Genomic DNA, 54547 nt, shown 5'->3' with positions numbered 1-54547 from the left:
CGCGACAGAACTCGACATGGTCCGGTTGCCGCGGCACGCGCAGGGGCTCGCAGCGCGGCGCGCGCAACCCCTGGCGCAGGCCCAGCGCCGCCAGCAGCGGCACCGCGCCCGGGTCGCCGCCGCGCGGCGGCGTGCGCAGCACCAGGTGGCCGCCGCGCGACACCCAGGCCAGCAGCTGCCCGGCGGCGGCGGCATCGACCCGCGCCGGGTCGCCGAGCAGCAGCACGGTGTCGCGCGGATTGCCGACCAGCGCGGCCGGCTGCAGGCCGTCGTGCGCCGCCACCGGGCGGCCGTCGGCTTCCAGGGTGCGGCGCAGGGCATACAGCGGGTCGGCCGCGGCCTCGCCTCCCGGCGGCAGCGGGATGCGCCGTTCGACCCGCTCGAAGTTGTGCAGGACCCAGGCGGTGGCCACCGCCAGCACCAGGGGCAGGCCCAGCGCGATGCCGCCGGCGAGGATCCCGCGCTCGCGTGCGTTCATGCGCGCCACCCCCAGCAGCGGCCGGCGTCCTCGACCAGGGCCTCGAACGCGGCCGCATCCGGCAGGCTGCCGGCATAGGCGGCGTACTGCCAGGTGCGCACGGTACGGGCGAACACCGTGCGCCCGGCATCGGGCGCCAGCGCCGCGGCGGCACGCAGGCATTGCGCCTCGGTGGCGCCCGGCGGGAGTTCGACCCGCGTGCGCGCGGCCATCGCCACGACGCTGGCGCGATACAGCAGGGCCAGCGCCGCGCGCGGGCTGCCGCCGCTCCACAACCGGCGGACCGCGGCGGGAATGTCCTCGGGCAGGGCTTCCGGGGGCGCATCCGCATCCACTTCGACCATGGCGGCTGCCGGCAGCCGGCGCAGACGGCCCGCGCCGCCACGCAACCAGGGCAGCCAGCGCCGCGCGGTCAACACCAGCAGCAGGAGCAGCGCGCCCAGCAGCAGCCACAGGCCGGACTCGGCCAGCCAGGCCACCACGCCGGAGAGCTCCCGCAGCCAGGGCGGCAGCGTTGGCAATGGCGCCTGCGCCCGCGGGGCGCGACGCTTCCATTCCATGACCACCCGCTCGCGGCCGAGCTGCGGGTCGCGGTAGGCGCGTGCGGCGGCGCGGCGGAACCCGGCATCGTCCTGCAGCTGCTCGCCGAACACCCGCGGCAGGGTCGGCCCGTCCTCGCCGGCCCGGATGCTGCTGCGCGCAGCGGCGTCCTCCGGCTCCGGCGCGTCGGCGACGCGCGCGGCCAGCGGCAACGCCGCCAGCAGCGCCAGCAGCAGCGGCGCACCCTGTGCCAGCAGGCGCCGGCGCATGCGGCGGAAAGCCAGCTCCAGGTCCCAGGCCTCGCTCTCGCTGCGGCGGTTGAGGTACATGCCGAAGCCGGCGGCGACATGGAACGGCCCGACCACCGCCGCCGCGATCCACAGCAGCGCGGCCGCCACCAGCCACAGCCATTGCGGCGGCGGCCAGCCCAGGGACCGCCACCACGCCTGCAGCAGGTCCTGCGGCACGAACAGCAGCACCAGGCCGATCCCGCCAAGCGCCAGCACCAGCTCGAACGCCAGGCACACCGTGGTCAGCACGCAGGCCTGGGCGTACGCATTCGTGCCCACGGCGTGCCGCCGCGCCGTGCGCAGGTTGCCGCTGTTCCCCTCCAGCAGGTCCACCGGCAGCAGCAGCGATCGCGCCGGCCCGAAACGGCGCCACAGCAGGTGGGCCGGCAACGTCGCCGGGGCGAAGCGCGGTTGCGCGCGCAGCGTGGCCAGTGCCCCCGGCACCTGGCCGAACACCGCGCGCGAGAGCACGTACAGCGGGATCCGCTCCAGCGCCGGCTTCAGCCAGGCGGCCAGGACGATGCCCAGCCATGGCACGCCCAGCCACCAGGCCACGGCGTTGGCCGCCAGCGCCACCGCCAGGGTCGCCAGCAACCACGGCCGCCACACCGCCGCCGCGTGCCGGCGCAACAACGCGCTGCCCAGCTCCATCGCCTCCCAGGGCGAGCGCGGGCGCAGGTTGACCTGCAGGTCCTCAGGCCGCATCGGCATCCTCCGCGCCGCGGCCGCCGCGCCACAGCCAGGCCAGCACCCCGCTCCACAGCAGCGCGGCCACGCCGAAGCGCAGCCAGTCCGGCAGCCAGCGGGTCGAGGACCAGAACGCCTCGACGAAGGCCGCGCCCAGCAGCATCAGGGCCACGCCCAGGCACAGGCGCGCGCCGATGCGCCCGGCATGCACCAGCGCGTCGCGGCGCCTGCGGTTGCCCGGCGCCACCAGGGCCAGGCCCAGGCGCAGGCCGGCGCCGCCGGCAATCACGATCGCGGTCAGCTCCAGTGCGCCATGGGTGCAGACGAAGCGCCAGAACGGCCCGCCGTGGCCTACCGCCTGCAGGTAGCCGGCGGCGGTGCCGATGACCACGCCGTTGAACAGCAGCACCACCACCGTGCCCACCCCGGCCAGCAGGCCGCCGGCGAAGGTGCGCAGTCCGATGCTGATGTTGTTCATCACGTAGTGGCCGAACATGCGCCAGTCGTCGCCGCTTTCGCGGCCCAGCGCGCGCGCCGGGTCGGCGCTGTCGTACATGCGTTCCAGCTGCGCCAGCTGCTCCTGGCCGAGCAGGTGCTGGGCCAGGTCCGGGCGCCACAGCGCCAGCAGGCCGGTGGCCAGCAGCGGCAGCGCGAACAGCGCCAGCGAGGCCCACATCACCGGCGCCTGGGCACGCACCAGGCGCGGGAAGCCGGCGGCGACGAATTCCAGCGCGGTCCGCCAGCGCGGCGGCGGGGCGCGGTACAGCACGGCGTGGCCGTCCTGCATCAGCTGCTGCAGGCGCGCCAGCAGCGGCGCGCTGTAGCCGCGGCTGCGGGCCAGCGCCAGCTGCTGGCACAGGCGCCGGTAGCGCGCCGGGAATTCGGCATCGGGCATGGCCGCCGCGGCGCCGGGGGCGGGCGCGCCACGGGCATTGCCGCGGTGGCGCAGCCAGTACTCCAGCGCCTGCCATTCGGCCTGGTGGCGGGCGACGAACTGCTCCTGCCTCATCGCCGCCCCAGCAATCCGTTGGCGATGCCGTACAGGCGCTCCACGCCCGCGGCGCCGGTGGCGCCGGTCAGCGGCTGCAACAGCCCGGCCAGTTCCGCGCGGCGCGCCGGCGGCAGCTGCGGGGCGCGCTCGCCGAAGGCGACGATCGCCGCCTGTTCGTCCGCGCGCAGCGGCTGCCCGGGCGCGCGCGCCGGCACCGCCGGCACCTGCGGCGCGGCGGCCGGCGGCGGCACGTGCACCACCAGGGTGTCGGCGACCAGGTCGCCGACGCGGCGTCCGTGGCGGCCGCACAGGCTGGCGACCAGGCCGGTGGCGTAGCCGAACGGCAGCGCGTCCACCGTGCGTAGCAGGTTGCGCACGATCGCCTGCAGCCAGCCCACCGGCGCGCCGTCGCCGCCGACCACGCGCAGGCCCATGGCGCGCTTGCCCGGGGTCTGCCCGTCCCAGGCCACCTCGCACACGATCGGGTAGGCCCAGGTCACGGCGAACAGCAGGACCAGGCGCAGGCCCTGGCCGAGCCCGCCCATCAGGGCCAGCACGGTGCCGAGCACGAGCATGATCGCCATCCGCACGCCCAGGTCGATCAGCCAGGCCAGCGCGCGCGGCACCGGGCCGGCGGCCGGCAGGTGCAGCGGCACGCCCTCGGGGGTGACCACCTCGCGGTAGGTGTCGAGCAGGCGCGCGGGTTCGCCGGTCGCGTGCGCGCCGGTCGCGCTGCTGCCTTCGCTGGCCGGCACTCCTGCCGGCTTGCCTGCCCGTGGCGGCATGGGTTCCCCGCTCCTTGCCCGCCGCCGACTTTAACCGGCCGCCGCGCGCCCTGCCCAGCCAGGGCCTACACTGGGCGCATGCATCCGCCGGCAGCCCCCGCCTTCGCGTGCCGCAGCGGTTGCGCCGCCTGCTGCACCGCCCCGTCGATCTCCTCGGCGATCCCCGGCCTGCCGCACGGCAAGCCGGCGGGCATGCCCTGCCCGCAACTGGACGCGGCCCTGCGCTGCCGCCTGTTCGGCCGTCCGGAACGGCCGGCCGTGTGCGCCTCGCTGCGCCCGGGCCCGGAGATGTGCGGCGCCAGCCGCGCCGAGGCGCTGGCGATCCTGGCCGCGCTGGAGGCGGCCACCACGCCGGATCAGCCGGCCGGCGCCATCCCCAGGTAGGCGTCCTTCAGGCGCACGTAGTGCGCGGCCGAGTAGTGCAGGCTCTCGATCTCGCGCTCGCCCAGCTTGCGCACGAAGCGCGCCGGATTGCCCAGCCACAGCTCGGCCTCGCCCACCACCTTGCCCGGACCGACCACCGCGCCCGCGCCGACGAAGCCGTACTTCTCCACCCGGGCACCGTCGAGCACGCGGGCGCCCATGCCGACCAGGCACAGGTCGGCGATGGTGCAGGCGTGCAGGATCGCACCGTGGCCGACGGTCACGTCCTCGCCGACCAGGGTCGGGTAGCCGCCCTTGTTGTACGGGCTGTGGTGGCTGGTGTGGATGATGGTGCCGTCCTGGATGTTGCTGCGCGCGCCGATGCGGATGTGGTTGACGTCGCCGCGCAGCACGCAGCCCGGCCACACCGAGACGTCGTCGCCCAGCTCCACGTCGCCGATCACGACGGCGGCCGGGTCCAGGTACACGCGCTGGCCGAGCACGGGCGAGCGTTCGAGGTAGGGGCGCAGGTTGGGCGTTTGCATGGGCGCATTGTAGGCGCGGCGGCGCGCGGCCCTACACTGCGCGCATGGATGCCCCTGCCGCCCCCGCCAAGTCCCTGCCCGTCGACCCGCCCACCGCGGTGGCCGAACTCGCGCCCACCCTGCAGCGCCTGCGCGCGGCCTGGCAAGGGCAGCGCCCCGGCTATGCGCAGCGGCGCGACGACCTGCGCGCCCTGCGCGCGGCGCTGAAGGCGGGCCTGCCGCGGATGGTGGAAGCGATCGCCGCCGACTTCGGCCACCGCCCGCGCGAGGAAAGCCTGCTGGCCGAGGCCATGCCGGTGCTGTCCACCATCGACCTGCTGCTGCGCAACCTGCGCGGCTGGATGCGGCCGCGCCGGGTTTCGGCCGGCTGGCGGCTGTGGCCGGCGCGCGCGCAGCTGCGCAGCGAGCCGCTGGGCGTGGTCGGGGTGATCTCGCCGTGGAACTACCCGGTGAACCTGGCGCTGGTGCCGCTGGCCACCGCGATCGCCGCCGGCAACCACGTCTACCTCAAGCCCTCCGAGGCCACGCCCGCCACCTCGCGCTTCCTGCGCGAGTTGCTCCAGGAGGTGTTCCCCGCCGACCGCGTGGCCGTGGCCCAGGGCGGCGCCGACGTCGGCGCGGCGTTCGCCGCGCTGCCGCTGGACCACCTGGTGTTCACCGGTTCGACCGCGGTCGGGCGCAAGGTCATGGCCGCCGCGGCGGCCAACCTCACCCCGCTGACCCTGGAGCTGGGAGGCAAGTCGCCGGCCATCGTCTGTCCCTCGTATCCGCTGGAACGGGCCGCCGCGCGCCTGGCCACGGGCAAGTGGTTCAACGGCGGCCAGACCTGCATCGCCCCGGACTACGCGCTGGTGGTCGGCGGCCGCGAACGCCGCGATGCCCTGGTCGCAGCACTGCGCGCCGAAGCCCTGGCCCGCTACGGGGACCTGTCCGGGCAGGCCGGCGACTACACCCGGATCATCGACCAGGCCCAGTTCGCGCGCCTGCAGGCCTGGCTGGACGAGGCCCGCGCGCGCGGTTGCGAGGTGCTGCCGCTGGTGGATGGCCACGACCCGGCGCGGCGCCTGTTCGCGCCGACCCTGGTGCTGGACCCGCCGGAGGACATCGCGCTGATGCGCGAGGAAATCTTCGGCCCGGTCCTGCCGGTGCTGGCGGTGGACTCGCTGGAGGCGGCTATCGGCTTCGTCAACGCGCGCCCGCGGCCGCTGGCGCTGTACCCGTTCTCCGCCGAGCGCGGCGAGATCGAGCGGGTGCTCGGCTCGGTGCTGGCCGGCGGCGTCACCGTCAACGACACCCTGCTGCACTTCGCCGCCGAGCACCTGCCGTTTGGCGGCGTCGGCCCCAGCGGCATGGGCGCCTACCACGGCCGCGCCGGCTTCGATGCCTTCAGCAAGCAGTTGCCGGTGCTGTGGCAACCTCGGCGCAGCGCCAGTGACCTGCTGCGGCCGCCCTACGCAAGGCTGGCGCGCCTCATCGGATTCCTGCTGCGGTAGTCCCGGCACCGGAGGCCTGGGCGCCGTCCGTCGAAAACCCCGCATGCCGCTCGTCGCAGTGGCAGGCCCCCAGCTTTCCCCGAGACAATGCCCCAGCCGCTTTCCGCCCCCAAGGCCACCCGCCGCGAATGGATCGGCCTGGCCATCATCGCCCTTCCCTGCCTGGTCTACGCGATGGACCTGACCGTGCTGAACCTGGCACTGCCGGCGATCAGCGCGCAGCTGGATCCCAGCGCCAGCCAGCTGCTGTGGATCGTGGACATCTACGGCTTCCTGGTGGCCGGTTTCCTGATCACCATGGGCACGCTGGGCGACCGCATCGGCCGGCGCAAGCTGCTGCTGGCCGGCGCGGCCGCGTTCGCCGTGGCCTCGGTCATGGCCGCGTTCTCGCGCAGCGCGGAAACCCTGGTGGCGATGCGCGCCCTGCTGGGCGTGGCCGGCGCGACCCTGGCGCCCTCGACCCTGTCGCTGATCCGCAACATGTTCCATGACGAGCACGAGCGCCAGTTCGCGATCGGCGTGTGGATCGCCGCGTTCTCGGTCGGCGGCGCGATCGGCCCGCTGGTCGGCGGCCTGCTGCTGCAATGGTTCTGGTGGGGCGCGGTGTTCCTGGCCGCGGTGCCGGTGATGGTGCTGCTGCTGGTGCTGGGGCCGAAGCTGCTGCCGGAGTACCGCGACCCCGACGCCGGCAGGCTGGACCTGGCCAGCATGCTGCAGTCGCTGGGCGCGGTGCTGGCCGTGGTCTACGGGCTCAAGCGCATCGCCGAACATGGCGTGGATCCACGCGGCATCGCCGTGCTTCTGGCCGGCATAGCCCTGGGCGCGATGTTCGTGCGCCGGCAGCGGCACCTGCCGTATCCGTTCCTGGACGTGACCCTGTTCCGGCGCCCGGCGTTTTCCGCCGCGATCGTGGCCTACGCCCTCACCGGCCTGGCAATGATGGGCGTCTACATCTTCATGACCCAGTACCTGCAGCTGGTGCTGGGACTGACCCCGCTGCAGGCGGGCCTGGCCACCATCCCGTGGTCGGTGTGCTTCACCGCCGGCTCGCTGCTGGCGCCGCGGCTGGCGCGGCACTGGGGCGCGCGCCGGGTGATGGTGCGCGGGCTGGTGCTGGCCGCCGCCGGGTTCGTCGTCACCGCGCTGGTGACGCCGCCGCACGCGCTGTGGTTCCTGGTCGCCGGGATGATCGCGATGAGCATCGGCCTGGCGCCGGTGATGACGGTGGGCAACGAGCTGATCATCACCACTGCGCCGCCGGAGCGCGCCGGGGCGGCCTCGGCGCTGTCGGAGACCAGCGCCGAACTGAGCGGTGCGCTGGGCATCGCCGTGCTCGGCAGCGCCGGCATGCTGCTGTTCCGGCTGTGGCTGGGCCCGGCGCTGCCGGCGGGCCTGGAACCGGCCGAGGGCGCACGCGCCCTGGCCACCCTGGGCGGGGCGATGTCGGTGGCCGGCGGCCTGGCCGACGGCGGCGCGTTCGCCGAGGCCGCGCGCACCGCGTTCACCGATGCCATGCGCGCGGTGGCCGTGTTCGGCGCGGCGATGATGCTGGCCGCGGCCTGGATGGCCGCGCGCCTGATGCGCGACGGCGAAGGCGAGGGTGCGCCAGTGCCGGCGCTGGACCAGGCCCCCGGCGCCTGAGCCTCAGGCCGGTTCCGGGAACGCGCGCTCCAGCCACTCCGGCACCGGCAGGCCCTTGCCGCGCAGGAAGGCCGGGTTGAACAGCTTGCCCTGGTAGCGGGTGGCGCCGTCGGCCAGCACGGTGACGATCGTGTGCCCGGGGCCCAGTTCCCGCGCCAGGCGCACCGCGCCGGCGATGTTCACCCCGCTGGAGCCGCCCACGCCCAGGCCTTCGTGGGCCATCAGCTCGTGTACCCAGGGCAGCGATTCGCTGTCCGGGATCGACCAGGCGTAATCCACAGGCGCGTCCCGGAAGTTGGCGGTGATCCGGCTGGAGCCGATGCCCTCGGTGATCGAACCACCTTCGGACGTCAGTTCCCCGGTGTTGACGTAGCTGGCCAGCGCCGAGCCGGCCGGATCGGCCAGGGCGATGGCCACCCCGGGCTTGCGCGCCTTCAGCGCGCGGCCCACGCCGGCGAGGGTGCCGCCGGTGCCGGTGGCGCAGACGAAGCCGTCGATGCGGCCGCCGGTCTGCTCCCAGATCTCCACCCCGGTGGTGGCTTGGTGGAAGTCGCGGTTGGCGGTGTTGTCGAACTGGTTGGCGAACCAGGCGCTGCCCGGCGCCCCGGCGTTCATCCGCTCGACCAGGCGCCGCGCCTGGTGCGCGTAGTGCTCCGGGTTGGCGTAGGGCACCGCCGGCACCAGCCGCACCTCGGCCCCGGTCACGCGCAGGGCCTCGATCTTCTCCCGGCTCTGGGTGGCGGGCATGGTGATGATGGTGCGGTAGCCGCGGCTGGCGCCCAGCAGCGCCAGGCCGATGCCGGTATTGCCGGCGGTGCCCTCGACGATGGTCGCGCCCGGGCGCAGCGCACCGCTGCGCTCGGCATCCAGCAGCAGGCCCAGCGCGGTGCGGTCCTTGACCGAGCCGCCAGGGTTGAGGAACTCGGCCTTGCCGAGGATCTCGCAGCCGGTCAGCTCCGAGGCGCGGCGCAGGCGGATCAGCGGGGTGTGGCCGATCGCGGCGGCCAGGTCGGTGCAGGTGCGCATGCTCGGGAGGGGCAAGGTGTCGGGGGCCTGCCGCAGATGGTGCGCGATCGGCGGCGAAGTCCAGCGCCGCGGCGCAAAACCCGGATAATGCGCGCACGCCCCATGCCTGCGTCGCCATGAAGATCGCCTCCTGGAACGTCAACTCGCTCAACGTGCGCATGCCGCACCTGGAACAGTGGCTGCGCGCCTTCGCGCCGGACATCGTCGGGCTGCAGGAAACCAAGCTGGAGGACCACAAGTTCCCGGACGCGACCCTGGCCGCGCTGGGCTACCGCAGCGTGTTCTCCGGGCAGAAGACCTACAACGGCGTGGCCATCCTCTCGCGCGAGGCGCCGCGCGACGTGCTGGTCGGCGTCCCCGGGTTCGAGCACGAGCACAAGCGCGCCATCAGCGCGACCATCGGCGACCTGCGCGTGGTCAACCTGTACGTGGTCAACGGCCAGGACGTGGGTACCGAGAAGTACGAACTGAAGCTGGCGTGGCTGGCCGCGGTGCGGAACTGGCTGGAGCAGGAAGCGCGGCAGCACCCGAAGCTGGTGGTGCTGGGCGACTTCAACATCGCCCCGGACGAGCGCGACGTGCACGATCCGGCGGTGTGGAACGAGAACCACATCCTCACCTCCGCCGCCGAGCGCGCCGCGCTGCGCGGACTGCTGGACGTGGGCCTGCACGACGGCTACCGCCTGCTGCACCAGGAGGGCGGGGTGTTCAGCTGGTGGGACTACCGGATGGCCGCGTTCCGCCGCAACCTCGGCCTGCGCATCGACCTGACCCTGGTGTCCGAAGCGCTGCGGGGACAGGTCGCCGCCGCCGGCATCGACCGCGAGCCGCGCACCTGGGAGCGGCCCAGCGACCACGCCCCGGCATGGATCGAACTGGCCGCCTGAGCGGGGCCCGGGAAGGCGAAGGCCCGGGAAATCCCGGGCCCACGCCTCCTCGTCGTTCCGTTTTGCCGGCTCAGCGCACGCGTCCGCGCGTGAACAGGTTGACGATCGCCAGCAGGATCACCGCGCCGATCAGCGAGAACAGGAAGGTGCGGATGGTGATGGCTTCGTTGATGCCGCCGCCGAAGATCCATCCGGCCAGCACCGCGCCGACGATGCCGACGATGATGTTCAGCAGGATGCCCTGCTGCGCGTCGCGCCGCATGATCAGGCTCGCAAGCCAGCCGACGATACCGCCCACGATCAACCAGATGATGATGCCCATGACGTCCCTCTCCTCGAGTCCGCGTAGGTCACCCCGCGGCTGCGGGGGTGCGGGCCAATCAGACCCCCGCTGCCGTGAAGCGACCGTGCAAGGGATGCATCCGCCGCATGCACGCGCGCATCGCGCGGGATGCCGCCATGGCTGAGGCCTGGCGCTTCGGCCCGGTGCAGGTGCACGCGCTGCCCTACGCACCCGGGCAGCGCGGCGAGCCGCAGGTGCATGCCACCCTGGCGCGCTGGCTGCAGCGCGCGCCGGAGGAGCCGCTGCCGCTGCAACGCGACGCGCATGGGCGGCCGCGCCTGCTCGCGCCGTACGACGACTTCGATGCCGGCTGGAGCCACAGCGGCGAGCGCCTGCTGCTTGCGTTCGGGCGTGAGGTGGTACTGGGCGTGGACCTGGAGCACTTCCGGCCGCGTCCGCGCGCGCTGGAACTGGCGCGGCGCTTCTTCGCCCCTGCCGAGGCGGAGTGGCTGCAGGCGCTGCCGGCGGAACTGCGCGAGCCGGAGTTCGTGCGCCTGTGGTGCGCCAAGGAGGCGGTGCTGAAGGCACACGGCCGCGGCCTGGCCTTCGGCCTGCACCGGCTGGAATTCCGCGCCGGGGACCCCGGCGCGCCGCTGCGCCTGCATGCCTGCGACCCGGGCCTGGGTGCGGCCGGCGACTGGCAGCTGCACGAGTGGATCCCGCAGGACGGCTACCACGCCGCCCTGGCCTGGCGCCCACGGGACTAGCCGCGGCGGGCGATAATCGCGCCCATGGATACCCCTCTCCCCGAACCGCTGCGCCGGCGGCTGGCCGACGGCCTGGCCGCGCTGGGCCTGGACCCGGCCCTGGCCCCCCCGCTGCTGGACTACCTGGCGCTGCTGCTGCGCTGGAACCGCACCTACAACCTGACCGCCATCCGCGACCCGGAGGAGATGGTCACCCGCCACCTGCTCGATTCCCTGGCCATGCACCCCTACGTGCGCCCCGGGGCGCTGGCCGACCTGGGCACCGGCCCCGGGCTGCCCGGCATCCCGCTGGCCATCGCCCGCCCGGACGTGCAGGTGACCCTGGTGGAGAGCAATGGCAAGAAGGCCCGGTTCCTGCGCGAGGCGGTGCGCCAGCTCAAGCTGGGCAACGCCCGGGTGCTGGAATCGCGGGCCGAGGCGGTGGCCGAGCCGGGCGCCTACGCCCAGATCACCGCCCGCGCCCTGGACACCCTGGCCGGGATCCTGGAGGTCGGCGGCCACCTGCTGGCCGCCGACGGCCGCCTGCTGGCGATGAAGGGCGTGGCCCCGGCCGAGGAGATCGCCGCCCTGCCCGCCGGCTGGGCCGCGCTGGCGGTCCATCCGCTGGACGTACCGGGGCTGGGGGCCGAGCGGCACCTGGTGGAGGTGGGCCGGGCGGCGTGAAATCCGCATAATGGCCCGTTCCGGACCACCCGCGTCCCCGTCCCGAGGCAGCCGCCCATGGCCCGCATCATCGCCATCGCCAACCAGAAAGGTGGCGTCGGCAAGACCACGACGGCCGTCAACCTGGCCGCAGCGCTGGCGCGCGCCCCCCGCCGGGTGCTGCTGGTCGACCTGGACGCGCAGGGCAACGCCACCATGGGCAGCGGGGTGGACAAGCGCGAGGTCGAGGCCTCCAGCTGCGACGTCCTGCTGGGCGAGCGCGACGCCCGCTCCACCGTGGTCCGCACCGCCGAGGACTTCGACCTGCTGCCGGGCAACATCGACCTGACCGCGGCCGAGATCCAGCTGATGGAGGTCGAGGGCCGCGAGCAGCGGCTGAAGGCCGCGCTGGAGCCGCTGCGCGGCGACTACGACTTCATCATCATCGACTGCCCGCCGGCGCTGTCCCTGCTCACCCTGAACGCGCTGACCGCGGCCGACTCGGTGATCGTGCCGATGCAGTGCGAGTACTACGCCCTGGAGGGCCTGAGCGCGCTGATGGAGACCATCGAGGCGCTGCGCCAGCGGCTCAACCCGGGGCTGGAGATCGAGGGGGTGCTGCGGACCATGTTCGACGTGCGCAACAACCTGGCCAACGCGGTCTCGGCCGAACTGATCGAACACTTCGGCGACCGCGTGTTCCGCACCATCGTGCCGCGCAACGTGCGCCTGGCCGAGGCGCCCAGCCACGGCCAGAGCATCGTCGGCTACGACAGCGCCTCGCGCGGCGGCGTGGCCTACCTGGGCCTGGCCGGCGAGGTGATCCGCCGCCAGGCGGCGCGGACCCAGGCCGCCCCGCAGAACTACGTGGAGGCAGTCTGATGGCCACCGCCAAGAAACGCGGCCTCGGCCGCGGCCTGGAAGCCCTGCTCGGCCCCAAGGGCGCCGCCGGCGCGGCCGCGCCGGTGGTGCTGGAGCCGGAGGCGCCGCAGCCGGGCGACGTGCTGCGCACCCTGCCGGTGGGCCAGCTGCAGCCGGGCAAGTACCAGCCGCGCCGCGACATGGACCCGGCCAAGCTGGAGGAGCTGTCGGCCTCGATCCAGGCCCAGGGGGTGATCCAGCCGATCGTCGTGCGCGAGATCGCCCCGGACCGCTACGAGATCGTGGCCGGCGAGCGCCGCTGGCGCGCCTCGCAGCTGGCCGGCCTGGCCGAGGTGCCGGTGGTCCTGCGCGAGCTGGACGACCGCACGGTCATCGCCATGGCGCTGATCGAGAACATCCAGCGCGAGGACCTCAACCCGCTGGAAGAGGCCCAGGCCCTGCAGCGGCTGATCGACGAGTTCTCCCTGACCCACGCCGAGGCCGCCGCCGCGGTCGGCCGCTCGCGCGCGGCGGTGTCCAACCTGCTGCGCCTGCTCGACCTGCCGCCGGCGATCCGCGCCCTGGTCGAGGCCCGCCGCCTGGAGATGGGCCATGCCCGCGCCCTGCTGACCCTGTCGCCGGAGCTGGCCAGCAAGCTGGCCCACGAGGCCGCTGAGAACGGCTGGTCGGTGCGCGAGGTCGAGCACCGCGCCCAGCAGTTCGCCGCCGGCAAGGTCCCGGTAACCGGTAGCGCCGCGCGCAAGGCCAAGGCCGCGAAGGTGCAGCAGCCGGACATCGCCTCGCTGGAAACCGAACTGTCGGAGACCCTCGGCGCCAAGGTCGCCATTGCCCACGGCCGCGGCGGCAAGGGCAAGCTGGTGATCCACTACACCGACCTGGACACCCTGGACGGCATCCTCGAACGCCTGCGCGGGCCGCGCGGCTGAGGCGCGCGGCGGAGGTTCCGCCCCGTGGGCGCAAGCGCGACAATGTCGCCAACTGACACGGGCACCCCCACCCCATGACCGTCCTCGTCACGGGCGCCGCCGGCTTCATTGGCGCCTATATCTGCCGGGCCCTCGCCGCACGCGGCGACCAGGTCGTCGGCCTGGACAACTACAACGACTACTACGACCCGGCGCTCAAGCGCGACCGGGTCGCCGCACTGTGTCCGCGGGTGGACATCCGGCGCCTGGACCTGGCCGACCGCCAGGGCCTGGCCACGCTGTTCGCCGAGGTCCGCCCACGCCGGGTCGTGCACCTGGCCGCCCAGGCCGGGGTGCGCTACTCGCTGCAGAACCCGCACGCCTACGTGGCCTCCAACCTGGAAGGCTTCGTCAACGTGCTGGAGCAGTGCCGGCATGGCGATGTCGAACACCTGGTCTACGCCTCCAGCAGCTCGGTCTACGGCGACTCGGCGACCCCGCCGTTCTCCGAGGACCAGCGCGTGGACCGGCCGCGCTCGCTGTACGCGGCGACCAAGGCCGCCAACGAGCTGATGGCCTACACCTACGCCCAGCTGTACGGGCTGCGCGCCACCGGCCTGCGCTTCTTCACCGTGTACGGCCCCTGGGGCCGCCCGGACATGGCGCCGCTGCTGTTCTCGCGCGCGGTCCTGGCCGGGCGCCCGATCGAGGTGTTCAACCACGGCCGCATGCAGCGCGACTTCACCCACGTCGACGACATCGTCGCCGGGGTACTGGGCGCGCTGGACCGCGCCGACGGCGGCGAGCGCCACGAGGTGTTCAACCTGGGCAACCACACCCCGGTGGAGCTGGAGCGCTTCATCGACGTGATCGCCGCGGCTGCCGGCCGCGAGGCCGTGCGCCATTACCGGCCGATGCAGCCGGGCGACATGGTCCGCACCATGGCCGACACCCGCCGCGCGCGCGAGGCGTTCGGCTTCGAGCCGCGCACCCCGATCGAGCAGGGCCTGCCGCCGGTGGTGCAGTGGTGCCGCGACTACTTCGGAAAGGACGCCTGATGACCGCTTCCCAGCCCCAACCCCCGGCACCCGGGCTCTCGGTGGTCGTGCCGGTCCACAACGAGCGCGACAACATCGCCCCGCTGGTGGCCGAGATCGTGGCCGCCCTGCGCGGGCGGCTGGCGTTCGAGATCGTGTACGTGGACGACCACTCGGCCGACGACTCGCTGGCGGTGCTGCGCTCGCTCAAGGCGCAGGTGCCCGAGCTGCGGGTGCTGCACCACGCGGCGCAGAGCGGGCAGAGCGCGGCGGTGCGCAACGGGGTCAAGGCCGCGCGCGGGGCCTGGATCGCCACCCTCGACGGCGACGGCCAGAACGACCCAGCCGACATCCCCAGGCTGCTGGCCGCGCGCGACGCGGCCGCGCCGGAGGTCAAGCTGTTCGCCGGCTGGCGGGTGGACCGCCAGGACTCCGGCTCCAAGCGCTGGGCCAGCCGCTGGGCCAACCGCATCCGCTGCCGCCTGCTGCGCGACGACACCCCGGACACCGGCTGCGGGATCAAGCTGTTCGAGCGCGAGGTGTTCCTCGACCTGCCCTACTTCGACCACATGCACCGCTACCTGCCGGCGCTGGTGCAGCGCGCCGGCTGGAAGACGGTCAGCGTGCCGGTCAGCCACCGCGCGCGCACCGCCGGGGTGTCCAAGTACAACAACCTGGGCCGGGCCCTGGTGGGCATCCGCGACCTGCGCGGGGTGGCCTGGCTGATCGCGCGCAGCCACCGCACCCGGGTGGAGGAACTCTGATGTCGCTGCTGGACCAGCCGCTGGAATGGCTCTACTGGACCGGCCTGCACATCACCGGCTGGAAGCTGATCGGCTACACCGGCGCGCTGATGTTCGGCGGCCGCTGGCTGGTCCAGTTCCTGGCCTCGCGCAAGGCCGGCAAGCCGGTGATCCCGCGCCTGTTCTGGTACATGAGCGTGCTCGGCAGCCTGATGACGCTCAGCTACTTCCTGTTCTCGGCCAAGCAGGACTCGGTGGGGGTGCTGCAGAACCTGTTCCCCGCCTTCACCGCGATCTACAGCCTGTACCTGGACATCCGCCACCGCGGCTGGAAGCGCGACAAGGCCCCGCACTAGGGTCGGCACCGGCCGCCCGGGGGGCCGAACCCGGTTGCAATCAGGCACTTGGCCGCGCATAATGCACGGCTCGCTGCGTCCGGCCGTTGCCGGATCGGCCCGGGAACGCGATCCGGGCCACCCCTGCAGGCGAACCCCTTCCCGCATCGCGTTCGGCCAGGCCCACCGGGGCATGGCCGGCGGGGCCGCCGTCTCCCGGGCTATGGGCGACACCAGACCTTCCGAGGTGCGTATGTCCCGCGTTTGCCAAGTCACCGGCAAGGGCGTGCAGACCGGCAACAACGTCTCGCACGCCAACAACAAGACCCGCCGCCGTTTCCTCCCCAACCTGCACGAGCGCCGCTTCTGGGTGGCTTCGGAGAACCGTTGGGTGAAGCTGCGTGTTTCCACCGCTGCCCTGCGCACCATCGACAAGAACGGCATCGACGCCGTCCTGGCCGAGCTGCGTGCCCGCGGCGAGAAGATCTGAGGAGTAACCGACCATGGCTTCCAAGCGCGACAAGATCCGCCTGATCTCCTCGGCCGGCACCGGCCACTTCTACACCACCGACAAGAACAAGAAGAACACGCCGAACAAGATGGAGATCAAGAAGTACGATCCCGTCGTTCGCAAGCACGTGATCTACAAGGAAGGCAAGATCAAGTAACTGGTCGCCTCCCGTCCCGGAAGAAGCCCGCCGCCCGGCGGGCTTTTTCTTTGCGCCGGCCGCGACGGTTTCAACCGGTACAATCGCCCGATGCATCGCGACCACGACATCGCCATCGTCGGCGGCGGCGCCGCCGGCACCCTGGCCGCCATCCACCTGCTGCGCCAGGCGCGGCCCGGACTGCGGATCGCGATCTACGAACCGGCACCGCGCCCGGGCGAGGGCGTGGCCTACTCCACCCGCCGCCCCGAGCACCTGCTCAACGTCCCCGCCGGGAAGATGAGCGCGCTGCCGGAGGAGCCGGCCGATTTCCTGCACTGGCTGGCCGGGCGCGCGGAATACGCCGGCGCCGGCGACCTGTCCGGACGCTACCTGCCGCGCCGCGACTACGCCGCCTACCTGGGCCAGCGCCTGGAGGAGGCGCGCGCCAGCAGCCCGGCCACGCTGGAGCTGCACCGGCACCGCATCACCGCCCTGCAGCGCCGCGACGGCGGCCTGCGCCTGCAGTGGGACGGCGGCAGCGCCGGCGCGGCGCGGGTGCTGCTGGCCACCGGCAACGCCCTGCGTCCGCTGCCGGCGCGCGGCGCCGGTGCCCTGGCCGCGCCGCAGCTGCTGCAGGCCTGGGACAGCGAGGGACTGGCGGCGATCGCGGCGCAGGCACGGGTCTGCATCGTCGGCACCGGGCTGAGCATGGTCGACGTGGTCCTGACCCTGGAAGCCGGCGGCCATCGCGGCCCGGTGCACCTGCTCTCGCGCCACGGCCTGCTGCCGCTGGCGCACGTGCCGGATTCCCCGGTGGACGCCGGCCTGGACGTGGACGCGCTGCTGGCCCTGGGCCTGCGCGCGCGGCTGCGCGCCCTGCGCCAACGGGTGGCCGCGGCCGCCGCCGCGGGCCTGCCCTGGCAGGCGGTCATGGAGCGCCTGCGCCCGCAGGTACAGGCGCTGTGGCGCTCGCTGGACGCGGCCGACCAGCGCCGCTTCCTGCGCCACGTCGTGCGCTACTGGGACATCCACCGCCACCGCATCGCCCCCGAGGCCGGCGCGGTGCTGCGGCAGCTGGCCGGCAGCGGCCGCCTGCAGCTGCACCGCGCTCGCCTGGACCGGGTCGCCGCCGCGCCGCGCTGCGTGCAGGTGGGCGCGCGCGACCGCCATGGCCGCGAACTGGTGCTGGACGTGGACCACGTGGTCAATGCCACCGGCGTGGAGCTGCGCGTGCAGGCCATGCGCAACCCGCTGCTGGAGCAGCTGCTGGGCGAAGGCCTGGCCATGCCGGGCGCGCACGGGATCGGCCTGGCCACCGACGCCGACGGCCGCCTGCTCGATGCCGCCGGCCAAGCGCGCGGGGAGCTGCGCGTCATCGGCAGCCTGCGCATCGGCGAGGCCTGGGAAAGCCTGGCGGTGCCGGAACTGCGCGTGCAGGCACGGGACGTGGCCCGCGCCTGGGCGGATCTTCCGGCCTAGCCCGCGCCGATCGCGCGCAGCGCCGCGTCCAGTTGCGCCTGCAGCTCCAGCGCCGCGGCGATGGGCGTCACGTCGGACTCGCCGAGCGGCGGCTGCAGGGTGGCGAACTGGCTGTCCAGCAGGGCCACCGGCATGTAGTGCCCGCTACGCTGGCGCATGCGCGCGGCGATCAGGCCAGCGTCGCCATGCAGGAACAGGAAGCGCAGCGGCAGCCCGGTGGCGCGCAGCATGTCGCGGTGGCGCCGGCGCAGGCCCGAGAACGCGAGGGTGACGCGCTCGCCGGCCGCGACCCGGTGCCGCAGTTCGGCGGCGATGCGCTGCACCCACGGCACCCGCATTTCGTCGGTCAGCGGCTGGCCGGAAGCCATGCGCGCCCGCGCCTCCTCGCTGTGGAAGTCGTCGGCATCGAGGAAGGTCGCATCCCAGGCCTGGGCCAGCGCCTGGGCCAGCGTGGTCTTGCCGCTGCCGGACACGCCCATCACCACCGCCACCCGTACCGGCGCGCTCATGCCGTACCACCTCCGGCAAGCGGCAGCTCGACTCGCACGCGGTAGATGCGGCCGGCCTCGACCGGCTGCAGCAGGCCATCGGCCAGCGGCTGGCCATCGAGCTGCACGCGCATCGCCTGCACGCCGGCCGCGCGCTCGACCTCCAGCTCGACCTGCGCGCCGCGGAACCGCCGCGATGCCCTGGCCGAATTCCAGTGCGAGGGCAGCTGCGGGGCGATGCGCAGGGCGTGGCCCTCGCCGCGCAGGCCGAACAGGTCCTCGACCAGGCAGCGGTACAGCCAGGCCGCGGTGCCGGTGTTGAACAGCTGGCTGGAGCGGCCGGCGGTGCGCGGATGCAGGCGCCAGGCGCCGCGGTAGTAGTTGGGCACGAACACCGGCAGCTGGCCGCGCTGCAGCATGTCCTCCGGGTCCGGGCCCGGGAGCATGGCGCGCAGCACCTGCCAGGCGCGGTCGGCCTCGCCGGCGCGGAACAGCGCGTGCAGGTAGAACGCGGCGGCGTGGTTGTAGACCGCGCCGTTCTCGGCCGAGCCGGGGAATTTCTGGGTCAGGCGGCCCACGTCCTCGCGCATGCCGGTGTACGGCGGGTCGAGCATGGCCGCCCCGTACGGCGAGAGCAGGTGCTCGTCCACCGCACGCAGCAGCTTGGCACGCCGCGCCTCGTCGGCCGCGCCGCTGAGCATCGCCCAGCTCTGCGGGTTGAGGTAGATGCGGCCTTCGCTGTCGGCGCGCACGCCGAACACCACGCCGTCGTCGGTGATGCCGCGGCCGTACCAGTCACCATCCCACAGGTGCGCGTTGACCGCAGCGTTGAAGGCATCGGCGCCCTCGCGGAACACGGCATCGGGACGGCCGTGGCGGGCGCTGATGTCGGCCCACAGGCGCAGGGCGTGGGCGCTGGCCAGCGACAGCCAGCCGGACACGCCGCGGCCCTTCCAGCCGACCATGTTCATCGGGTCGCACCAGTCGCCCTGGGCGATGTAGCTGAGGCCGCGTTCGTCGCGCTGGGCCAGGAGCCAGTGCATGGCGCGGTCGATGCGCTCGGCCACGCTGGCGCTGGCGCCGTCGCCGCCGGCGACCACCTCGTCGAGGATCGCGTCGTCGCCGGTCTCGTCCAGGTAGGCCTGCAGGCATACCGGCAGCCACACGCAGTGGTCGGTGTGCGGCACCTGGTTGATGTACTTCAGCTCCGCACCCTCCACCAGCAGGATGCCGTCGGGCATGGAGCCGTCGGCGCGCTGCTGCGACAGCGCGTGCACGAACGCCGCGCGCGCGGTGGCCGGGCGCAGGTAGGCCATGCCCATGTGGTCCTGCAGGAAGTTGCGGGTCTGCGGGTCGGTGGTCAGGCGGTTGGAATCGCCGTGGTAGTAGACCTGGCGGGGCAGCCAGTGGTTGGCGAAGTGGTCCAGCCACGGATCCGGCGAGTCGATGCGCACGCAGCCGGCGCCTTCGGCCAGGTAGCGCTCGGTCGCCGCGGCCGCGGCGGCGAAGCCCTCGGCCGAGAGGTGGCGCCCGCGCAGCGCGCGGATCTCCTCGTCATCGTGCGCGGGGGCGAACAGGAAGCGCAGTTCCTCCTCCTGCTCCGGCTCCAGCACCAGGCGGTACTGCAGCGCCGCGGTCGGGGTCTCGTACAGGGCGTCGCCGCAGGCCAGGGCCTCGTGCCGGGCCACCGCGTCCGGCGCGTGCAGCCCGCCCTCGCCCTCGAACGCGGCCTGGTTGGCCTCCCAGGCGTCCGGCGCGCGCTCGTGCAGCAGCACGGTGAGGTCCTTGAACTCGCGCTGGCGGAACCACTCGGCGACCTTCTGGTACGGGGTGACGCTGCTGCAGACGATGCCGCCCAGGTCCGGCCGGTAGCGCCCGCCCTGGTTCATCCACGACATGTAGCCGACCGGGAAGTACGGGTACAGGCTGATCCGGCGCCGGCGCCCGGACACGTTGCGCACGCGGATGCTCCACAGCTCGGCCACGTCGTCGGCGGCCAGGCGCACCGCCATCGCCACCTCGATGCCGTAGCACAGCACCGTCCAGGCCACGTCGCCGGCGCCCACCGAGAACGCGAACGCGTCCGGATGCCGGTTGACAGGCGCGTGCGGCGCCGAGAACAGGCTGCCGGTGTCCTCGTCGCGGACGTAGCAGAAGCGTCCCGGGTGGTGGGCGTAGTACGGCTGCTCCGGCTGCATGAAGGTTTTCGCCTCCAGCACCGGCGCATGCGCGTACTTGGACGGCTCCGGTTGCATGAACTGCGCGGTGGCATAACCGCGGCAGTTGAGCTGCAGCAGCATGCGCCGGTTCCACAGGAAGGTGGACGCCTGCGGCATCGCCGTGGGGCTCTCCAGCACGAAGCGCCGCCCCTGTTCGCGGAATCCGCCCACGCCGGGCACGCTGTCGATGGTCTGCTTGCCGTTCATGCCTGTGCTTCCCGCCTTGCCTCCAGTTCGCCCCGGATGCGCTCCAGCGCGGCCGCATCCAGCGGATAGAAACGCATCAGCCACGCCGCCAGCAGCGCCACCACGCCGGGGATCACCGTCAGCAGCAGGACGATGCCCAGGCGCGAGGCGTCCGACTGCGCCTCGTTGGCCACGTAGCCCAGCGCCGCCAGGGTCCAGGCGATGCCGGCCGAGGCCATGGCGCCGCCCATCTTCTGCGAGAACGCGGCGGCGGCGAAGGTCATCGCGGTGGCGCGGCGGCCGGTCTTCCATTCGGTGTAGTCGGCGCAGTCGGCGTACATGGAGAACGCCAGCGGCGACTTCGGCCCCAGCATCAGCCCGACCAAGGTGTTGAGGCCCAGCATCACCCACACCTGCTGCGGCGGCACGAAGTACATCGCGCAGCTGAGCACGCCCACGCCGCCCATCAGCAGCATCAGCAGGGTGCGCTTGTCGAGGAAGCGGGTCATCAGCGGCGTGGCCGCCGCGCCCACCGCCAGCGCGATCGAGTAGGCGCCTAGGAACAGCCCGGTCAGCTCCGGCCGCTCGACGTGGTACTTGAGGTAGTACACCAGCGAGCCGGTGCGCATCACGATGGTGATCATGATCACCAGCGCCAGCACGAACAGCACCAGCCACGGGCGGTTGTGCAGCAGGTCCACGACGTCCTGGCGCACCGCGCTGCGCTGCTGCGGCGGCGGCTGGATGCGCTCGCGGGTGCTGGCGAACACCGTGGCGAAGCAGGCCACCGCGACCAGGCCGTACAGCGCCATGGTCAGCTGCCAGCCCAGCTGCTCGTCGCCGCGCCCCAGCCAGCGCACCAGGTCCAGGGTCAGCGCGTTGACCGCGGTGGTGCCGGCGAAGGCGGCGATGAAGCGGAAGCTGATCAGCGTGGTGCGCTGCTGGCTGTCGGAGGTCATCACCCCGGACAGCGCCGAGTACGGCATCGCCATCACGGTGTAGGCCAACATCATCAGGGTGAAGGTCGCGTACGCCCACACCAGGCGCCCGTCCCCGTCCAGGCCGGGCACGCTCCACACCAGCACGCCGCTGGCCGCCAGCGGCAGCGCGCCCCACAGCATGTACGGGCGGAACCGTCCCCAGCGGGTGCGGGTGCGGTCGGCGACGGCGCCCATCAGCGGGTCGGTGACCGCGTCCACCAGGCGGGTGACCAGCATCATGGTGCCGATCGCCGCGGCGCCGAGGCCCATCACGTCGGTGTAGAAGATCAGCAGGAAGGCCGAGACGTTGGCCCAGTACAGGTTGAAGCCGAAGTCGCCGAGGCCGTAGCCGGCCTTCTCGCGGAAGGACAGGCGCGCGGATGGATCCGCCGCGGGCGCGGCCCGGTTCTGGTCGTGCTGCATTCCCTCTCCCTGGTGCAGGGCGCCGGCCGGGCGCCGTGGGCACGTGACAGCGTTGTCAGATTGCGCGCAACCCGGGCCCGAGGCAAGCGCCGCACCATGCGCCGCAGTACACTCGCGGGCCGGGTGAGGGGAGGCGATCGGGTTGGTCTCGAGCTGGATCCTGCTGCTGGTCTCGGTCGGCTACGCCGCGCTGCTGTTCACGGTGGCATGGTGGGGCGACCGCCGGCCGATGTACCCAGACCGCCCGTGGCTGCGTCCGGCGGTGTACAGCCTCGCGCTGGCGGTCTACTGCTCCTCGTGGACCTTCTACGGCGCCGTCGGCAGCGCGGTGCGCAACGGCCTCGGCTACCTGCCGATCTACCTCGGCCCGATCCTGCTGATGCTGTTCGGCTGGCGCATCATCGAGCGCCTGGCGCTGATCGCGCGCAGCCAGAACGTGGTCTCCATCGCCGACTTCATGTCCGCCCGCTACGGCCGCTCGCGGCGGCTGGCGGCGCTGGTGGCGGTGATCGCCCTGGTCGGCATCATTCCCTACGTCGCCCTGCAGTACAAAGCCGTGGCCATGAGCCTGGCGGTGCTGTCGGGCCAGCACGTGGAACAGGCCGCGGTCGCCGCCGACCCGGCGCTGTACGTGGCCCTGCTGATGGCGCTGTTCGCCGCCCTGTTCGGCACCCGCCAGGTCGACGCCACCGAGCACCACCACGGCATGATGCTGGCGATCTCGCTGGAGTCGCTGGTCAAGCTGGTGGCGCTGGTGGCGGTGGGCGTGTTCGCCTGGGCCTGGCTGCGCGGCAACGAGATGCGGGTGACCCAGGCCGCGCGCGACCTGTTCACCCAGGCCCCGCCGATGGGCTTCGTCGCCCAGACCCTGCTGAGCTTCCTTGCCATCGTCTGCCTGCCGCGCCAGTTCCAGGTGGCGGTGGTCGAATGCGGCGACGTGGCCGACATCCGCCGCTCGCGCTGGATGTTCGGCGGCTACCTGCTGGTGGTGACGCTGATGGTGGTGCCGATCGCCACCGCCGGCGTGTCCCTGTTCGGCGGCAACCCGCGGGTGGCCAGCGACACCTTCGTGCTGGCGCTGCCGCTGGCCGAAGGCAGCAGCGCGCTGGCGCTGGCCGCCTACGTCGGCGGATTCTCCGCCGCCACCGGCATGGTGATCGTGGCCAGCATCGCCCTGGCGACGATGGTCTCCAACGACCTGGTGATGCCGGTGCTGCTGCGCCGCGGCTGGGGCGAGCGCCACGCCGCCGCCGACGTCGCCTCGCTGGTGCTGTGGGTGCGCCGCCTTGCGATCCTGCTGCTGTCGCTGTGCGCGTACGCCTACTACCGCTGGATCGGCGGCGACACCGCGCTGGCCGCCTACGGCGTGATGGCGTTCGCGGCGGTGGCGCAGTTCGCCCCGGGCCTGATCGGCGGCCTGTACTGGCGCGGCGCCAGCCGCCGCGGCGTGGAGTTCGGCCTGCTCGCCGGCTTCGCCACCTGGGTGTACACCTTGCTGCTGCCGGCGCTCAGCCGCTCCGGGCTGTTCGACGGGCAGTGGATGGAGACCGGCCCGTTCGGCCTGTACTGGCTGCGCCCGCAGCAGCTGTTCGGGCTCAGTGGCTGGGATCCGCTGACCCACGGCACGTTCTGGTCGCTGCTGCTCAACGCCGGGGTGATGATGGTGGTCTCGGCGCGCTGGCGGCCCAGCGTGGACGAGCGCCTGCGCATCGCCCCGTTCCTGGACCCGTACGCCGAGCGGCAGACGCTGTCGCGCAGCGAGTGGTCGGGCAACGTCAGCGTCGGCGACCTGCTGGCCCTGGCCAAGCGCATCGTCGGCGAGCGCCACGCCCACCGCGCCTTCGTCGAGCAGGCGGCCGAGCTGGGCGGCGAGCTGCAGCCGGCCAGCGCCGCCGACCGCGCCTGGATCCAGTTCACCGAGCGCCTGCTGGCGGCATCGATCGGCGCCGCCTCCGCGCGCCTGGTGCTGACCTCGGTGCTGCGCGGCTCGGGCATGCACCTGGACGAGGTGATGGCGCTGCTGGACGAGGCCGGCCAGGAACTGCGCTTCAACCGCCAGATCCTCTCCACCACCCTGGAGAACATCAGCGCCGGGGTCAGCGTGGTCGACCCGGACATGCGCCTGGTGGCCTGGAACCGCCGCTACCAGCAGATGTTCGGCTACCCGGCCGGCATGCTCTACGTCGGCCGCCCGGTGGCCGACCTGATCCGCTACAACGCCGAGCGCGGCGAGCTGGGCGAGGGGGACATCGAGCAGCACATCCGCAAGCGCATCGAGCACATGCGCGCCGGCACCCCGCACGTGTTCGAGCGCGTGCGCGCCGACGGCACCGTGATCGAAATGCGCGGCCAGGCGCTGCCCGGCGGCGGCTACGTCACCAGCTACAACGACATCACCGCCTACAAGCACGCCGAGCAGGCGCTTCGCGAGGCCAACGAGACCCTCGAGCAGCGCGTGGCCGAGCGCACCCGCGAGGCCGAGGAGGCGCAGCAGTCGCGCACCCGCTTCCTGGCGGCGATCAGCCACGACGTGCTGCAGCCGCTCAACGCCGCGCGCCTGTTCGCCTCGGCGCTGCGCGACAGCGCCCCGGCCGACGTCGAGCAGCGCCACCTGGCCGAGCGCGTGGATGCCTCGCTGCGCGCGGCCGAGGAGCTGCTGGACGGCCTGCTGGACGTCTCGCGCCTGGACACCGGCGCACTGCAGGCGGAGATCTCCACCTTCGACGCCGGCGAGCTGCTGCGCGAGCTGGCGGCGCAGTACGCGCCGATCGCCGCCGGGCGCAGCCTGGACCTGCGCGTGCACGCGCGCGCCTGCGCGGTGCGCAGCGACCGCCGCCTGCTGCGCCGGGTGCTGCAGAACTTCATCGCCAACGCCCTGCGCTACACCCGTCAGGGCCGGATCGTGCTGGGCATGCGCGTGCGCGGCGAGGCCGTGTACCTGCAGGTGTGGGACACCGGCCCGGGCATCCCGCCGCAGCACATGCGCCAGATCTACGAGGAATTCCAGCGTTACCAGCAGCCGTTCGACTGGGGCGAGCGCGGCCTGGGCCTGGGCCTGTCGATCTGCCAGCGCATCTCGCGCCTGCTCGACCACGAACTGGACGCGCGCAGCAAGGTCGGCCGCGGCAGCATGTTCTCCATCGCCGTGCCGCGCAGCGCGCAACCGGCGGCGGCGCCCGCGCCGGCGCCGATGGCGGTATTGCCCGGCGACGGCTCGCTGGCCGGCCTGCGCGTGCTGTGCGTGGACAACGACCGCGAGATCCTCGACGGCATGCGCATCCTGCTGGCGCGCTGGCAGGCCGTCGCCATCCCCGCGGCGACGGTGGACGAGGCGCTGGAGCGGATGGCCGACAGCGCGCCGCAGGCGATGCTGGTGGACTACCACCTGCACGACCGCATGGACGGCCTGGACGCGCTGGACGCACTGCGCGCGGCCGGCGGCGCCATCCCCGGCGCGCTGCTGACCGCCGACGGCCGCGACGAGCTCAAGCGCCAGGCGCGGCTGCGCGGCTACCGGCTGCTGACCAAGCCGGTGAAGCCGGCCTCGCTGCGCGCCTGGCTGGCGGCACAGGTGCCGGCCGCGGCGCGCGCCGGCGCCTGACCGGCGGCGCCGTGGTTGCCGTGGCCCCGGTGCTGGCTTACCGTGGCCGCGTCCGCACCGACCCGACCATGACCGGTTTCCTGCCCCGCCTGTCCGCGCTGCTGCTGCTCCTGTGCCTGGCCCCCGCGCCACCGGCCTGTGCCATCGGCAAATCCACCGCCGCCGCGCCGCCGGCTGCTCCGGAATGCGGCGATCCCGGTCGGGTACCCGTGCCACCGCGACGACCTCCCATCGCCTGAAGCCACGCGCAAGCCACCGGTGCGACGCCCCTGCGTCGCGCTTCCTTCGCGTGCGCCCCACGGCGCCCCCAGCGGATCTTCGCCATGTCCCCGTCCCGGGATGCTTCCTTCCTGCCGGCTTCGCCGGCGCGCCGCCGCTTCGTCCAGGGCCTGGCCCTGGCCGGCGTGGCCGGCAGCGGCCTGCTGCGCGGCAACGCGCTGGCCATGACCCCGGCCGTGCTCAGCGGCCACGACTTCGACCTGGCCATCGGCCAGACCCTGCTCGACATCACCGGCCGCCCGCGCCCGGCGGTGGCGGTCAACGGCCAGGTGCCGGCGCCGCTGCTGCGCTGGCGCGAGGGCGACACGGTCAGCGTGCGCGTGCACAACCGCCTGCCCAACGTCCCCAGCTCGATCCACTGGCACGGCATCCTGCTGCCGGCCAACATGGACGGCGTGCCGGGCATGAGCTTCGACGGCATCGCGCCGGGCGAGACCTGGCTGTACCGCTTCACCCTGAAGCAGTCCGGCACCTACTGGTACCACAGCCATTCGCTGTTCCAGGAGCAGGCCGGGCTGTACGGGCCGATCATCGTCGATCCCCTGCAGCCGCCGCCGTACCGCTACGACCGCGAGCACGTGCTGCTGTTCTCGGACTGGACCGACCTGGCCCCGGACGCGCTGTTCCGCCGGCTGAAGAAGGCGCCCGGGTACGACAACCTCTACCGGCGCACCGCCACCGACTTCCTGCGCGACGTGCGCCGCGACGGCCTGCGCGCCACCCTCGCCGAGCGCGGCATGTGGGGGCGCATGCGGATGACGCCCAGCGACCTGTCCGACGTCAACGGCAACACCTATACCTACCTGCTCAACGGGCAACCGCCGGCGGGCAACTGGACCGGGCTGTTCCGCCCGGGCGAGAGGGTGCTACTGCGCCTGGTCAACGCCGGCGCGATGACCCACTTCGACGTGCGCATCCCGGGCCTGAAGATGACCGTGGTCGCCGCCGACGGCCAGTACGTGCACCCGGTGAGCGTGGACGAACTGCGCATTGCCGCGGCCGAAACCTACGACGTGATCGTCGAGCCCACTGGCCAGGACGCGTACACGATCTTCGCCCAGGACCTGGGCCGCACCGGCTTCGCCCGCGGCACGCTGGCGGTGCGCCACGGCCTGGCGGCGCCGGTGCCGGCGGTGGATCCGCGTCCGCTGCTGGCCATGGGCGACATGGCCCATGGCGGACAGGGCAGGCACCGGACCGGGCACCACGACACCACCGGCCAGGCGCACGCCGGGCACCAAGCGGCGCAGGCGCACGCGGGCCACGACGGGCATGGCGGCCATGCTCCGGCCACGCCACGCGGCGTCGTCCACCCGCCCACTGAAGCCGGCAATCCGCTGGTGGACATGCAGGCCTCGCCCACCGGCCCGCGCCTGGACGATCCGGGCATCGGCCTGCGCGGCAACGGCCGCCGGGTGCTGGCCTATGCCGACCTGCGTAGCCTGTTCGAGGATCCGGATGGACGCGAGCCGGGCCGCGAGGTCGAGCTGCACCTGACCGGGCACATGGAGAAGTTCGCCTGGTCGTTCAACGGCGTGCCCTTCGCCTCGGCCGAACCGCTGCGCCTGAACTACGGCGAGCGCGTGCGCATCGTGCTGGTCAACGACACGATGATGCACCACCCCATCCACCTGCACGGGATGTGGAGCGACCTGGAAGACGCGCAGGGCCGCTTCCAGGTGCGCAAGCACACCGTGGACATGCCGCCCGGCACCCGCCGCAGCTACCGCGTGCGTGCCGACGCGCTGGGCCGCTGGGCCTTCCACTGCCACCTGCTCTACCACATGGAGGCCGGGATGATGCGCGAGGTGCGCGTGGAGGAAGCCGCATGAGCCGCCTGCTCCCGACCCGCCTGCTTCCGGCACTGCTGGCGCTGCTGCCCGGCATGGCGTCCGCGCAGGAACCACCCGGACATGCGGCGCATGCCCGGCACCATCCCTCCACGGAGCCGGAACGCCACGCTGCGCATGCAGGCCATGCCCCGGCGCAGGCGCCCGCCGCTGAAGACCACGCCGGCCACCACCGGCACGCATCCACCGCGCCATCGCCGTCCGCACCGCAGCCTTCCAGCGACGCGCACGGGGAGCATGCCGGCACAGGCCATGCGGAGCACGCTCCGGCACCGGGCCACGACGGACACGCCGGCCACGCGCCGGCCGGCCAGTCCGCGGCGGCGCATGCCATGCACGCGCACACCCATGGACCTGGCATGCCCGCAGCGGACGCCAGCCTCCCGCGCGAGCCGATCCCGGCCGTGACCGATGCCGACCGCGCCGCCGCATTCCCGTCCCTGCGCCATGGCCACGCGCACGACGCAGGCCGCAACGGCCTGCTGCGGATCGACCGGCTGGAAGCCTGGGATGCCAGCGGCGGCAGCGGCCAGGCCTGGGAGGCGCAGGCCTGGATCGGCGGCGACGTGCAGCGCCTGTGGCTGCGCAGCGAGGGCGAGCGCGAACGGTCGCGCACCCGTGCCGCGGAGCTGGAGCTGCTGTACGGGCGCGGCATCGCGCCGTGGTGGGACCTGCTGGCCGGGGTGCGCCGGGACTTCGCGCCGGGCGACGGCCGCACCTGGGCGGCGCTGGGCGTGCAGGGCCTGGTCCCGTACAAGATCGAGGTCGCGGCCACTGCCTATCTGGCCAGCGGCGGCCACACCGCGCTGCGTGCCGAACTCGGTTACGAACTGCCGCTGAGCCGCTACCTGGTCCTGCAGCCGCGGCTGGAGGTGGAACTGCGCGGCCGCGACGATCCGCTCCGCGGCATCGGCTCCGGGCTGTCCAGCGCCGAGGCGGGGTTGCGCCTGCGCTGGAACCTCACCCCGCGCTTGGCGCCCTACCTCGGCCTGGTGCACGAGCGCGCCTTTGGCGACACCGGCCGGTACCAGCGCGCGGAGCATGGCGGCGCCCGCGACACCCGTTGGGTTGCGGGCGTGCGCGCGTGGTTCTGAGCCCCTAGGGACCGGGCAGGGGCGCGGGCCCGCGCTCCTGCCGCCCTTCCCGGCGCTCCGCGTCCAGCCGCTCCACCGCGGCGACCACGGCCTCGTAGGCCGCCTCCAGCGCGTCCAGGTGCTCCGGGTCGCGCTCGCGCCGATATGCGTGCAGCGCGAATCCCAGCAGGTTGAGCCGGTTGCGCAGCTCGTGCAGCAGCAGATCGTCGCCGTCGGGTTGGCTCATGGAGCAGTCGCGCTCGCGTTGGAGGGCAGCCGGGGCGGCCTGCAGGTGCCACGTAACGGCCGCGGCCAGCCCCGGATGATGCGGGCGCCGGCGTGATGGTCCCGGCAAGCACCACGCACCGGAGGATCCGTCACGGCGCGGTGACGCGCCGTCCACGGGCCGCTGCGCACACTCCGCTCCACCGCCGCGCATGCGCCCTCCGGAGCATCGATGAACGCCGCGAGCCGCCATCCCCCCGCCGTGGATGCCCTGCGCCGGGCACCCGCGACCGTGCGCCGCGAGGCCTAGCCATGGACGCCCTGCTGCTGTCGCGCATCCAGTTCGCGTTCGTCATCTCCTTCCACGTGCTGTTCCCGGCCTTCACCATCGGCCTGGCGTGGTGGCTTTCCTTCGTGGAGTGGCGCTGGCTGCGTACCCACGATGCGGCCTGGCGGCGGATCTACTTCTTCTGGATGCGGATCTTCGCCATCTCCTTCGGCATGGGCGTGGTCAGCGGCATCGTCATGACCTTCCAGTTCGGCGCCAACTGGCCGGAGCTGAGCCGGGTCGGCGGCGGCATCCTGGGCCCGCTGCTGAGCTACGAGGTGATGACCGCCTTCTTCCTGGAGGCCAGCTTCCTGGGCGTGATGCTGTTCGGCTGGGGGCGGGTGTCGGAGAAGCTGCACTTCCTGGCCACCTGCATGGTCGCGGTGGGCACGCTGTTCTCGGCGTTCTGGATCCTCAGCGCCAACAGCTGGATGCATACGCCGGCCGGTTACGCGCTGGCCGGTGGCATCGTCGAGCCGGCGGACTGGCTGGCGATCATCTTCAATCCCTCCTTCCCCTACCGCCTGGTGCACATGACCCTCGCGGCGTTCATCACCAGCTGCTTCGTGATCGGCGGCGTGTCGGCCTGGCTCCTGCGCCGCGGCATCCAGGCCGACGAGGCGCGGCGCATGCTGCACGCGGCGGTGGCCTTCGCCGCGATCACCGTGCCGCTGCAGATCCTGGCCGGCGACATGCACGGCCTCAACACCCTGGAGCACCAGCCGATCAAGGTCGCGGCGATGGAGGGCCACTGGCATCCGGCCGAACCCGGCGCCGGGGTACCGCTGACCGTGTTCGCCGTGCCCGACCAGGAGGCGGAGACCAACCGCCACGCCATCGCCATCCCACGCCTGGGCAGCCTGATCCTGACCCATGAATGGGACGGCGACATCCCGCCGCTGACCTCGGTGCCGCCGGAGGAGCGGCCGCCGGTGGCGCCGGTGTTCTATGCCTTCCGGATCATGGTCGGCATCGGCGTACTGATGCTGCTGCTGGCCTGGGCCTCGGCCTTCGCCTGGTGGCGCGGCACGCTGCTGCGCAGCCGGCTGCTGCTGGGCGCCTGGAACCTGATGCTGCCGGCGGGCTTCATCGCCCTGGTCGCCGGCTGGTTCGTCACCGAGATCGGGCGCCAGCCCTGGGTGGTACACGGGCTGATGCGCACCGCCGATGCGGTGGGCGAGCAGAGCGCCGGCATGGTCCTGGCTTCGCTTGCCACCTACGTCGTCGGCTATGCCTTCGTGTTCGGCTTCGGGGTCTGGTACCTCGCCCGGCTGGTGCGCCGCGGCCCGGTGCCCGACCGCGACGGCCCGGACCTGGAAGGCGGCGAGCGCACCCCGGCACGGCCGATCTCCGCGGCCGGCATTCCCGGAGAAGACCAATGAGCATGGAGCAATGGCTGCCGGTCGCCTGGTTCGTGGTGATCTGCTTCGGGATCCTGATGTACGTGGTGCTGGACGGCTTCGTCCTGGGCCTGGGCATCCTCGCCCCGTTCGCGCGCAATCCGCAGGAACTGGACCTGATGATGAACACCGCCGCGCCCATCTGGGACGGCAACGAGACCTGGCTGGTGCTGGGCGGCGTCGGCCTGCTCGCGGCGTTCCCGGCGGTGTACGCGCTGGTGCTGTCCTCGCTGTACCTGCCGGTGCTGGTGATGGTGATGGCGCTGGTGTTCCGCGGCGTGGCCTTCGAGTTCCGCTTCAAGGCGCGGCGCTCGCGCTGGGTCTGGGGCGGTGCGTTCTTCGCCGGATCGCTGCTGGCGGCGGTGGCGCAGGGCGTGATCCTCGGCGCCATCGTCCAGGGCCTGGCGGTGGAGGACGGTCGCTACGTGGGCGGCGCGTTCGGCTGGTTCAGTCCCTTCACCATGCTCACCGGGCTGGCGCTGGCCGCCGGCTATGCACTGCTGGGCGGCAGCTGGCTGATCCTCAAGACCGAAGGCCCGGTGCGCACCCTGGCCTGTGGGCTGACCCGGATGCTGGCCGGCGTGGTGATCGCCGCGCTGGGCCTGGTCAGCACCTGGCTGCCCTTCCTCAGCTCGCGGGTGATGGCGCGCTGGTTCGAGAGCGGCAACTTCTGGTGGCTGTCGCCGGTGCCGCTGTGCGCCCTGGTCGTGTCGGTGCTGCTGTGGCGCACGACCGGACGCGGCGGCCCCGATTCGCGGCCGTTCCTGCTGTCGCTGCTGCTGTTCGCGCTGGCCTTCGTCGGCCTGGTGCTGGGCATGTGGCCGTACCTCGTTCCGCCGACCTACACCCTGTGGCAGGCGGCCGCGCCGCCCTCGTCGCAGGTCTTCGCCCTGGTCGGGCTGGTCGTGTTGCTGCCGCTGGTGCTGGGCTACACCGCCTGGTCCTACCGCGTGTTCCGCGGCAAGGTCGGCGCCGACGCCGGATACCACTGACGCATCACGCCGCGACAACGGCGGGCGCGCACGGCCTTTACCGGCCTGCACACACACTGGCGGTTCCCCCCGACCACGGAGCACCGCCATGGCCCTGCCCGATTACCCGAAGCCGCCGTTCAAGCGCCAGCAGCAGTCCTTCCCCGGCAAGACCTCGCGCATGGAGCCGCGCCCGGACCATGGCGAGGACAGCTACGTCGGCAGCGGCCAGCTGGAAGGCAAGCGCGCCCTGGTCACCGGCGGCGACAGCGGCATCGGCGCCGCGGTGGCGATCGCCTACGCGCGCGAGGGCGCGGACGTGGCCATCGCCTTCCTCCCCGGCGAGCGCGACGATGCGCAGCACGTGCAGGAGCAGATCGTGGCCGCAGGCCGCCGCGCCCTGCTGGTGGAATGCGACATCAGCGACGCGCACCAGGCGGCCGACCTCATCGAACGGGTCCGCAAGGAATTCGGCGGCCTGGACGTACTGGTCAACAACGCCGCCTACCAGCGCTACTTCGAGAGCTTCGACGAGATCACCCTGGACGAGTGGCGCCGCACCTTCGAAACCAACGTGCACGCGGTGTTCAACCTGGTGCGGCTGAGCCTGCCGATGCTGGAGGGCGGCGGCTGCGTGATCAACACCGCCTCGGTCAACTCGAAGAAGCCCAAGCCCAACATCCTGCCCTACGCCGCCACCAAGGGCGCGGTGGCCAACCTCACCGTCGGCCTGGCCGGCCTGCTGGCCGACCGCGGCGTGCGCGTGAATGCGGTGCTGCCTGGCCCGATCTGGACGCCTTTCATCCCCGCCGGCATGTCGGAGGAGGAGGTCGAGACCTTCGGTGACCAGACGCCGTTCGGGCGGCCGGGGCAGCCGGCGGAACTGGCCTCGGCCTACGTGATGCTGGCCAGCGACAAGGCCAGCTACACCTCCGGCGCGTTGCTGACCATCTCCGGCGGCGCGGTGGTGGTGTAGGCGCCCCAGGCCCCCCGCAGCGCGGCAGGCTGCGGGGCGCGGGCGGAAGGTGGTGGTGCGTGCAGCGCGCCGCCGCTGCCGCGGAACAGGCGCGGCCCGTGGCGCGAACTGCGCTGGCACGGTGGCATGCGTTCCGGCGCGTGCCCTTCCAGCGCGCGCCAGCCGACCACCGCCCAGTGGCCTCCGCCGGCCGGCAGTTCCGGTGACCACCAGCAGCGCCCATCGAAGGTGCCGGCAAACCAGCGGGCGTAACCGTCCTCGCCGCGTGCGCGGATCGCCAGCGGCGCGCGCAGCGGCGGGACCACGTCCACGCTGCGGCAGCAAGGGCAGTCGCCGCCGGCGGACGCGGCGAGGCCGGGCGGCATTTGCGCGCTCATGCCGCGCCCCCGTGGATGCGGCCGCCATGGCCGGGGTGGTCCAGGGTACCGCGCGGATCGCGCGGCGGCGCGTCCAGCTGCTGGCGGTCGGCCTGGCGCGCGGCCATGCGGTCGGCCAGCGCCGGTGCCAGGCGGCTGGCCAGCGAGTTGAACTTCGACATCGCGCCGACCTGGGTCGCGCGGCCGCCATGGCTGGCCGCGTGCAGGATGGCCGCGGCCACCCGCGACGGATCGATCAGCGGCGTCGGCAGCTTGGGCTCGCGGTCCATGTAGTTGCGCGCGTGCTGGGGGAACGGGGTATCGGTGGCGGTCGGCTGCACCAGCACGATCGAGACCGGGCTGTCGCCCACGTGCTCCTCCTCCACCCGCAGCGCATCGGTAAAGCCCTTCACCGCGTGCTTGGACGCCGAATACATGCCCTGCAGCGCCACCACCGCGTCCGACACCTCGCTGCCCAGGTTCACCAGCACGCCGCCGCTGGCGCGCAGGAACGGCAGCGCGGCCAGCGAGCCGTTGACCACGCCCCAGAAGTTCACGTCGAACAGGCGGCGGCTGTCGGCCTCGCCGACTTCCTCCAGCCGCCCGTAGATCGAGACCCCGGCATTGTTCACCCAGGTGTCGATGCCGCCGAAGCGCTGGTGCGCCAGCCGCGCCACCGCGTCCACGTCCGCGCGCCTGGACACGTCGCACTGCGCCGCCAGCGCCTGGCCGCCGGCGGCGACGATGGTGGCGACGGCCTCCTCCAGCACGTCCAGGCTGCGCGCCGCCAGGACCACGCGCGCGCCCTGTTCGGCCGCCGCCAGGGCGGTGCAAAGGCCGATGCCGCTGGAGGCACCGGTGACGACGATGACCTGCTGGTCCAGTGGCTTGTGCTGGGCCATGGGAGACTCCCGGTAACGGCGGGGCGGCCATTGGGCCCTGCGCGCCGGCCAGCCGGCGTGAAGCGGGGGCGCCTGAGCGTGCAGACCTTGCACGGCTGCGGTTCAGCCGAATGGCACCCGCCGCGCCACCATCATGTAGAAGATCGCCAGGAACGAGACCAGCGCCGGGAAACCGAGCGCGGTCCAGGCGCCAAGCACGCGGGCGTACTGCAGCGGCAGCTCGCGCCCCTGCGCGGCGGCGGCCACGGCGATGTCGCGCAGGCGCATCTGCAGCCACACCACCGGCAGCCAGCAGGCCGCGGCAACCACGTACAGCACGATCGACCAGTACAGCCACGGCGTGGACAGCGGGATGTGCAGTCCGCGGGCCAGGTACAGCCCGGTGAGCGGCTGCACCACGATGGTGGTGGCGGTGAACAGCCAGTCGGCCACCACCACCAGCCGCGCCACCGGCGCGATCACCGCCGGATCGCGGGTGCGGCTGATGAACAGCAGGTAGAACGCCGTGCCCACGCCCGTGCCGAACAGGAACGTGGAGGAGAGCACGTGCAGGTACTTAACGGTCACCAGGTCCATGCGCTCGGTCCAGCAGGATCAGGGCCAGGATCGCGCCGGCGATCGGGACGTTCTTCAGCAGCGGGCCGAACGGATGCAGCCAGAACTCCGGCAGCCACAGGCTGATCAGCACGGTGTATCCGGCCATCAGCGCCAGCTGGGCGTAGTACACCGGGCGCCGCCGCGGCAGCAGGAGCATGGCGATGCCCAGCAGCGCGTCGAGCAGCGCACCGCTCCACAGGGCCGCTTCGGCCACCCCGCCGTGCAGCCCGACCCGCGCCAGCAGCGCATGGCTGGCCTCGCGCGGGTAGCCCCATAGCGAGACCCAGGCCGTGCCCAGCCACATCGCCGCCAGCGACACGCGCAGGGCAAGCACGGCGCGGCGGAGGCGCAGGCCGGCGCGCAGGCGCGCGGCCTCCGGGGCGGCGATGAAGACCGACGGATCGCGCGGCGGGCGGCCCAGCACGGCGGTGATGCCGTCCGGGTCGCCGGTATTGCCGGCTTCCAGCATGCGCAGCGCATCGGCCCCGACCAGGCCGCCACTCAGGCGCGCAGCCAGCGGCAGCAGCGGCCGCAGCGGCGCCATCGGCAGGCTTGCCACCCGGGGCGCGCGGCCCAGTGCCGCGCCCAGCTCGCGCAGGTAGTCGCGCAGCGGCAGCGGACGCGGGCCGACCGCCTCCAGCGTATCCGGCGGCTCCGCGCAGGTCGCCAGCCGCGCCAGCGCCTCGGCCAGGTCGTCCAGGTGCAGCGGCTGCACCGGCTGGCGTCCGCCGCCCGGCAGCAGCAGCAGCGGCCAGGTCGCCAGCCCCAGGAAGAAGCGGCTGCTGGCGCCCTGCGGCGAGAACACCAGCGAGGGACGCACGATCACCACCGGCGCCGGCAGCTGCCGCAACAGGACCTCGGCGCGCCCCTTGGAGTCGAAGTACGCGGTGCTGCCGCCCAGCTCCGCGCCCAGCGCGGACACATGCAGCAGCCGCCCGATCCCGGCCTGGACCGCGGCGCCGAACAGCGCGGCCACTGCCTTCACGTGCACCGCATCGAAGCTCTGCTGTGCTTGCGCCTGGAAGATGCCCACCGCGTTGACCAGTACGTCGTGGCCGCGCAGGCGCCGCACCAGTTCCCCTTGCGGCGGCAATGCATTGAAGTCCAGCGCCAGGTCCACCCCCTGCCCGCGTCCCGCGAGGACCACCTCATGACCCGCCTGCCGCAACCTGCGCGCGACCGCGCCGCCGATCATCCCGCGCCCCCCGGCCACCACGATCCGCAGGCGCCTGGATGGCGTGCCGTCCTGCTGCGTGCGCTCGGGTCCGGGGCGGTGGCGAGCATCATCTCCACTCTGGTGGTCTCCGCCCACAGCCGGTGGCGCAGCGGATCGGTGCCCGCCGGCACCAATGCCGCCAGCCAGTGGGTCTGGGACTGGCCGGCCCGGCATGCCAGCGGCTGGTCGGCGCGGCATACCCTGCTCGGCTACGCCATCCACCATGCCAGCTCGCTGCTGTGGGCCGGCGGCTACGAGGCCTGGGGCCACAGGCGTCCGGCCGATCCGCCGTTGCTGCGCGCCGCCGGGATCGCCGCCCTCGCCTACGTGGTCGACTACCACGTGGTGCCGCGGCAGCTCAGCCCGGGCTTCGAGAACCGCATCGGCGCGTCCGGCGTGGCGGCCGCGTACGCGGGCTTCGCCCTGGGCCTGGCGCTGTGCGACCTGGTGAAAGCGCGCCGGCACGGCTCAGCCCCCGCGCGCGCGCAGCGCCGCGCGGAACTCGTGCAGCCACGGCAGCACGCACAGCGCCAGCGGCGGCAACAGCAGCGCCAGCCATAGCGGCGCCGGCGCCGGCTCGGGGCGCAAGGCCCAGCCCGCGGCGCGGTCCGCGCCGCCCTGCACCAGCACGATCGCGCCCAGGGCGATCCACGGCGCCATGTCCAGCACGCTGTGCAGGTGCTGCTCCAGTGGTGTGATCGTGCGCCGGCCGAACGCGGTCCGCGTGTCCACGTAACCGGCCACCGCATGCGCCACCACCAGGGCGGCAAGCACGGCGAGCAGGCCCGGGCCGGGCGCGAACGCGAGCCAGGCCAGCACGCCACCACCCAGCAGGCCCAGCTGCAGCGCATGCATGGACGACTCGCGCAGGCCGGAGGTGTGCGGCAGGTCGGTGCGGCGATGCTGGGCGAAGTCGAGGAAGCCGGCGGCCAGCCAGGCCAGGTATCCGGCATAGGCCCAGCCGCCGGCGGACATCAGTCCTCGTCCTCCAGTGCGTACGGTGCCAGCGGCGCGTTGGCCGGGCCGTTGAGCACCACGCCGGTGCGCGCCTCGAAGCGCGAACCGTGGCAGGGGCAGTCCCAGGACTTCTCCTCGCCGCTCCAGCGCACCACGCAGCCCATGTGCGTGCAGCGCGCGCTGTACGCATGCACCGAACCATCGCCGGCGCGGTACACCGCCACCCGGTGCAGGCCGCGGCGCAGCACCGCGCCGGTGCCGGGGGCGATGTCGGCCACCTCCGCCACCTGCGCGGGCCGCACCCAGTCGCGGTACTGCAGCACGGCGTTGGCGTTCTCGCGCAGCCATTCGCCGCCGGCGCGCAGCGGCTGGCGGCCGGGCTCGTAGAGTTCGCGCCAGGGATTGTCGCGGCCCTGCACCAGGTCGGCGACCAGCAGCCCGCCCAGGGTGCCATGCGTCATGCCGTTGCCCGAATCGCCGGTGATCAGCCACACGTTGTCGTGGTGCGGGTCGGCGCCGATGAAGGCCAGGCCGTCGGCCGGCTCCAGCACCTGGCCGGACCAGGCGGCATGGAAGGATTCAACCTGCGGGAAGCGCTCGCGGGTCCATTCCTGCAATCGCGCATAGGCCTGCGGATCGTCGTCCTGGCCGGTCTTGTGGTCCTCGCCGCCGACCAGCAGCTCCATCCATTCCGGATCGGCGGTCTCGCGCAGGCGCACGTAGTGGTAGGGATCGGCATCGTCCCAGATGAGCGCGTCGGGCACCGTGCCGGCGGGCACGCGCCCGGCGACCACGTAGGTGCGGTACGGCGCCTGCTTGGGGAAGGTGGCGGTGGTGCCGTGGAACGGCACGTTGGCGGCGACCACCACGGCGCGTGCGCGCAGCACGCTGTCGTCGTCCAGCTGCAGCACCGACTCGTCGCCGCCGGCCACGCGCTGCACGTGCGCGCGCAGGAAGCGGCCGCCGGCATCGCGTACCTCGCGCGCCAGGGCCAGCAGGTAGCCGCCGGCGTCGATCCGCGCCTGGCCGGCGAAACGGATCGCCGGGCCGAACCGCGCCGGAAGTTCCTCGCCCGCCTCGCACCAGCGCACCTCCAGCCCGGACTCGCGCGCGGCCTGCATCTCCCGGCGCAGGCCCTCCGGCTCGCCCGCGTGCGAATACAGGTAGCCGGGCACGCGATGGAAGCCGCAGTCGGGCGCACCGTTGGCCAGGTCCTCGATCCAGTCGATCGCCGCCGCGTGGCTGGCCGCGGCCAGGCGCGCGCCGTCCTTGCCGTGGTGGCGCTGCAGCAGGGTGAAGCGGTCGTCCAGCGCGGAGGCCAGGTGCGCGGTGGTGCGCAGGGTCTCGCCCGCGCCCACGCCTCCGCGGTCGACCACCAGCACCTGCCTGCCCTCGCGCAGCAGGCAGGCGGCGGTGGTCAACCCTGCGATGCCGGCGCCCACCACCACCACGTCCTGCACGGCGTCCGCTGCCTGCGCCTCGAACCAGGCGGCGGTGGCGTCGCCGATGGGCGCCCAGACCGGGATGGTGCGTGCGGTGGACATGCGGGGCTCCTGTGCGGCGGGGGCCTCCGCACCATCCGGCAGCCGGCGTGAACCCGCCGTCGTGCGCCGTCGGCGGGCAACCGGCCCCTCACTCCACGGGGCGGCCGCGTTCCTCGCCGCGGCGGGCCAGGTAGTTGTAGATCGTGCGCACGCTGATCCCCAGCGCGCGGGCGGCGGCGGCCTTGTCGTTGCCGTAATGGGCCAGGGTTGCGTCCACCGCGCGACGTTCCAGGTCGGCCAGGCTGGTGCCGACGCTGAAGCCGATGCGCGCGCCCTCGCCGTCCGCGGGCGCCGGCACGCTGCCCTGCGGCTCCACGTGCAACAGCGGCGAGCGCTGCAGCAGGTAGGCCGCATGCACGGCGGCGCGCAGTTCGCGCACGTTGCCGGGCCAGGCATGCCGCAGCAGGGCATGGTCGGCACCGGGGGCCAAGCGCTTGTCCTGGCCATGGCCCTCGTTGAGCCGCTGGATGAACAGGTCCGCGAGCACGACCACGTCCTGGCCACGCTCGCGCAGCGGCGGCACCCGCAGCGACAGCGCGCCGATGGCGTGGTACAGGTCCACGCGCAGCAGGCCCTCGGCCACGCTGCGCGCGGGGTCGCCGGTGACGCAGAACAGCAGGCGCGGGGCCGGGGCATCGACGGTGGCCACCTGGCGCCCCTCGACCACCGCAAGCAGGCGTGCCTGCACATGCGGCGGCAGGCGCTCGGCGGCGTTTACCAGCAAGCTGCCACCGGCGGCGCGTGCGAACGCGCAGGCATGGGAGTCGGTGTCCGTTTCGCCAAACAGCGCCGCCTCCATGCGCGCGGCGGGCAAGGCACCGCAGTCCACCGCCACGAAGGCGCCTTCGCGGCCGCTGGCTGCATGGATGGCACGGGCCACGGCCGCACGCCCGCTGCCCGGCTCGCCGCACAGCAACAGCGGCGCGTCGCCCGCCGCAACGCGCAGCACCAGGTCCGCAAGCCGGCGCATGGCGGGCGAGCCGCCGGCCAGCTCGATGGCGTCGGCAGCCCCGCCCAGGCCCGGCCAGCTGCGCCGCGCGATGCGGCGCAGGACCGCCTGCAGCTGTTCCGGGCGGAATGGTTTGACCAGGTACTCCACCACCGGCGAGGCAATCGCGCGCACCGCGGTGTCGACGCTGGGACGGCCGGTGGCGACCACGATCTGGCCATGGCGCGCCAGGTCCAGGCCATCGAGCAGGTCCATGCCGTTGCCATCCGGCAGGGTCAGGTCCAGCAGGATCAGGTCGGTGGCGTGGTCGCGCACGAAGGCACGTGCTTCGGCCAGGGTGCCGGCCAGCTGCACGCCGCAGCCTTCGTCGGCCGCCAGCCTGCCCGCGGCGCGCGCGAAGCCGGCGTCGTCGTCGACGATCAGGACGGTGGGGGTCATGTGCGGCCTCGGGGGAATGAGTGCAGCGCCGACCCCGCCCGGTTAAGCGGGGGTAGGCGCGATCGCACGGCGGCGTCAAAGCGTGACGCGTGCAACCCGCCTGCCTGCCCCGCCGGGCGTGCGCCGGGCGGGGGGCGGGGCCGTCACTCGGTCGGCTGGGTGGGAGGCGGCGGATTGGTCGCCGGGTCGGTCGCCGGATCGGTGGTCGTCGGCACGCAGTTGGGATCGTTCTCCGCGCACGGCGTCGCCGGCGCATTGGGATCGGCGGGCGGCGGCATCGACGGATCGGTCATGGTCGGATCCGGCGTGGTGGTGTCGGCCGGGACGGTGGTGTCGGCGGGCGCCACCGTACCGGTGCTGGCCGGATCCACGGCGGGTTGTTCCTCGCGGCGGTCGCAGGCCGCACAGGCCAGGACCAGTACAGCGCAAAGCAGGGGGATTCGCATGGCAGTCCTCCACGGATGCCGCACGTGCGGCCAGTGCATGAAACCCCGCCCGGGCTTTGGCCGGTGTGAACGCGCCCGCCGCGGTCCTGCAGCGCGTTTAACACAAACCTTAATCCGCTTTACGTGCCATGCACGGCGCGGGTCCGACAGTGCGCGTCCCGGCATCCATTGCCACATCGCGTCCCGACCATGCCCCGACCCCACCCCCCCGCGCGCAGCAGCGCGCTCGACCCGGCGCGGCTGCGCCGCCATCTTCCGGAACTGCTGCAGCAGTTCGTTCCCGACCCTTCGCCGCAACCGGCGCGTCCCGGCGCCCGCATGCCCGCGCCGGCGCGGCCTCCGGAGCGCCGCCGATGAACCGCGACCAGGACCAGCCGTCGCCGTCGCGGCAACCGGCCCGGCGCGGCGAACAGACCGGCAAGCACGACAGCCGCGACCGCAACGATCCGGAGGTGCAACCGGGCGCGCGCAAGGGCCGCGGGGAGCCGCCGCACGTGAACCCGGAGCCGCCGCGTGGACGTGGCCAAGGATAGGCGGCGCAGGACCCCCGCCCTGCTGCTGGTGGACATGATCAACCTGTTCGACTTCCCGGACGGGGCAGCCATGGCCACCGCCGCACGCCGCATCACCCCGGCGCTGGTGCGCCTGCGCGCGCGCTTCGACCGCGCCGGCGCGCCGGTGATCCACGTCAACGACAACTTCGCGCAGTGGCGTGGCGAGTTCCGCGACCTGGTCGCGTCCTGCGTGGAAGCCGGCGGCATCCCCGCGGAGATCGCCACCCGCCTGGCGCCGCAACCGCAGCACTACCACGTGCTCAAGCCCAAGCATTCGGCCTTCGCCAGCAGCGCGCTGCCGGTGCTGCTGGCCAAGCTGGGCGTGCGGCGCCTGGTGATCACCGGCATCGCCGCAGATTCCTGCGTGCTGGCCACCGCGCAGGACGCGAACATGGCCGAATACGGGACCTGGGTGCCCAGCGACTGCGTGGCCTCGCGCCAGCCGCAGCGCAAGCGCGAGGCGCTGTCGCTGCTTTCGCGTTCGCTCAACGCGCGCACCGTGGCCAGCAACCGCGTGCACGGGCTGTTCCCGCGATAGCACCCACCCGCTAAGGAAACGGCCGCGCGCGCGGCCGTTTCCCGTTCCCGGTTACTTCTCCACCGGCGTGGTGGTGCCTGCGCCCGGGCCTGCACCGAGGTCGGCGCCGGTGACCGGATCCACGTCCGGCCGCGACGCGGTGCGCTCCACCAGCGCCTTCATCGCGGCCTTCTGGCTGGCCGACAGCTTGACCGTGGCCTCGCCGTCGCCGCCGTCGACCGCTGCCTGCTGCTCGCGGTCGGAAACCACCTCCCACTGCGGACCGCTGTTCCACGGGCCCTGGGCATCGCCAGGCCCCTGCGACATGTCGAAGTAGGTGTCGGTGAAGCGCGGATCGCCGGGCAGCTTGCCGGCCGGGAAGTTGTCCTGGATCGCGTACAGCGCCTTCTCGAACGACTTCTGGTGGGCGATCTCGCGGGTCATCAGGAAAGTCAGCGCGTCCTTGATCCCGGGGTCGTCGGTGACGTTGATCAGCCGCTCGTACACGATCTTCGCGCGCGTCTCGGCGGCGATGTTCGAGCGCAGGTCGGCCATCGGCTCGCCGATCGTGTCCACGTACGCCGCCGTCCACGGCACGCCGCTGGAGTTCACCAGCGCCGGCCCGCCGCCGTACAGGATCTGCTGGGTATGGCTGGCGCTGTTCTGGGTGAGGCTGCGCATCTCCATCGCCTCCTCCATGCCCTCGGAGAGCACGGCCTTGGGACCGCTGTTGAGCATGGCGACGATCGAGCCGATGATCTCCAGATGGCTCAGCTCCTCGGTGGCGATGTCGTAGAGCATGTCCTTGCGCCCGGGGTCGTTGTCGCCCAGGGCCTGGGTGAAGTAGCGCATGGCCGCGGCCAGCTCGCCCTGCGGGCCGCCGAACTGCTCGAGCATCAGCGTGGCCAGGTCCGGGTCGGGACGGGCGACGCGTACGGTGTACATCAGGCGCTTGTTGTGGATGAACATGGGGGAAACTCTCCGTGGGACCCGGCGGGGGGGGGGGGCTGGGTGGCGGCGTCAGCGCTTGGCGGTGACGCCTTCGGTGGTCTCGCGCGCGAGGAAGGCGAGGATCACCGACTCCTGGTGCTGCAGCAGCCAGTCGGCCATCGCTTCCTCTTCCTGCAGGATCTGCGCGCACACGGCGGCCACGTCCTCGCGGCCGGCCTCGCGCGCGGCGACCACCAGCGCGCGGTAGGACGCAATCTCCATGTGCTCGAACGCGTAGCTGATGCCCAGGCCCTTGGCGACCTCGTCGCTCATCATCGAGTTGCCCGCCGCGTGCATCGCCGCCATGGCGTCGGCGAGCATGCCGCGCGCCACCGGGATGCTGCCGTCCAGGCCACGGATGCAGGTCTCCAGGCGCTCGGACTGCTGCCGGGTCTCGGCGACGTGCGCCTCGATGCGGCCGCGCAGCTCGGGGTAGTGCTCCAGGCGGCCGGCCATGGCCTTGAGCATGGTCTCGGCTTCCTGTTCCATCGTGTAGGCATCCTGCAGCCACTTCAGCAGCCGCTCGGTGGTCGAACGCGTCATGTGTCTTTTCCCGTGATCGTGGCGGCAGGCGTGCCGCGGACGTCCCACCCTGCGCCCGTGCCGGTGCACGCCCCGTGTTACGTCCGTGCAGGGTTTGCACCGCCGGACGCCGGTACCGGCTCGGCGCAGCCTTCACATTCATGACCGCCGGGCCCGTTATCTTGGGCGCGGGACTTCACGCATCGATCACACCGGGGGCCCGCGCACGATGCCGACGGAAAGTTCGATCATGGACACCACGCCCGCGCCGGCCGCCGGATGCGGGCCGGCCGAGGCCCTGCTGGAGTCCACTCCCGACCTGGCCTGCCTGTTCGACCGCCAGCACCGCTGCATCTACGCCAACCGCGCGCTGCTGGAGGCGCTGGGGCACCCGCGCGCCGAAGTGATCGGCCGCTCGCTGCTGGAACTGGGCTACGCGCCCTGGGATGCGGCCATGCACGGTTCGGAGATCGACCAGGTGTTCGCCACCGCGCGCCGCCTGCGCGGCGATGCCCGCTTCCACGGCCCGCGCGGCGAACGCATCCACGACTACATCCTGGCGCCGGTGCTGGCCGCCGACGGCAGCGTCCAGGCAGTGGCGGCCACCATCCGCGACGTCACCGAGCGCACCGCGCACGAAGACGTGGCCCGCCGCAACGAACGGCGCCTGCGCGCGATCGCCAGTGCCAGTTCCAGCGTCATCTACCGCCTGGACCCGGACTGGTCGCGGGTGCAGGTGCTGGTCGGGCCCGGGGTCGAGAACCCGCCGCCGCTGTCGCGGCTGGAACTGCAGGCGGAGCACCTGCATCCGGACGACCACGCCCGGGTGGCGCATGCGGTGGCGCGCGCGCGCGAGGAAACCACGGTATTCGAGGCCGAGTACCGCTGGCTGCGGGGCGACGGCCGTTACCACTGGCTGGCCTCGCGCGTGGTGCCGGTGCGCGGCGACGACGGCAGGGTGCACGAATGGGTGGGTGCGACCACCGACGTGGAGGACCGCCGCCGGCAGGAGACGCACCAGCGCCTGCTGCTGGACGAACTCAACCACCGGGTCAAGAACACCCTGGCGGTGGTGCAGTCGATCGCGGTGCAGACCTTCGCCCGCACCGGCGCCGACCGCCAGGCGGTGGAACGCTTCCACGCCCGCCTGCTGGCGCTGGCCAAGGGCCACGAGCTGCTGACCGCCTCGCGCTGGAACGGCACCTGGCTGCGCGACGTGGTCGAGACCGCGATCGGCCCCGGCATGGGCCACGGCCTGGAGCGCTTCCTGATCGACGGCCCGCGGGTGTGGCTGGCGCCGCGGCCCTCGCTGGCGCTGTCGATGGCGCTGCACGAGCTGTGCACCAACGCGGTCAAGTACGGCGCGCTGTCGGCGCCCGGCGGCACGGTGGCGATCCGCTGGGAGGTGCACGAGGAGGGCGGCCACCCACGCCGGCTGCGGCTGGAGTGGCGCGAGAGCGGCGGCCCGGCGGTCGTCGAGCCGCAGCGGCGCGGCTTCGGCACGCGCCTGGTGGAACAGGGCCTGCGCCACGACCTCGACGGCGAGGTCGTGCTCGCGTTCGAAGCATCTGGCGTAAGCTGCCACATCGACGTGCCGCTGGTGGAGGCAAGCACAGCATGAGCGGGAACCCGCAACCGGTACGCGCGCTGGTGGTCGAGGACGAGTTCCTGTTGCTGGCGCTGCTGGAGGAACTGCTGCCCGACCTCGGCGTGGAGGTAACCGCGCGCGCACGCTCGGCCGAGGGCGCGGTGGCCGCGGCACGCACGCCCGAGCATTTCGACATCGCGCTGGTGGACGTGAACCTCGCCGGCGAGCAGTCCTACGACGCGGTGGACGCCCTGCTGGAGGCGCGCGTGCCGACGCTGTTCATCACCGGCTACGGCAGCGGCAGCCTGCCGCCGCGCTTTGCCACGCTGCCGGTGCTCAGCAAGCCGTTCGGGCGCGACGACCTGGCGCGGGCGCTGGCCGCGCTGTGCGGCGGGAGCCACGGCGCCGCCTGAGGCGCGGGTTCACGCCCCGCGAAGGCGCCGCGGCCGACCATGGCCGTTCCGCCGTACACGGCATGCACATCCGCCGAGGCGTATCCATGGCAGACGAACCCAGCAGCGGCGTCGCCGAGCTGAAGGCCGTGGTCCTGGACCTGCTGCACCCGGGAGCACGTCCGCCCCGCGACGCGCACGCCGCGCCCGAACAAGGACCCAGCCCCATGGCCGAGCACGCCAAGCACGACAGGCCGCAGCCTGCCGACACCGCCACTTCCGGCAAGCCGGCCGCCTCCGGCAAGCCCTCCGGCCTGCCCGTGGCCTCCGACCGTGGCCGCCGGGATGCGGACGCGCCGGCCCGGCGCGAGGGCGGCAACCCCGGCCAGGTCGCCGGCCGTGCCGGTGGCCGCGATGACGCCTCGCTCAACGCCAGCGACGACCGTCCGGAGGAATACGGTACCGGCGCGGATTCCCGCCGTACCGGTCCGGACGCCGACCGCGGCGACTGGCCTCCGCGGGACTGGGACGGGACGGGCGACGGCGGACGCCAGCGCACGGCCGGCAAGGAGCAAGGCCCCGGCGGCTACGAGGACCGCTCGCAGGAACTGCACGACTACGGCCCCGGTCCCAAGGGCTCGACCGGCGAAGCCTGGCGTACCTACGAACACCACCGCGACGGCAACCCCGGCGCGGACGACCAGGGCGCTCCACGCAAGGACAAGCCGCAGGGCGGCGGCGGGAAGAAGTAGGGAAGGTTGCCGGCAGGCGGTGCTGGCGGGAATAAAGCCGGGTCACGACGAGCCTTCCGGGCGTCCATGCCGTCATCGGTGCGCTTGGCACCCGGGTGGCGGCATCCGGCGTGCGCGGCTGGGGAGGCCGCGCGGATCTCCATCCTCGGTCCTTCATGGACCGAGACCAGCTGGCCGCCGAAAGGGGATTTGGGCGGTGTGCAGGGGATTGGCGCCCGGGGGGAATGTCCAGGGCGCCTGCACGCTGGCGCCGGGAATTATGTGAAAGAACGCCGGCGGGCGCTGTCAGGAAACTCCTGAAAATGTCAGGAAAAACCCGACACGCGCCGCGGGATCCAGTGTTCCATGCGGCGTTACGCGGCTCCGGCGGCACGCAGGCGCGCAGGGCGTCGTCGGTCCGATGATGCCAGCGGCGTGGCATTGCGCAATGCACCATGCGCCAAACCGCGACCACGGTGGCGGAATTTGGCCGCCCGGCCGGCGGGCGCGCAGGTGGTGGGCCCACCAGGATTCGAACCAGGGAACAAGGGATTATGAGTCCGTCGCCACCACCTCATATCCAGGAAAATTAATCACTTACAAGCGCATGCGAGCCAACAAAAGCACGCTACGTCAGTAACTTGGCGCTGCAGAGAGGAGCGAGGGCTGGACCGCTTGCGCACCTCATCCCTACCCCTGTCGGCCGTTCAGGCTGTTGCCCCGTGACGCGACAATGACCAGGTCGACGACAATGCCTCGGCCTGCCGCAACACCGTCTGCACGGCAGCATCCTGGAGGTCGGGCGGATAGCCGTACTTGCGCAGGATGCGCTTGACCAGCACCCGCATGCGGGCGCGGGCCGATTCCCGGTGCGCCCAGTCCACCGTCACGTTCTGGCGCAGGCTCACCAGCAGCTCGTGGGCGATCACCATGAGCTGATCATTTCCCATTACTTCAACCGCACTGTTGTTCTCGGCCAACGCCATGTAGAAGGCGTATTCCTCGTCCGACAGGCCGGACTCCTCACCGCGCTGGTGGGCCGCGCGGATGTCCTTGGCCAGCTCGATGAGTTCCTGCAGTACCTCGGCCGTGTTGATGGCGTTGGCGTGGTAGCGGGCCACGGCATCTTCCAGCCGCTCCGAAAACGCCTTCGTCTGCACCACGTTGGCCTTGCTGCGCGAGCGGATGCCGTCGTTGATGAGCTTGCGCAGGGCCTCCAGCGCCAGGTTCTTCTTCTCCATCTGCTGCACCTCGGCCAGGAACTCGTCCGAGAGGATGGAGATGTCCGGGCTCCTGAGCCCGGCGGCCTTCAGGATGTCCACGATCTCGGTCGAGACCACGGCACGGCTGACGATCTGCTGGATCGCCAGCCCGCGTTCCTGCGGGGTCACGCCCGGGCCGGTGCCGCTCTTGACCAGCGTGGCACGGATGGCCTGGAAGAAACCAACCTCCTCGCGGATCGCGCGTGCCTCGTCCGAGGCGGCGGCCAGGGCATAGGCCCTGGACAGGGCCAGCACGGCGTCCTGGTAGCGGCGATGAGCTTTTTTCTTGCCCTCGTCCGTAGTCTCCTGCGCCGCCAGCCGCTGCTGCATGTCCAGCACCCATTCGATGGCCCCCGCCATCACTGCCAGCCGCTCCTGCGGTGTTCCACTCAACGCGGCGTAGTCGAAGCCATGGAACATGCCGCGCACGACCTCGTACTTCTCCAGCATCACCGCGATGGCCTCGGCCTCGTCGATGCCGGTGTTCTCGCGGTCCTTGGGCGAGTACTGCGCCAGCGCCGACTTCAGGTTCTGCGCGATGCCGATGTAGTCCACCACCAGGCCGGCGGGCTTGTCGCGGAACACGCGGTTGACGCGCGCGATGGCCTGCATCAGGCCGTGGCCGCGCATCGGCTTGTCCACGTACATGGTGTGCATGCAGGGCGCGTCGAAGCCGGTCAGCCACATGTCGCGCACGATCACCAGCTTCAGGGGATCGTCCGGATCGCGGGCACGCCTGGCCAGCAGGTCGCGCCGGGCCTTGTTGCCGATGTGCGCCTGCCACTCGGGCGGGTCGCTGGCCGCCCCCGTCATCACGATCTTGACCACCCCGGCGTTGTCGTCCGGGCTGTGCCAGTCCGGGCGCAGTTTGACGATCTCGTCGTAGAGGGCCACGCAGATGCGGCGGCTCATGCACACCACCATGGCCTTGCCGTCCAGCGCGGCCACGCGGCTTTCGAAGTGCTGCACGATGTCGGCGGCCACCTGCCGCAGGCGCTTTTCCGCGCCCACCAGCGCCTCGATGGTGGCCCACTTCTGCTTGGCGCGTTCGCGGGCAGTCTCTTCCTCGTCCTCCAGGATCTCCTCCACCTCGGCGTCGATCTGGGGCTTCTCGTCCTCGTCCAGCTCGATGCGCGCCAGGCGGGACTCGTAATAGATCGGCACCGTGGCGCCGTCCTCCACCGCCCGGCTGATGTCGTAGATGTCGATGTAGTGGCCGAACACCGCCGGAGTGTTGACGTCATCGGCCTCGATGGGCGTGCCGGTGAAGCCGATGAAGGAGGCGTTCGGCAGGGCATCACGCATGTACTTGGCAAAGCCGTAGGAGACTTCGCCGGTCTTCGCATCCACCCTGGCCTTGAAGCCGTACTGGCTGCGGTGTGCCTCATCGGCGATGACCACCACGTTGTGGCGGGTGGTCAACGGCGCCGTGACTACGCCGAACTTCTGCAGGGTCGTGAAGATCACGCCGCCCGACGCGCAGTTCAGCAGCGCCTGCAGGTGCTCGCGGCTCTCGGCCTGCACCGGTGTCTGCCGGATCAGGTCGCGGCACATGGAGAAAGTGGCAAAAAGCTGGTCGTCGAGGTCGTTACGGTCGGTCAATACCACCAGCGTGGGGTTAGCCATGTCCGGGTGCCTGACCAGCTGCCCCGCGTAAAAGGCCATCAGCAGGCTCTTGCCGGAGCCCTGCGTGTGCCAGATCACCCCCGCGCGCCGGTCGCCCGGGCGCTGGGACTTCACGCTGGGCAGACCGTATTCCGCGGGATCTTCGTCCACTTCCTGGACCTGCATGGCCGCGCGCACCGTGGACTCCACGGCCTTCTTCACCGCGTGGAACTGGTGGTAGCCGGCAATGATCTTCACCAGCCCGGAACCCGTCTCGCCAAAGACCGTGAAGTCCCGCACCAGATCGAGCAGCCGGCGATGCTCGAACACGCCCTCGATCAGCGTCGGCAGTTCCGGCGCCCCCTTGGGCGCGACCTCCGTGCCGTCCGTGGTGCGCCACGGCATGAACCGCTCCAGGTCGGCCGACAGCGATCCCACCCGGGCAGAGATGCCATCGGACGTGACCAGCAGCGCGTTGGTATGGAACAGCTGGGGGATCTGCTGCTTGTAGGTCTGCAGCTGGTTGAAGGCACCGGCCAGCGTGGCGTTCCCGCTGCCCGGTGCCTTGAGCTCGATCACCGCCAGCGGCAGGCCGTTGACGAACACCACCACGTCGGGCCGGCGGGTGTTCCGGCCGTTGATCACCGTGAACTGGCGCACCGCCAGCCAGTCGTTGTTCTCCGGGTGTTCGAAGTCGATCAGCACCACCTTGCCGGCGGCCAGCGTGCCGTCGTCGGCGTAGTACTCGACGTCCACGCCCTCCGTCAGCAGCCTGTGGATGCGGCGGTTCTCTTCGAGCAGAGCGGGCAGTTCGGACTGCGTGACCTTGCGGATGGCGTCCTGCCGCGCCTCCGGCGGCACCCCGGGGTTCAGGCGGGCAACGGCATCCTCGAACCGCCTGCGCAGCACCACCTCGTCGTGGCTCTCGCGCTCCGGCCGGTGGCCGTCGGGGCCGATGTCTTCCTCGCGTTCGATGCTGTAACCGAGCGCGCGCAGCTGATCCAGCAACGCGCTCTCGATCTCCGCCTCAGACAGAAATGCCATGCGTCTATCCCTCTTCCCGGCCGCCCGGCAGGGCGAGCATGTTCTCGATCAGGCGGATCATCACGTCCTTGTTCTTGGCGTCGGACTCCGCCACCAGCAGCGCCAGCGCCGCCAGGCCCACGTCGTTGATCACCGGTTCGCCGTTGCGCAGCAGGCGCCCGTTGCGTGCCAGGAAATCCACGAACAGGAAGGCCCCGCTGCGCTTGTTGCCGTCCGCGAACGGATGGTTCTTGATGACGAAATACAGCAGGTGCGCGGCCTTGGTTTCCACCGTGGGATAGGCCGGCTCGCCGAACACGGTCTGGTCGAGATTGCCGAGCAGGGCCGCAAAGTCATCGCCGCGCTCGCGCCCGAAGAGCTCGGAAGCCTCGCCGCGCGCCATCAGATCAGCCTTCAGCCGCGCAATGGCGGCACGGGCCTCGTCCAGTGTCGGCAGCACGCCGCCCGGACTGCCCGCCGGTGCGGTCAGCAGTCCCTCGTCATAGCGTTGCAGCCACAGGAAGGTCTGGGTGTAGTGCGCGATCACGTCCACCAGCCCGCGGCCCTGATCGGCGGTCAGCGCCGCGCCGGCCGCGGCCTTGCGCACCAGCTGCAGCGCGGCTTCCAGCTCGGCGGCATTGCGCTCGAAGCGCTGGCGGTTCAGGGTGAAGCCACGGGTCAGGTGCTCACGCAGTACGGTAGTTGCCCACTGGCGAAAGCGCGTGGCTTTCGCGGAACTGACCCGATACCCCACGGAAATGATGGCGTCGAGGTTGTAGTGCTTGAGCCGGCGTCGTACCTGCCGCGCGCCCTCCTGGCGAACTACCGAGAAATCCTCGGTAGTTGCCGCCTCCTGAAGCTCCCGCTCCTTGTAAATGTTCTTCAGGTGCAGGCTGATGTTGTCGCTGGAAGTGCCGAACAGCTCGGCCATCTGCGCCTGCGTCAGCCACAGGGTCTCACCCTCCAGCCGCACCTGGACCGGACCGTTTTCAGTTTCGAAGATGACGAGTTGCCCAGCTTCGTTCATAAGTCACGTTCCTTGAGGAAGGCTTGGGCATCGGAGATACGCAGCGTGCCGGAAATCAGGCCGTGCGGATCATGCGCATCGAGCCGCGAGGCCCGCACGGCCTGTACGACCCTGCGGATCGCGTCCTGCCGCGCCTCCGGCGGCACCCCGGGGTTCAGGCGGGCAACGGCATCCTCGAACCGCCTGCGCAGCACCACCTCGTCGTGGCTCTCGCGCTCCGGCCGGTGGCCGTCGGGGCCGATGTCTTCCTCGCGTTCGATGCTGTAACCGAGCGCGCGCAGCTGATCCAGCATTGCGCTCTCGATCTCGGCTTCCGATAAAAAAGCCATTTTAATATTTCATCCTTTTCGCCTGGCATGGCAAGCAGATTCTCGTTCAGACCTGCAAACCCTACTTGGCGGCGTCGTAGGCATGTACTCAATAAGGCAAGTTCTCACGAAGATTACTTTCTCCTTTTCCGAATTTCATCGACCCAGTTTTCCAAATCCCTAATATCCGCTTCGAGTTCTTTCGGCCCAGGCACCGGCGCACGCGCCGCCGCCGCTTCATCATGACCGGGAAGCCATGTAGAGCACTTTGTCATTGCAATTTCAACGGACTTGCAGTCATCTGGGGAGATGTCCGCGATCTGGGCAATGTGCTGGGTTTGGACTCCCGGCCTGTAGCGAACGACTATACCGCCCAGAAGCACCTCTTCAATCGCACGTTCCCACGCTTCTCGGAGCAACCCATAGAGAAACTTGGCTTCCTTCTCGTAGCCGTCCTGATCCCCGTCGCGTGAACGCCTGGCAGCCTCCTGCCAACACTTCTTGAGATATCCGATCTTCTTTTTCACAGGAAGCGCAACCCATGGAAGCTCTTCCGTGCATACGCCAGAACCTATGCCTGAGTGGCGAACATGCTGATCTAGCAGCTCTACACCCAACTCATCAGCGTATTGTCTGAGCGAAAGCAGAAAAACGACATCGTGCGTAAAGACGATGACTTGTCGCTTCCTTGACTCTTCTACTAAACGCCGGGCGACGGCGTTACGCCACCGGAAGTCCAGAGAAGACATGGGATCATCGAACACGATGCCCGATAGATCGTCAGCAGTACTGAGTTCAGCGAAGAAGGCAGCAATGGAAAGACACCGCTGCTCACCCTCGCTGACTACTCTTGTCAGCTCGACGCTCGGCGCCCGCGTTAGAACGAGTTTGTGATAAAAGACACCATCAGCACCGCCGATCTCTTTCAGTTCAACCTCGGCATGTTGAAAAGAAAGATTGGCCAGTTCTTCCTGAAAAGTCTGCTTGAGCTTCTGAGAAACAACCGCCTTGGTGACACTCGTGCTCTTGGCCGTGATCGCCTGTGTCTTCGTGTCGTCTATGCACAAGCTGTAGGCAGCGCATTTCTTCTGGCGCTCAATGTCATTGAGTACCGTCTGGAGATTTTCGGTCAGGATGTTCCGGGCGCGCAGCTCTTGGGCCTCTGCTGTCATGCTCCTGCGTATCTGGTCATTCGCGCCGGTACGAAGCGTCTTGATGCGTTCCTCGATCTGAACCAACAGACTTTCGGCTTCGGCAACAACGGACACAAGCGCAGGACAGTCGGCGGCTAGATCTTTGTTTCCCATGAGAGCCGACAATACAGCGATTCGGCGTCTCTCATTGGATGCAAGCGCTGCGCTAATGGAGTCAGCCAAGGCCTCGTGATCGATGCGAATTTCCTTGAGCGTTTCCTCGACCGCTTCTGTCGTCGTCTTGAGATCGGCGAAAACCCTTCTCTGCCGACTGAAGGTATCTCTGATCTGGCGAAGTTCTTGTTCGAGCGTGGATGCCACAAATTCCTCGAACTGCTTGAGCCTATGGGCGGCGGCGTGATCGAGATCCTGCTGACAGAGAGAGCACTTCGCTCCTTCCTCCACAAAGGGAAAAGGTTTGCCTGGATATGTGTGTTCCTTTGAGAAGCGCCGCGCCGATTCCCAGAGGGCTTTCCATGTATCGCCACCCGTTCCCGGTAATAAACCTTGCGGGAACGTGGCCTCGCGCAATCGCTTGGATTCCTCGCTCTTACGGTTACCTTCGGTCCGTGTTTCAAAAACAGCTTTCACCGGGTCATCGGACAGGGCTGCCTCAACATCCTTCAAATGACGAACTAGCGCCTTAACCCGATTGGCGCGCACGGCGAGTTGCTGGATAAGTTTCTGAGGATCGTTAGCTTGCAAGTCCAGCAGGGATTTTTCGAGGAGTTCAAGGCGATCTTCATCTTCTTTTGATAGCTGCGCGAGCGCCTGGGCATCCTCCAGTTTTGTTAGCGAATTAACATTAGCAAGAAACTTGGCCACGGTGGTGCCGGCCGGAATCGTTGACTGCAAAGCAGGCAATGCACTCGTTCCAAGTGCGCGCTGTTCGGACTCTAGCTTCGCGCGAATGGCCTTACACGCCTTGACGAGCTTGTCGAACAGGTCCAATCCGAATGGTCGGAATAAAACGTCTGTCTTCTCGGTGAGATAGAAGGCAGCGCATTGTGTATCGAAGACGCTCACGCGCGAAAGGAATGGATCTTCACTTCTGAATGTCCATTCACGTAAATCGGACCCCTCGCCAACCTTGTACTTTATGGAGACAACGGGAGCGTTCGTTTTATTACCGAAAACAATGTTTCCCAAGATCGGCTCTTGGGCGCGCGTCCGGCAAGCATTTTTCAGAATGCGGATGTAGCCTGTCTTGCCTGCGCCGTTGTCGCCGTAGACGACGGTGAGGCCGGGGCCGAATTTGAGAGTCTGATTATCTGCCAACGCATTCACGCCGCGCTGATGGAAAATCGAAACCAGTGAGACGGGAGCACCCGCTGTACGATCTGGCACGTGTTCCCTCCCAAGCGGCACGACGTCGCGTTGCTCGGCAAGGCCACGGCTGCTCTTGCATATCTCAGTCAGATCATCGATGTCTTCTTCGGAAAGCTCGCCGTTAAGCACGAGGCGGCGTAGCGCATCGCGCTGCCATGCGGGGCGATCTTGTGACCATTCAAGAATCTCTTGCAGCACCGTCATGTTTTCACCCCTCAAGGTAGTTTCGGTGTATTGCGCCTACTCGCACGTCACCGGAAATCAGCTTGTGCAACAGCGTGTTGCGCTTTGTGGCAAGGGAGCGGGACTCGAAAAGTGCTTCACGGATACGGTCCAGCGCCGGCGCAACAAGCCTTTCGAATGTTTCAACTACAGCTAAAGGAGGCGCCACGACCTGGACCCCCGCGAGGGTGTCACGGGTGATCGTGTCGAATACGGAGCCATGTGTCCGATGTTGGAGAGTCGAGACCAGTTGACGAGTTGTGAAGTAGTTGAAGAAGCCGCGATGGCCCAGCTTCCCTCGCAAGCCGTAGCAGGATTGGTTCATCGCCATCGGAACACCTACAAGAGCAAGTCTGCCCACCGTTCCGCGCGCGGAGATGATTGCTGTGCCGGCCGGAAGAATCCGCGTCGATGAGTTCTCGACACCGGCATGGGTGATCTTCTTCTCCGTGTCCAACACCCAGACATCTGGCGCCGGCGGGGCATCGACAACCGAGAACCATGGGATGTCGCCGCCCCAATACTCAGCTACGGATGTCTTTGGTGTCCCGCCCCCAATTATCTCAACCGTGTCCGCAAACGACTTCACTTCCCACCCCTCCGGAATCTCCCCCAGCTCCGATTCGACGAGGCGGTCGGGGAAGAGGTCGTAGAGGTGGGCGGGGAGGCCGGGGAGGAGGGATTGGCCGCGCTGCCAGCGGCCTTCCATCTTGGCGCGCACGGGCTCGAAGTCCACGAACCACGCCTTGAACAGGGCGCGGGCCATGGCTTCCAGCGTTTCGTTCTGCTTGCGGTTGAGTTCGATCTTGTCGTCCAGCGTGCCGAGGATATGGGCGATGGCGCGTTGTTCGGTTAGTGGTGGAAGTAGTAGCTCTATGGTCTTCAGGTAGGAAGATGGTCGTGCAATTGAAGGAACACCAGTTTGAGATGCATTGGCGAGCAACTTGTGCTGCCCTTCATCGCTATGAAAGAAGTATGTGATAAAGGCTGGATCAGCAATATCCGTCTTGCAGCGTAAATAGAACTGGCGTTGCGAAATTACGTAACGCTCATACTGAGAATTATGCGGAATATAAGCAACCTGCCCAATGTTGCCCGCATGGGTAAAGATGATGTCGCCACGGAACACGTTCGAATTTTTCAATCTTTCGGCATGATCCTCGGTAATAAAGTTGAAGTTACCATCCTCCACTCGAGCGCCATGCAAATGTGCGCCACTGATGACGGGTATACCGTCGTCCACAAAGGTTTCAACCTTAATGTTCGAACCGAATGGTCCCATCGCAATTTTTTCTGCGATATCTTCGATTCGAACTTTGGACCACTCACTCGCCATACCCAAGCTCCCTCAGGTTGGTCTCGATCACCGCATCCCGCCGCCCCGCTTCCGCCCGCTGCACGCGCCACTTATCTGCCATACCCGTCTTCTTT

The 54547-nt window shown here is 71.1% G+C and carries 53 protein-coding genes (2 of these 53 only partly in view); 26 read left to right on the top strand and 27 right to left on the bottom strand.

What is annotated here, in order from left to right; translation table 11 throughout:
* The 4 genes in view from EIM48_RS10535 to EIM48_RS10520 are tightly spaced (each overlapping or abutting the next) and all read right to left on the bottom strand, a layout consistent with a single transcriptional unit that may run on beyond the window.
* Positions 1 to 478, bottom strand: the 5' end (the start) of a protein-coding gene (locus EIM48_RS10535; RefSeq protein WP_125111619.1) for a DUF4350 domain-containing protein. 647 nt of this gene lie to the left of the window's left edge; the window shows 478 of its 1125 coding nt (coding positions 1-478); it begins with the start codon at positions 476 to 478; the stop codon falls past the left edge of the window.
* Positions 475 to 2013, bottom strand: coding sequence for a DUF4129 domain-containing protein (locus EIM48_RS10530; protein ID WP_125111618.1), 1539 nt, complete (start codon positions 2011 to 2013; stop codon positions 475 to 477). Before EIM48_RS10530 ends, EIM48_RS10535 begins: the two co-directional genes overlap by 4 nt.
* Positions 2003 to 3004, bottom strand: a complete 1002-nt coding sequence (locus tag EIM48_RS10525; protein WP_125111617.1) for a stage II sporulation protein M — start codon at positions 3002 to 3004, stop codon at positions 2003 to 2005. The genes EIM48_RS10530 and EIM48_RS10525 overlap by 11 nt, the downstream gene beginning before the upstream one ends.
* Positions 3001 to 3771: an RDD family protein gene (locus EIM48_RS10520; RefSeq protein ID WP_125111616.1), complete on the bottom strand. Its 771-nt coding sequence runs from the start codon at positions 3769 to 3771 to the stop codon at positions 3001 to 3003. The genes EIM48_RS10525 and EIM48_RS10520 overlap by 4 nt, the downstream gene beginning before the upstream one ends.
* A 78-nt stretch (positions 3772 to 3849) precedes the next feature.
* Here EIM48_RS10520 and EIM48_RS10515 point away from each other — a divergent pair, with 78 nt between their 5' ends.
* The gene (locus EIM48_RS10515) at positions 3850 to 4155 is read left to right on the top strand and encodes a hypothetical protein (protein ID WP_019398334.1); all 306 of its coding nucleotides are present in this window, start codon (positions 3850 to 3852) and stop codon (positions 4153 to 4155) included.
* Here the strand turns inward: EIM48_RS10515 and EIM48_RS10510 are convergent.
* Positions 4128 to 4679, bottom strand: a complete 552-nt coding sequence (locus tag EIM48_RS10510; protein WP_028915208.1) for a gamma carbonic anhydrase family protein — start codon at positions 4677 to 4679, stop codon at positions 4128 to 4130. The genes EIM48_RS10515 and EIM48_RS10510 overlap by 28 nt on opposite strands.
* A gap of 44 nt (positions 4680 to 4723) precedes the next feature.
* Here EIM48_RS10510 and EIM48_RS10505 point away from each other — a divergent pair, with 44 nt between their 5' ends.
* Positions 4724 to 6172, top strand: a complete 1449-nt coding sequence (locus EIM48_RS10505) for a coniferyl aldehyde dehydrogenase (RefSeq protein WP_125111615.1) — start codon at positions 4724 to 4726, stop codon at positions 6170 to 6172.
* Positions 6173 to 6259: 87 nt separating this feature from the next.
* Entirely contained in the window at positions 6260 to 7813 is a 1554-nt protein-coding gene (locus tag EIM48_RS10500) for an MFS transporter (RefSeq protein ID WP_125111614.1), read from the top strand.
* Between the two features lie 3 nt (positions 7814 to 7816).
* On the opposite strand, the gene EIM48_RS10495 is transcribed toward EIM48_RS10500, so the two are convergent.
* Entirely contained in the window at positions 7817 to 8839 is a 1023-nt protein-coding gene (locus EIM48_RS10495; RefSeq protein WP_019398338.1) for a cysteine synthase A, read from the bottom strand.
* Positions 8840 to 8955: 116 nt separating this feature from the next.
* Here EIM48_RS10495 and xth point away from each other — a divergent pair, with 116 nt between their 5' ends.
* Positions 8956 to 9726: an exodeoxyribonuclease III gene (xth, locus tag EIM48_RS10490; RefSeq protein ID WP_019398339.1), complete on the top strand. Its 771-nt coding sequence runs from the start codon at positions 8956 to 8958 to the stop codon at positions 9724 to 9726.
* 70 nt (positions 9727 to 9796) lie between these two features.
* On the opposite strand, the gene EIM48_RS10485 is transcribed toward xth, so the two are convergent.
* A complete protein-coding gene (locus EIM48_RS10485) occupies positions 9797 to 10048 on the bottom strand; it encodes a GlsB/YeaQ/YmgE family stress response membrane protein (protein ID WP_019398340.1) in 252 nt (83 codons plus the stop codon).
* Positions 10049 to 10185: 137 nt separating this feature from the next.
* On the opposite strand from EIM48_RS10485, the gene EIM48_RS10480 reads away from it, so the two are divergent.
* The 10 genes from EIM48_RS10480 to EIM48_RS10435 all read left to right on the top strand — a co-directional run bounded on the left by EIM48_RS10480 (position 10186) and on the right by EIM48_RS10435 (position 17449).
* Positions 10186 to 10776 carry a 4'-phosphopantetheinyl transferase superfamily protein gene (locus EIM48_RS10480; RefSeq protein WP_233581677.1) on the top strand — a complete coding sequence of 197 codons (591 nt, stop codon included), beginning with the start codon at positions 10186 to 10188 and terminating at the stop codon, positions 10774 to 10776.
* A gap of 24 nt (positions 10777 to 10800) precedes the next feature.
* Positions 10801 to 11439 carry a 16S rRNA (guanine(527)-N(7))-methyltransferase RsmG gene (gene rsmG, locus EIM48_RS10475; RefSeq protein WP_019398342.1) on the top strand — a complete coding sequence of 213 codons (639 nt, stop codon included), beginning with the start codon at positions 10801 to 10803 and terminating at the stop codon, positions 11437 to 11439.
* A 57-nt stretch (positions 11440 to 11496) separates the two neighbouring features.
* Positions 11497 to 12300, top strand: coding sequence for an AAA family ATPase (locus EIM48_RS10470; RefSeq protein WP_019398343.1), 804 nt, complete (start codon positions 11497 to 11499; stop codon positions 12298 to 12300).
* Positions 12300 to 13226: a ParB/RepB/Spo0J family partition protein gene (locus EIM48_RS10465; RefSeq protein WP_125108938.1), complete on the top strand. Its 927-nt coding sequence runs from the start codon at positions 12300 to 12302 to the stop codon at positions 13224 to 13226. The genes EIM48_RS10470 and EIM48_RS10465 overlap by 1 nt, the downstream gene beginning before the upstream one ends.
* A 74-nt stretch (positions 13227 to 13300) precedes the next feature.
* The gene (locus EIM48_RS10460; protein ID WP_125111612.1) at positions 13301 to 14263 is read left to right on the top strand and encodes an SDR family NAD(P)-dependent oxidoreductase; all 963 of its coding nucleotides are present in this window, start codon (positions 13301 to 13303) and stop codon (positions 14261 to 14263) included.
* Positions 14263 to 15006, top strand: coding sequence for a glycosyltransferase family 2 protein (locus EIM48_RS10455; protein ID WP_039731148.1), 744 nt, complete (start codon positions 14263 to 14265; stop codon positions 15004 to 15006). Before EIM48_RS10460 ends, EIM48_RS10455 begins: the two co-directional genes overlap by 1 nt.
* Entirely contained in the window at positions 15006 to 15341 is a 336-nt protein-coding gene (locus tag EIM48_RS10450) for a lipid-A-disaccharide synthase N-terminal domain-containing protein (protein ID WP_019398347.1), read from the top strand. Before EIM48_RS10455 ends, EIM48_RS10450 begins: the two co-directional genes overlap by 1 nt.
* 232 nt (positions 15342 to 15573) lie before the next feature.
* A complete protein-coding gene (rpmB, locus tag EIM48_RS10445; RefSeq protein ID WP_019398348.1) occupies positions 15574 to 15810 on the top strand; it encodes a 50S ribosomal protein L28 in 237 nt (78 codons plus the stop codon).
* A gap of 13 nt (positions 15811 to 15823) precedes the next feature.
* Entirely contained in the window at positions 15824 to 15988 is a 165-nt protein-coding gene (gene rpmG / locus EIM48_RS10440) for a 50S ribosomal protein L33 (RefSeq protein ID WP_019398349.1), read from the top strand.
* A 90-nt stretch (positions 15989 to 16078) separates the two neighbouring features.
* On the top strand, positions 16079 to 17449 hold the full coding sequence (locus EIM48_RS10435; RefSeq protein ID WP_028915215.1) for an FAD/NAD(P)-binding protein: 1371 nt from the start codon (positions 16079 to 16081) through the stop codon (positions 17447 to 17449).
* Here the strand turns inward: EIM48_RS10435 and EIM48_RS10430 are convergent.
* From EIM48_RS10430 to EIM48_RS10420, 3 genes are read right to left on the bottom strand one after another with little or no spacing between them, the layout of a single operon-like run.
* Positions 17446 to 17958, bottom strand: a complete 513-nt coding sequence (locus EIM48_RS10430; protein WP_125111611.1) for a gluconokinase — start codon at positions 17956 to 17958, stop codon at positions 17446 to 17448. The two genes, EIM48_RS10435 and EIM48_RS10430, sit on opposite strands and share 4 nt — an antisense overlap.
* Positions 17955 to 20363 carry an NdvB protein gene (locus EIM48_RS10425; RefSeq protein WP_125111610.1) on the bottom strand — a complete coding sequence of 803 codons (2409 nt, stop codon included), beginning with the start codon at positions 20361 to 20363 and terminating at the stop codon, positions 17955 to 17957. The genes EIM48_RS10430 and EIM48_RS10425 overlap by 4 nt, the downstream gene beginning before the upstream one ends.
* Positions 20360 to 21745 (bottom strand): MFS transporter, encoded by a 1386-nt coding sequence (locus tag EIM48_RS10420; RefSeq protein ID WP_125111609.1) that lies wholly within the window; start codon positions 21743 to 21745, stop codon positions 20360 to 20362. The genes EIM48_RS10425 and EIM48_RS10420 overlap by 4 nt, the downstream gene beginning before the upstream one ends.
* A gap of 142 nt (positions 21746 to 21887) precedes the next feature.
* On the opposite strand from EIM48_RS10420, the gene EIM48_RS10415 reads away from it, so the two are divergent.
* The 3 genes from EIM48_RS10415 (at position 21888) to EIM48_RS10405 (ending at position 28569) form a co-directional block, all read left to right on the top strand.
* Positions 21888 to 25346 (top strand): PAS domain-containing hybrid sensor histidine kinase/response regulator, encoded by a 3459-nt coding sequence (locus EIM48_RS10415; protein WP_125111608.1) that lies wholly within the window; start codon positions 21888 to 21890, stop codon positions 25344 to 25346.
* Positions 25347 to 25669: 323 nt separating this feature from the next.
* On the top strand, positions 25670 to 27457 hold the full coding sequence (locus EIM48_RS10410) for a copper resistance system multicopper oxidase (protein WP_125111607.1): 1788 nt from the start codon (positions 25670 to 25672) through the stop codon (positions 27455 to 27457).
* A gap of 377 nt (positions 27458 to 27834) precedes the next feature.
* Positions 27835 to 28569, top strand: coding sequence for a copper resistance protein B (locus tag EIM48_RS10405; RefSeq protein WP_233581676.1), 735 nt, complete (start codon positions 27835 to 27837; stop codon positions 28567 to 28569).
* 4 nt (positions 28570 to 28573) lie between these two features.
* Here EIM48_RS10405 and EIM48_RS10400 read toward each other — a convergent pair whose 3' ends face one another.
* Entirely contained in the window at positions 28574 to 28795 is a 222-nt protein-coding gene (locus tag EIM48_RS10400) for a hypothetical protein (RefSeq protein ID WP_028915222.1), read from the bottom strand.
* Positions 28796 to 29085: 290 nt separating this feature from the next.
* Between EIM48_RS10400 and EIM48_RS10395 the strand changes: the two genes are divergently transcribed.
* From EIM48_RS10395 to EIM48_RS10385, 3 genes are all read left to right on the top strand, one after another.
* Complete coding sequence (locus tag EIM48_RS10395; protein WP_028915223.1) at positions 29086 to 30483, top strand: cytochrome ubiquinol oxidase subunit I; 1398 nt, start codon at positions 29086 to 29088, stop codon at positions 30481 to 30483.
* The gene (gene cydB, locus EIM48_RS10390) at positions 30480 to 31493 is read left to right on the top strand and encodes a cytochrome d ubiquinol oxidase subunit II (RefSeq protein ID WP_125077163.1); all 1014 of its coding nucleotides are present in this window, start codon (positions 30480 to 30482) and stop codon (positions 31491 to 31493) included. The genes EIM48_RS10395 and cydB overlap by 4 nt, the downstream gene beginning before the upstream one ends.
* Before the next feature lie 88 nt (positions 31494 to 31581).
* A complete protein-coding gene (locus tag EIM48_RS10385; RefSeq protein ID WP_019397327.1) occupies positions 31582 to 32448 on the top strand; it encodes a glucose 1-dehydrogenase in 867 nt (288 codons plus the stop codon).
* Here the strand turns inward: EIM48_RS10385 and EIM48_RS10380 are convergent.
* The 4 genes from EIM48_RS10380 to EIM48_RS10365 all read right to left on the bottom strand — a co-directional run bounded on the left by EIM48_RS10380 (position 32397) and on the right by EIM48_RS10365 (position 35498).
* On the bottom strand, positions 32397 to 32813 hold the full coding sequence (locus EIM48_RS10380; protein ID WP_037034834.1) for a hypothetical protein: 417 nt from the start codon (positions 32811 to 32813) through the stop codon (positions 32397 to 32399). The two genes, EIM48_RS10385 and EIM48_RS10380, sit on opposite strands and share 52 nt — an antisense overlap.
* Before the next feature lie 8 nt (positions 32814 to 32821).
* The gene (locus EIM48_RS10375; protein WP_125111605.1) at positions 32822 to 33706 is read right to left on the bottom strand and encodes an SDR family oxidoreductase; all 885 of its coding nucleotides are present in this window, start codon (positions 33704 to 33706) and stop codon (positions 32822 to 32824) included.
* A 102-nt stretch (positions 33707 to 33808) separates the two neighbouring features.
* Complete coding sequence (locus EIM48_RS10370) at positions 33809 to 34282, bottom strand: DUF2269 domain-containing protein (RefSeq protein ID WP_026010230.1); 474 nt, start codon at positions 34280 to 34282, stop codon at positions 33809 to 33811.
* Positions 34263 to 35498, bottom strand: a complete 1236-nt coding sequence (locus EIM48_RS10365) for an SDR family oxidoreductase (protein ID WP_039730754.1) — start codon at positions 35496 to 35498, stop codon at positions 34263 to 34265. Before EIM48_RS10365 ends, EIM48_RS10370 begins: the two co-directional genes overlap by 20 nt.
* Here EIM48_RS10365 and EIM48_RS10360 point away from each other — a divergent pair.
* Positions 35454 to 36080 carry a hypothetical protein gene (locus tag EIM48_RS10360; RefSeq protein WP_199728415.1) on the top strand — a complete coding sequence of 209 codons (627 nt, stop codon included), beginning with the start codon at positions 35454 to 35456 and terminating at the stop codon, positions 36078 to 36080. The two genes, EIM48_RS10365 and EIM48_RS10360, sit on opposite strands and share 45 nt — an antisense overlap.
* Here EIM48_RS10360 and EIM48_RS10355 read toward each other — a convergent pair.
* The 4 genes from EIM48_RS10355 to EIM48_RS10340 all read right to left on the bottom strand — a co-directional run bounded on the left by EIM48_RS10355 (position 35988) and on the right by EIM48_RS10340 (position 39853).
* Positions 35988 to 36494, bottom strand: a complete 507-nt coding sequence (locus tag EIM48_RS10355; RefSeq protein ID WP_028915227.1) for a hypothetical protein — start codon at positions 36492 to 36494, stop codon at positions 35988 to 35990. The genes EIM48_RS10360 and EIM48_RS10355 overlap by 93 nt on opposite strands.
* Positions 36494 to 38020 carry an FAD-dependent oxidoreductase gene (locus tag EIM48_RS10350; protein WP_125111603.1) on the bottom strand — a complete coding sequence of 509 codons (1527 nt, stop codon included), beginning with the start codon at positions 38018 to 38020 and terminating at the stop codon, positions 36494 to 36496. The genes EIM48_RS10355 and EIM48_RS10350 overlap by 1 nt, the downstream gene beginning before the upstream one ends.
* A gap of 88 nt (positions 38021 to 38108) precedes the next feature.
* Positions 38109 to 39407: a sigma 54-interacting transcriptional regulator gene (locus EIM48_RS10345; protein ID WP_125111602.1), complete on the bottom strand. Its 1299-nt coding sequence runs from the start codon at positions 39405 to 39407 to the stop codon at positions 38109 to 38111.
* Between the two features lie 143 nt (positions 39408 to 39550).
* Positions 39551 to 39853 (bottom strand): hypothetical protein, encoded by a 303-nt coding sequence (locus tag EIM48_RS10340; RefSeq protein ID WP_019397318.1) that lies wholly within the window; start codon positions 39851 to 39853, stop codon positions 39551 to 39553.
* 353 nt (positions 39854 to 40206) lie between these two features.
* On the opposite strand from EIM48_RS10340, the gene EIM48_RS10335 reads away from it, so the two are divergent.
* Positions 40207 to 40386 (top strand): hypothetical protein, encoded by a 180-nt coding sequence (locus EIM48_RS10335; RefSeq protein WP_028915230.1) that lies wholly within the window; start codon positions 40207 to 40209, stop codon positions 40384 to 40386.
* Positions 40367 to 40945, top strand: coding sequence for an isochorismatase family cysteine hydrolase (locus tag EIM48_RS10330; RefSeq protein ID WP_125111601.1), 579 nt, complete (start codon positions 40367 to 40369; stop codon positions 40943 to 40945). The genes EIM48_RS10335 and EIM48_RS10330 overlap by 20 nt, the downstream gene beginning before the upstream one ends.
* A 51-nt stretch (positions 40946 to 40996) precedes the next feature.
* Here EIM48_RS10330 and EIM48_RS10325 read toward each other — a convergent pair whose 3' ends face one another.
* Positions 40997 to 41893: a manganese catalase family protein gene (locus EIM48_RS10325; RefSeq protein WP_125111600.1), complete on the bottom strand. Its 897-nt coding sequence runs from the start codon at positions 41891 to 41893 to the stop codon at positions 40997 to 40999.
* A 51-nt stretch (positions 41894 to 41944) separates the two neighbouring features.
* On the bottom strand, positions 41945 to 42457 hold the full coding sequence (locus tag EIM48_RS10320; protein WP_125108954.1) for a ferritin-like domain-containing protein: 513 nt from the start codon (positions 42455 to 42457) through the stop codon (positions 41945 to 41947).
* Between the two features lie 229 nt (positions 42458 to 42686).
* Between EIM48_RS10320 and EIM48_RS10315 the strand changes: the two genes are divergently transcribed.
* The 3 genes from EIM48_RS10315 to EIM48_RS10305 all read left to right on the top strand — a co-directional run bounded on the left by EIM48_RS10315 (position 42687) and on the right by EIM48_RS10305 (position 45168).
* A complete protein-coding gene (locus EIM48_RS10315; RefSeq protein ID WP_125111599.1) occupies positions 42687 to 44057 on the top strand; it encodes an HWE histidine kinase domain-containing protein in 1371 nt (456 codons plus the stop codon).
* Complete coding sequence (locus EIM48_RS10310) at positions 44054 to 44437, top strand: response regulator (RefSeq protein ID WP_019397312.1); 384 nt, start codon at positions 44054 to 44056, stop codon at positions 44435 to 44437. The genes EIM48_RS10315 and EIM48_RS10310 overlap by 4 nt, the downstream gene beginning before the upstream one ends.
* Positions 44438 to 44523: 86 nt before the next feature.
* Positions 44524 to 45168: a hypothetical protein gene (locus tag EIM48_RS10305; protein ID WP_125111598.1), complete on the top strand. Its 645-nt coding sequence runs from the start codon at positions 44524 to 44526 to the stop codon at positions 45166 to 45168.
* 686 nt (positions 45169 to 45854) lie between these two features.
* Here the strand turns inward: EIM48_RS10305 and EIM48_RS10300 are convergent.
* The 6 genes from EIM48_RS10300 to EIM48_RS10275 all read right to left on the bottom strand — a co-directional run.
* Positions 45855 to 49058 (bottom strand): type I restriction endonuclease subunit R, encoded by a 3204-nt coding sequence (locus EIM48_RS10300; RefSeq protein WP_125111597.1) that lies wholly within the window; start codon positions 49056 to 49058, stop codon positions 45855 to 45857.
* A gap of 4 nt (positions 49059 to 49062) precedes the next feature.
* Positions 49063 to 50064 (bottom strand): RhuM family protein, encoded by a 1002-nt coding sequence (gene rhuM / locus EIM48_RS10295; protein WP_125111596.1) that lies wholly within the window; start codon positions 50062 to 50064, stop codon positions 49063 to 49065.
* On the bottom strand, positions 50061 to 50393 hold the full coding sequence (locus tag EIM48_RS10290; RefSeq protein ID WP_125111595.1) for a type I restriction endonuclease: 333 nt from the start codon (positions 50391 to 50393) through the stop codon (positions 50061 to 50063). The genes rhuM and EIM48_RS10290 overlap by 4 nt, the downstream gene beginning before the upstream one ends.
* 113 nt (positions 50394 to 50506) lie before the next feature.
* On the bottom strand, positions 50507 to 53098 hold the full coding sequence (locus EIM48_RS10285) for an AAA family ATPase (protein ID WP_125111594.1): 2592 nt from the start codon (positions 53096 to 53098) through the stop codon (positions 50507 to 50509).
* 4 nt (positions 53099 to 53102) lie between these two features.
* On the bottom strand, positions 53103 to 54452 hold the full coding sequence (locus tag EIM48_RS10280; protein WP_125111593.1) for a restriction endonuclease subunit S: 1350 nt from the start codon (positions 54450 to 54452) through the stop codon (positions 53103 to 53105).
* A 71-nt stretch (positions 54453 to 54523) separates the two neighbouring features.
* Positions 54524 to 54547, bottom strand: the 3' end of a protein-coding gene (locus EIM48_RS10275; protein WP_125111654.1) for a Fic family protein. Its footprint extends 1140 nt past the window's final position; 24 of the gene's 1164 nt are visible here — the last part of the coding sequence; its start codon lies off the right edge, out of view; the stop codon is at positions 54524 to 54526.

Source organism: Pseudoxanthomonas sp. SGNA-20 (genome assembly GCF_003931635.1).
Classification (GTDB): domain Bacteria; phylum Pseudomonadota; class Gammaproteobacteria; order Xanthomonadales; family Xanthomonadaceae; genus Pseudoxanthomonas.
This window is presented reverse-complemented; position numbering and strand designations above follow the sequence as displayed.

What these genes read in the sequence shown, in the direction of transcription:
- EIM48_RS10530 (WP_125111618.1), bottom strand. Translation starts at nt 2,013, where the DNA reads ATGCGGCCTGAGGACCTGCAGGTCAACCTGCGCCCGCGCTCGCCCTGG.
- EIM48_RS10525 (WP_125111617.1), bottom strand. Translation starts at nt 3,004, where the DNA reads ATGAGGCAGGAGCAGTTCGTCGCCCGCCACCAGGCCGAATGGCAGGCG.
- EIM48_RS10520 (WP_125111616.1), bottom strand. Translation starts at nt 3,771, where the DNA reads ATGCCGCCACGGGCAGGCAAGCCGGCAGGAGTGCCGGCCAGCGAAGGC.
- EIM48_RS10515 (WP_019398334.1), top strand. Translation starts at nt 3,850, where the DNA reads ATGCATCCGCCGGCAGCCCCCGCCTTCGCGTGCCGCAGCGGTTGCGCC.
- EIM48_RS10510 (WP_028915208.1), bottom strand. Translation starts at nt 4,679, where the DNA reads ATGCAAACGCCCAACCTGCGCCCCTACCTCGAACGCTCGCCCGTGCTC.
- EIM48_RS10505 (WP_125111615.1), top strand. Translation starts at nt 4,724, where the DNA reads ATGGATGCCCCTGCCGCCCCCGCCAAGTCCCTGCCCGTCGACCCGCCC.
- EIM48_RS10500 (WP_125111614.1), top strand. Translation starts at nt 6,260, where the DNA reads ATGCCCCAGCCGCTTTCCGCCCCCAAGGCCACCCGCCGCGAATGGATC.
- EIM48_RS10495 (WP_019398338.1), bottom strand. Translation starts at nt 8,839, where the DNA reads ATGCGCACCTGCACCGACCTGGCCGCCGCGATCGGCCACACCCCGCTG.
- xth (WP_019398339.1), top strand. Translation starts at nt 8,956, where the DNA reads ATGAAGATCGCCTCCTGGAACGTCAACTCGCTCAACGTGCGCATGCCG.
- EIM48_RS10485 (WP_019398340.1), bottom strand. Translation starts at nt 10,048, where the DNA reads ATGGGCATCATCATCTGGTTGATCGTGGGCGGTATCGTCGGCTGGCTT.
- EIM48_RS10480 (WP_233581677.1), top strand. Translation starts at nt 10,186, where the DNA reads ATGGCTGAGGCCTGGCGCTTCGGCCCGGTGCAGGTGCACGCGCTGCCC.
- rsmG (WP_019398342.1), top strand. Translation starts at nt 10,801, where the DNA reads ATGGATACCCCTCTCCCCGAACCGCTGCGCCGGCGGCTGGCCGACGGC.
- EIM48_RS10470 (WP_019398343.1), top strand. Translation starts at nt 11,497, where the DNA reads ATGGCCCGCATCATCGCCATCGCCAACCAGAAAGGTGGCGTCGGCAAG.
- EIM48_RS10465 (WP_125108938.1), top strand. Translation starts at nt 12,300, where the DNA reads ATGGCCACCGCCAAGAAACGCGGCCTCGGCCGCGGCCTGGAAGCCCTG.
- EIM48_RS10460 (WP_125111612.1), top strand. Translation starts at nt 13,301, where the DNA reads ATGACCGTCCTCGTCACGGGCGCCGCCGGCTTCATTGGCGCCTATATC.
- EIM48_RS10455 (WP_039731148.1), top strand. Translation starts at nt 14,263, where the DNA reads ATGACCGCTTCCCAGCCCCAACCCCCGGCACCCGGGCTCTCGGTGGTC.
- EIM48_RS10450 (WP_019398347.1), top strand. Translation starts at nt 15,006, where the DNA reads ATGTCGCTGCTGGACCAGCCGCTGGAATGGCTCTACTGGACCGGCCTG.
- rpmB (WP_019398348.1), top strand. Translation starts at nt 15,574, where the DNA reads ATGTCCCGCGTTTGCCAAGTCACCGGCAAGGGCGTGCAGACCGGCAAC.
- rpmG (WP_019398349.1), top strand. Translation starts at nt 15,824, where the DNA reads ATGGCTTCCAAGCGCGACAAGATCCGCCTGATCTCCTCGGCCGGCACC.
- EIM48_RS10435 (WP_028915215.1), top strand. Translation starts at nt 16,079, where the DNA reads ATGCATCGCGACCACGACATCGCCATCGTCGGCGGCGGCGCCGCCGGC.
- EIM48_RS10430 (WP_125111611.1), bottom strand. Translation starts at nt 17,958, where the DNA reads ATGAGCGCGCCGGTACGGGTGGCGGTGGTGATGGGCGTGTCCGGCAGC.
- EIM48_RS10425 (WP_125111610.1), bottom strand. Translation starts at nt 20,363, where the DNA reads ATGAACGGCAAGCAGACCATCGACAGCGTGCCCGGCGTGGGCGGATTC.
- EIM48_RS10420 (WP_125111609.1), bottom strand. Translation starts at nt 21,745, where the DNA reads ATGCAGCACGACCAGAACCGGGCCGCGCCCGCGGCGGATCCATCCGCG.
- EIM48_RS10410 (WP_125111607.1), top strand. Translation starts at nt 25,670, where the DNA reads ATGTCCCCGTCCCGGGATGCTTCCTTCCTGCCGGCTTCGCCGGCGCGC.
- EIM48_RS10405 (WP_233581676.1), top strand. Translation starts at nt 27,835, where the DNA reads ATGCCCGCAGCGGACGCCAGCCTCCCGCGCGAGCCGATCCCGGCCGTG.
- EIM48_RS10400 (WP_028915222.1), bottom strand. Translation starts at nt 28,795, where the DNA reads ATGAGCCAACCCGACGGCGACGATCTGCTGCTGCACGAGCTGCGCAAC.
- EIM48_RS10395 (WP_028915223.1), top strand. Translation starts at nt 29,086, where the DNA reads ATGGACGCCCTGCTGCTGTCGCGCATCCAGTTCGCGTTCGTCATCTCC.
- cydB (WP_125077163.1), top strand. Translation starts at nt 30,480, where the DNA reads ATGAGCATGGAGCAATGGCTGCCGGTCGCCTGGTTCGTGGTGATCTGC.
- EIM48_RS10385 (WP_019397327.1), top strand. Translation starts at nt 31,582, where the DNA reads ATGGCCCTGCCCGATTACCCGAAGCCGCCGTTCAAGCGCCAGCAGCAG.
- EIM48_RS10380 (WP_037034834.1), bottom strand. Translation starts at nt 32,813, where the DNA reads ATGCCGCCCGGCCTCGCCGCGTCCGCCGGCGGCGACTGCCCTTGCTGC.
- EIM48_RS10375 (WP_125111605.1), bottom strand. Translation starts at nt 33,706, where the DNA reads ATGGCCCAGCACAAGCCACTGGACCAGCAGGTCATCGTCGTCACCGGT.
- EIM48_RS10370 (WP_026010230.1), bottom strand. Translation starts at nt 34,282, where the DNA reads ATGGACCTGGTGACCGTTAAGTACCTGCACGTGCTCTCCTCCACGTTC.
- EIM48_RS10360 (WP_199728415.1), top strand. Translation starts at nt 35,454, where the DNA reads ATGACCCGCCTGCCGCAACCTGCGCGCGACCGCGCCGCCGATCATCCC.
- EIM48_RS10365 (WP_039730754.1), bottom strand. Translation starts at nt 35,498, where the DNA reads ATGATCGGCGGCGCGGTCGCGCGCAGGTTGCGGCAGGCGGGTCATGAG.
- EIM48_RS10355 (WP_028915227.1), bottom strand. Translation starts at nt 36,494, where the DNA reads ATGTCCGCCGGCGGCTGGGCCTATGCCGGATACCTGGCCTGGCTGGCC.
- EIM48_RS10350 (WP_125111603.1), bottom strand. Translation starts at nt 38,020, where the DNA reads ATGTCCACCGCACGCACCATCCCGGTCTGGGCGCCCATCGGCGACGCC.
- EIM48_RS10345 (WP_125111602.1), bottom strand. Translation starts at nt 39,407, where the DNA reads ATGACCCCCACCGTCCTGATCGTCGACGACGACGCCGGCTTCGCGCGC.
- EIM48_RS10340 (WP_019397318.1), bottom strand. Translation starts at nt 39,853, where the DNA reads ATGCGAATCCCCCTGCTTTGCGCTGTACTGGTCCTGGCCTGTGCGGCC.
- EIM48_RS10335 (WP_028915230.1), top strand. Translation starts at nt 40,207, where the DNA reads ATGAACCGCGACCAGGACCAGCCGTCGCCGTCGCGGCAACCGGCCCGG.
- EIM48_RS10325 (WP_125111600.1), bottom strand. Translation starts at nt 41,893, where the DNA reads ATGTTCATCCACAACAAGCGCCTGATGTACACCGTACGCGTCGCCCGT.
- EIM48_RS10320 (WP_125108954.1), bottom strand. Translation starts at nt 42,457, where the DNA reads ATGACGCGTTCGACCACCGAGCGGCTGCTGAAGTGGCTGCAGGATGCC.
- EIM48_RS10315 (WP_125111599.1), top strand. Translation starts at nt 42,687, where the DNA reads ATGGACACCACGCCCGCGCCGGCCGCCGGATGCGGGCCGGCCGAGGCC.
- EIM48_RS10310 (WP_019397312.1), top strand. Translation starts at nt 44,054, where the DNA reads ATGAGCGGGAACCCGCAACCGGTACGCGCGCTGGTGGTCGAGGACGAG.
- EIM48_RS10305 (WP_125111598.1), top strand. Translation starts at nt 44,524, where the DNA reads ATGGCAGACGAACCCAGCAGCGGCGTCGCCGAGCTGAAGGCCGTGGTC.
- EIM48_RS10300 (WP_125111597.1), bottom strand. Translation starts at nt 49,058, where the DNA reads ATGGCATTTCTGTCTGAGGCGGAGATCGAGAGCGCGTTGCTGGATCAG.
- rhuM (WP_125111596.1), bottom strand. Translation starts at nt 50,064, where the DNA reads ATGAACGAAGCTGGGCAACTCGTCATCTTCGAAACTGAAAACGGTCCG.
- EIM48_RS10290 (WP_125111595.1), bottom strand. Translation starts at nt 50,393, where the DNA reads ATGGCTTTTTTATCGGAAGCCGAGATCGAGAGCGCAATGCTGGATCAG.
- EIM48_RS10285 (WP_125111594.1), bottom strand. Translation starts at nt 53,098, where the DNA reads ATGACGGTGCTGCAAGAGATTCTTGAATGGTCACAAGATCGCCCCGCA.
- EIM48_RS10280 (WP_125111593.1), bottom strand. Translation starts at nt 54,452, where the DNA reads ATGGCGAGTGAGTGGTCCAAAGTTCGAATCGAAGATATCGCAGAAAAA.